The 57671-nt window shown below is 72.3% G+C and carries 50 protein-coding genes and 1 tRNA gene (2 of these 51 cut by a window edge); 19 read left to right on the forward strand and 32 right to left on the reverse strand.

Annotation, left to right across the window (positions count from 1 at the left end; all coding sequences use genetic code 11):
• The 3 genes from ACOJV7_RS02665 to ACOJV7_RS02675 all read right to left on the reverse strand — a co-directional run.
• Window positions 1-70, reverse strand: the 5' portion of a protein-coding gene (locus ACOJV7_RS02665; protein WP_420188613.1) for a WhiB family transcriptional regulator. 218 nt of this gene lie to the left of the window's left edge; the window shows 70 of its 288 coding nt (coding positions 1-70); its start codon is at window positions 68-70; its stop codon lies beyond the left edge, outside the window.
• A gap of 143 nt (window positions 71-213) precedes the next feature.
• Window positions 214-438, reverse strand: a complete 225-nt coding sequence (locus tag ACOJV7_RS02670) for a hypothetical protein (protein WP_420188614.1) — start codon at window positions 436-438, stop codon at window positions 214-216.
• Window positions 439-568: 130 nt separating this feature from the next.
• Window positions 569-2767: an ATP-dependent DNA helicase UvrD2 gene (locus ACOJV7_RS02675; protein ID WP_420188615.1), complete on the reverse strand. Its 2199-nt coding sequence runs from the start codon at window positions 2765-2767 to the stop codon at window positions 569-571.
• 57 nt (window positions 2768-2824) lie between these two features.
• Here ACOJV7_RS02675 and ACOJV7_RS02680 point away from each other — a divergent pair, with 57 nt between their 5' ends.
• Window positions 2825-3085: a mycoredoxin gene (locus ACOJV7_RS02680; protein ID WP_420188616.1), complete on the forward strand. Its 261-nt coding sequence runs from the start codon at window positions 2825-2827 to the stop codon at window positions 3083-3085.
• A 19-nt stretch (window positions 3086-3104) separates the two neighbouring features.
• Here the strand turns inward: ACOJV7_RS02680 and nudC are convergent, their stop codons facing one another.
• Entirely contained in the window at window positions 3105-4046 is a 942-nt protein-coding gene (gene nudC / locus ACOJV7_RS02685) for an NAD(+) diphosphatase (protein WP_420188617.1), read from the reverse strand.
• Window positions 4047-4087: 41 nt separating this feature from the next.
• On the opposite strand from nudC, the gene ACOJV7_RS02690 reads away from it, so the two are divergent.
• Window positions 4088-5701 (forward strand): macrolide 2'-phosphotransferase, encoded by a 1614-nt coding sequence (locus tag ACOJV7_RS02690; protein ID WP_420188618.1) that lies wholly within the window; start codon window positions 4088-4090, stop codon window positions 5699-5701.
• Here the strand turns inward: ACOJV7_RS02690 and ACOJV7_RS02695 are convergent.
• The 3 genes from ACOJV7_RS02695 to ACOJV7_RS02705 all read right to left on the reverse strand — a co-directional run bounded on the left by ACOJV7_RS02695 (window position 5667) and on the right by ACOJV7_RS02705 (window position 13430).
• Window positions 5667-8969, reverse strand: coding sequence for an ATP-dependent helicase (locus ACOJV7_RS02695; protein ID WP_420188619.1), 3303 nt, complete (start codon window positions 8967-8969; stop codon window positions 5667-5669). The two genes, ACOJV7_RS02690 and ACOJV7_RS02695, sit on opposite strands and share 35 nt — an antisense overlap.
• A complete protein-coding gene (locus tag ACOJV7_RS02700; protein WP_420188620.1) occupies window positions 8966-12109 on the reverse strand; it encodes an ATP-dependent helicase in 3144 nt (1047 codons plus the stop codon). The genes ACOJV7_RS02695 and ACOJV7_RS02700 overlap by 4 nt, the downstream gene beginning before the upstream one ends.
• Before the next feature lie 73 nt (window positions 12110-12182).
• Window positions 12183-13430 (reverse strand): ThiF family adenylyltransferase, encoded by a 1248-nt coding sequence (locus ACOJV7_RS02705; protein WP_420188621.1) that lies wholly within the window; start codon window positions 13428-13430, stop codon window positions 12183-12185.
• Between the two features lie 92 nt (window positions 13431-13522).
• Here ACOJV7_RS02705 and ACOJV7_RS02710 point away from each other — a divergent pair, with 92 nt between their 5' ends.
• The 3 genes from ACOJV7_RS02710 to ACOJV7_RS02720 all read left to right on the forward strand — a co-directional run bounded on the left by ACOJV7_RS02710 (window position 13523) and on the right by ACOJV7_RS02720 (window position 14911).
• A complete protein-coding gene (locus ACOJV7_RS02710) occupies window positions 13523-14164 on the forward strand; it encodes a TetR/AcrR family transcriptional regulator (RefSeq protein ID WP_420188622.1) in 642 nt (213 codons plus the stop codon).
• Between the two features lie 62 nt (window positions 14165-14226).
• A complete protein-coding gene (locus tag ACOJV7_RS02715; protein ID WP_420188623.1) occupies window positions 14227-14469 on the forward strand; it encodes a DUF3107 domain-containing protein in 243 nt (80 codons plus the stop codon).
• Between the two features lie 172 nt (window positions 14470-14641).
• Entirely contained in the window at window positions 14642-14911 is a 270-nt protein-coding gene (locus ACOJV7_RS02720; RefSeq protein ID WP_420188624.1) for a GlsB/YeaQ/YmgE family stress response membrane protein, read from the forward strand.
• Window positions 14912-15054: 143 nt separating this feature from the next.
• Here the strand turns inward: ACOJV7_RS02720 and ACOJV7_RS02725 are convergent, their stop codons facing one another.
• The gene (locus ACOJV7_RS02725; protein WP_420188625.1) at window positions 15055-15732 is read right to left on the reverse strand and encodes a ferritin-like fold-containing protein; all 678 of its coding nucleotides are present in this window, start codon (window positions 15730-15732) and stop codon (window positions 15055-15057) included.
• A 198-nt stretch (window positions 15733-15930) separates the two neighbouring features.
• Between ACOJV7_RS02725 and ACOJV7_RS02730 the strand changes: the two genes are divergently transcribed.
• Window positions 15931-17541, forward strand: coding sequence for a DEAD/DEAH box helicase (locus ACOJV7_RS02730; protein ID WP_420188626.1), 1611 nt, complete (start codon window positions 15931-15933; stop codon window positions 17539-17541).
• Between the two features lie 82 nt (window positions 17542-17623).
• On the opposite strand, the gene ACOJV7_RS02735 is transcribed toward ACOJV7_RS02730, so the two are convergent.
• The 7 genes from ACOJV7_RS02735 to ACOJV7_RS02765 form a co-directional block, all read right to left on the reverse strand.
• Entirely contained in the window at window positions 17624-18682 is a 1059-nt protein-coding gene (locus ACOJV7_RS02735) for an NAD(P)-dependent alcohol dehydrogenase (protein ID WP_420188627.1), read from the reverse strand.
• 88 nt (window positions 18683-18770) lie between these two features.
• Window positions 18771-19553 (reverse strand): ParA family protein, encoded by a 783-nt coding sequence (locus tag ACOJV7_RS02740; protein ID WP_420188628.1) that lies wholly within the window; start codon window positions 19551-19553, stop codon window positions 18771-18773.
• Window positions 19554-19650: 97 nt separating this feature from the next.
• Window positions 19651-20088, reverse strand: a complete 438-nt coding sequence (locus ACOJV7_RS02745) for a VOC family protein (RefSeq protein WP_420188629.1) — start codon at window positions 20086-20088, stop codon at window positions 19651-19653.
• Window position 20089: 1 nt separating this feature from the next.
• On the reverse strand, window positions 20090-20545 hold the full coding sequence (locus ACOJV7_RS02750; protein ID WP_420188630.1) for a VOC family protein: 456 nt from the start codon (window positions 20543-20545) through the stop codon (window positions 20090-20092).
• Between the two features lie 43 nt (window positions 20546-20588).
• The gene (locus ACOJV7_RS02755) at window positions 20589-22451 is read right to left on the reverse strand and encodes a SelB domain-containing protein (RefSeq protein ID WP_420188631.1); all 1863 of its coding nucleotides are present in this window, start codon (window positions 22449-22451) and stop codon (window positions 20589-20591) included.
• The gene (gene selA / locus ACOJV7_RS02760; protein ID WP_420188632.1) at window positions 22448-23782 is read right to left on the reverse strand and encodes an L-seryl-tRNA(Sec) selenium transferase; all 1335 of its coding nucleotides are present in this window, start codon (window positions 23780-23782) and stop codon (window positions 22448-22450) included. Before selA ends, ACOJV7_RS02755 begins: the two co-directional genes overlap by 4 nt.
• A 39-nt stretch (window positions 23783-23821) precedes the next feature.
• A tRNA-Sec gene (locus ACOJV7_RS02765) sits at window positions 23822-23917 on the reverse strand.
• A 34-nt stretch (window positions 23918-23951) separates the two neighbouring features.
• On the opposite strand from ACOJV7_RS02765, the gene selD reads away from it, so the two are divergent.
• A complete protein-coding gene (gene selD, locus ACOJV7_RS02770; RefSeq protein WP_420188633.1) occupies window positions 23952-24971 on the forward strand; it encodes a selenide, water dikinase SelD in 1020 nt (339 codons plus the stop codon).
• Window positions 24968-25384 (forward strand): rhodanese-like domain-containing protein, encoded by a 417-nt coding sequence (locus ACOJV7_RS02775; protein WP_420188634.1) that lies wholly within the window; start codon window positions 24968-24970, stop codon window positions 25382-25384. Before selD ends, ACOJV7_RS02775 begins: the two co-directional genes overlap by 4 nt.
• Window positions 25385-25411: 27 nt before the next feature.
• On the opposite strand, the gene ACOJV7_RS02780 is transcribed toward ACOJV7_RS02775, so the two are convergent.
• The 8 genes from ACOJV7_RS02780 to ACOJV7_RS02815 form a co-directional block, all read right to left on the reverse strand.
• Window positions 25412-26710 (reverse strand): L-lactate MFS transporter, encoded by a 1299-nt coding sequence (locus tag ACOJV7_RS02780; RefSeq protein ID WP_420188635.1) that lies wholly within the window; start codon window positions 26708-26710, stop codon window positions 25412-25414.
• A 25-nt stretch (window positions 26711-26735) separates the two neighbouring features.
• Entirely contained in the window at window positions 26736-27875 is a 1140-nt protein-coding gene (gene nrfD / locus ACOJV7_RS02785) for an NrfD/PsrC family molybdoenzyme membrane anchor subunit (protein ID WP_420188636.1), read from the reverse strand.
• Window positions 27872-29008, reverse strand: a complete 1137-nt coding sequence (locus ACOJV7_RS02790) for a 4Fe-4S dicluster domain-containing protein (RefSeq protein WP_420188637.1) — start codon at window positions 29006-29008, stop codon at window positions 27872-27874. Before ACOJV7_RS02790 ends, nrfD begins: the two co-directional genes overlap by 4 nt.
• Window positions 29008-32358: a formate dehydrogenase gene (gene fdh, locus ACOJV7_RS02795; protein ID WP_420188638.1), complete on the reverse strand. Its 3351-nt coding sequence runs from the start codon at window positions 32356-32358 to the stop codon at window positions 29008-29010. Before fdh ends, ACOJV7_RS02790 begins: the two co-directional genes overlap by 1 nt.
• 77 nt (window positions 32359-32435) lie before the next feature.
• The gene (locus ACOJV7_RS02800; protein ID WP_420188639.1) at window positions 32436-33320 is read right to left on the reverse strand and encodes a RecB family exonuclease; all 885 of its coding nucleotides are present in this window, start codon (window positions 33318-33320) and stop codon (window positions 32436-32438) included.
• Between the two features lie 50 nt (window positions 33321-33370).
• Window positions 33371-34246 carry a formyltetrahydrofolate deformylase gene (gene purU, locus ACOJV7_RS02805; protein WP_420188640.1) on the reverse strand — a complete coding sequence of 292 codons (876 nt, stop codon included), beginning with the start codon at window positions 34244-34246 and terminating at the stop codon, window positions 33371-33373.
• Window positions 34243-35088 carry a PHP domain-containing protein gene (locus tag ACOJV7_RS02810; protein WP_420188641.1) on the reverse strand — a complete coding sequence of 282 codons (846 nt, stop codon included), beginning with the start codon at window positions 35086-35088 and terminating at the stop codon, window positions 34243-34245. The genes purU and ACOJV7_RS02810 overlap by 4 nt, the downstream gene beginning before the upstream one ends.
• A 331-nt stretch (window positions 35089-35419) precedes the next feature.
• Window positions 35420-35746, reverse strand: a complete 327-nt coding sequence (locus ACOJV7_RS02815; RefSeq protein ID WP_420188642.1) for a hypothetical protein — start codon at window positions 35744-35746, stop codon at window positions 35420-35422.
• A 1-nt stretch (window position 35747) separates the two neighbouring features.
• Between ACOJV7_RS02815 and ACOJV7_RS02820 the strand changes: the two genes are divergently transcribed.
• The 3 genes from ACOJV7_RS02820 (at window position 35748) to ACOJV7_RS02830 (ending at window position 37747) form a co-directional block, all read left to right on the forward strand.
• Window positions 35748-36161: a hypothetical protein gene (locus tag ACOJV7_RS02820; protein ID WP_420188643.1), complete on the forward strand. Its 414-nt coding sequence runs from the start codon at window positions 35748-35750 to the stop codon at window positions 36159-36161.
• A gap of 82 nt (window positions 36162-36243) precedes the next feature.
• Window positions 36244-36741: a SigE family RNA polymerase sigma factor gene (locus ACOJV7_RS02825; protein ID WP_420188644.1), complete on the forward strand. Its 498-nt coding sequence runs from the start codon at window positions 36244-36246 to the stop codon at window positions 36739-36741.
• The gene (locus ACOJV7_RS02830; RefSeq protein ID WP_420188645.1) at window positions 36734-37747 is read left to right on the forward strand and encodes a hypothetical protein; all 1014 of its coding nucleotides are present in this window, start codon (window positions 36734-36736) and stop codon (window positions 37745-37747) included. Before ACOJV7_RS02825 ends, ACOJV7_RS02830 begins: the two co-directional genes overlap by 8 nt.
• Before the next feature lies 1 nt (window position 37748).
• Here ACOJV7_RS02830 and ACOJV7_RS02835 read toward each other — a convergent pair whose 3' ends face one another.
• The 3 genes from ACOJV7_RS02835 to ACOJV7_RS02845 all read right to left on the reverse strand — a co-directional run bounded on the left by ACOJV7_RS02835 (window position 37749) and on the right by ACOJV7_RS02845 (window position 40756).
• Complete coding sequence (locus ACOJV7_RS02835) at window positions 37749-38168, reverse strand: VOC family protein (RefSeq protein ID WP_420188646.1); 420 nt, start codon at window positions 38166-38168, stop codon at window positions 37749-37751.
• 25 nt (window positions 38169-38193) lie between these two features.
• A complete protein-coding gene (locus ACOJV7_RS02840) occupies window positions 38194-38736 on the reverse strand; it encodes a MaoC family dehydratase (RefSeq protein ID WP_420188647.1) in 543 nt (180 codons plus the stop codon).
• A 406-nt stretch (window positions 38737-39142) separates the two neighbouring features.
• Window positions 39143-40756 carry a RecQ family ATP-dependent DNA helicase gene (locus tag ACOJV7_RS02845; RefSeq protein WP_420190366.1) on the reverse strand — a complete coding sequence of 538 codons (1614 nt, stop codon included), beginning with the start codon at window positions 40754-40756 and terminating at the stop codon, window positions 39143-39145.
• 149 nt (window positions 40757-40905) lie between these two features.
• Between ACOJV7_RS02845 and glpK the strand changes: the two genes are divergently transcribed.
• From glpK to ACOJV7_RS02870, 5 genes are all read left to right on the forward strand, one after another.
• Complete coding sequence (gene glpK, locus ACOJV7_RS02850) at window positions 40906-42420, forward strand: glycerol kinase GlpK (RefSeq protein ID WP_420188648.1); 1515 nt, start codon at window positions 40906-40908, stop codon at window positions 42418-42420.
• A gap of 233 nt (window positions 42421-42653) precedes the next feature.
• Window positions 42654-43880, forward strand: a complete 1227-nt coding sequence (locus tag ACOJV7_RS02855) for a hypothetical protein (protein WP_420188649.1) — start codon at window positions 42654-42656, stop codon at window positions 43878-43880.
• Entirely contained in the window at window positions 43877-45085 is a 1209-nt protein-coding gene (locus ACOJV7_RS02860; protein ID WP_420188650.1) for a glycosyltransferase family 4 protein, read from the forward strand. Before ACOJV7_RS02855 ends, ACOJV7_RS02860 begins: the two co-directional genes overlap by 4 nt.
• A gap of 28 nt (window positions 45086-45113) precedes the next feature.
• Entirely contained in the window at window positions 45114-45917 is an 804-nt protein-coding gene (locus ACOJV7_RS02865) for a glycosyltransferase family 25 protein (protein WP_420188651.1), read from the forward strand.
• Between the two features lie 353 nt (window positions 45918-46270).
• Window positions 46271-47503 (forward strand): DUF4082 domain-containing protein, encoded by a 1233-nt coding sequence (locus ACOJV7_RS02870; protein WP_420188652.1) that lies wholly within the window; start codon window positions 46271-46273, stop codon window positions 47501-47503.
• A gap of 58 nt (window positions 47504-47561) precedes the next feature.
• Here ACOJV7_RS02870 and ACOJV7_RS02875 read toward each other — a convergent pair whose 3' ends face one another.
• Window positions 47562-48509, reverse strand: coding sequence for a serine hydrolase (locus tag ACOJV7_RS02875; protein ID WP_420188653.1), 948 nt, complete (start codon window positions 48507-48509; stop codon window positions 47562-47564).
• A gap of 28 nt (window positions 48510-48537) precedes the next feature.
• Here ACOJV7_RS02875 and ACOJV7_RS02880 point away from each other — a divergent pair, with 28 nt between their 5' ends.
• Complete coding sequence (locus ACOJV7_RS02880; RefSeq protein ID WP_420188654.1) at window positions 48538-50256, forward strand: glycerol-3-phosphate dehydrogenase/oxidase; 1719 nt, start codon at window positions 48538-48540, stop codon at window positions 50254-50256.
• Window positions 50257-50326: 70 nt separating this feature from the next.
• On the opposite strand, the gene ACOJV7_RS02885 is transcribed toward ACOJV7_RS02880, so the two are convergent.
• On the reverse strand, window positions 50327-51361 hold the full coding sequence (locus ACOJV7_RS02885; protein ID WP_420188655.1) for a DUF2332 domain-containing protein: 1035 nt from the start codon (window positions 51359-51361) through the stop codon (window positions 50327-50329).
• Window positions 51362-51379: 18 nt separating this feature from the next.
• On the opposite strand from ACOJV7_RS02885, the gene ACOJV7_RS02890 reads away from it, so the two are divergent.
• Window positions 51380-52873, forward strand: coding sequence for an aminopeptidase P family protein (locus ACOJV7_RS02890; protein ID WP_420188656.1), 1494 nt, complete (start codon window positions 51380-51382; stop codon window positions 52871-52873).
• A 72-nt stretch (window positions 52874-52945) separates the two neighbouring features.
• Here the strand turns inward: ACOJV7_RS02890 and ACOJV7_RS02895 are convergent, their stop codons facing one another.
• The 4 genes from ACOJV7_RS02895 to ACOJV7_RS02910 form a co-directional block, all read right to left on the reverse strand.
• The gene (locus tag ACOJV7_RS02895; RefSeq protein ID WP_420188657.1) at window positions 52946-53695 is read right to left on the reverse strand and encodes a PIG-L deacetylase family protein; all 750 of its coding nucleotides are present in this window, start codon (window positions 53693-53695) and stop codon (window positions 52946-52948) included.
• Window positions 53696-53751: 56 nt separating this feature from the next.
• Entirely contained in the window at window positions 53752-54336 is a 585-nt protein-coding gene (locus ACOJV7_RS02900; RefSeq protein ID WP_420188658.1) for a YflT domain-containing protein, read from the reverse strand.
• A 72-nt stretch (window positions 54337-54408) separates the two neighbouring features.
• Window positions 54409-55623 (reverse strand): acyl-CoA dehydrogenase family protein, encoded by a 1215-nt coding sequence (locus tag ACOJV7_RS02905; RefSeq protein WP_420188659.1) that lies wholly within the window; start codon window positions 55621-55623, stop codon window positions 54409-54411.
• Window positions 55624-55780: 157 nt separating this feature from the next.
• Window positions 55781-56692 (reverse strand): trypsin-like serine protease, encoded by a 912-nt coding sequence (locus tag ACOJV7_RS02910; RefSeq protein ID WP_420188660.1) that lies wholly within the window; start codon window positions 56690-56692, stop codon window positions 55781-55783.
• Window positions 56693-56919: 227 nt separating this feature from the next.
• Between ACOJV7_RS02910 and ACOJV7_RS02915 the strand changes: the two genes are divergently transcribed.
• A protein-coding gene (locus ACOJV7_RS02915) for a serine protein kinase RIO (RefSeq protein WP_420188661.1) crosses the window boundary here: on the forward strand, window positions 56920-57671 show its 5' portion. The gene runs 109 nt beyond the window's last position; 752 of the gene's 861 nt are visible here — the first part of the coding sequence; it begins with the start codon at window positions 56920-56922; its stop codon lies beyond the right edge, outside the window.

The following is a 57671-nucleotide window of genomic DNA, read 5'->3' on the forward strand; positions in this document are numbered from 1 at the left end:
CGCGACAGGGCACGGAGTGACCGAGTTCTGCAGTGCACTCCTGTGCGTCGATGAGGTCGGTCAGCTGCACGGGGTGTCACCTCCTTCTCCCACCCGGTCCGGGGTGGGGGTTGTGTTGCGTCGGTTGTGTGATGGTCTGCGGATCGACGGACAACGAAAAAGGCCGCGGATCCCGGGTGGGTTCCGCGGCCTGAAGGCCAATCGCGCTGTGGGCTACAGCGGCGACGCCTGACAGGAGGCGGACAGAACACCCGTGGTGAAGCCGAAGGGGGCATCGGCGCGGACACCGGCGCCGAGCGGGGCACCCATGCCGGCAGCGGACACAGTCGTCCCCTGAACCGAGGCGGCGATGGGCGCGAGGGTCGGCAGGGCGCCCTGGCGCTCACGCGTGCGGAACGGGACGGTGTAGTCCGTCGCGATGCTCTTCGTGGTCTCCATAGCGGCCAACCCTCCTTCACTCAGTAGGTCTGTCTGGGCACGACGTTCGTCGTGCTGTGTGAGATCAGGTTAGGGGAGCGCTCGGAGGGCGTGCAACGGAATTAACGAGCCGATTTCCCGGGGACGCCGTTCAGGCGCCGGATTCCGTTGCGGCAGAACCGGATTCGTCCGGAAAATCTGTTGCATTTTCGACGACGTCTTCGGGTGTCGCTCCGCCGAGGATCGCGAGCACCTGGCTCGCGTAGAGGTCCAGCTTGCGCTGGCCCACGCCGCTGATCGACGAGAGACCTGCCACGTCGCTCGGAGCCTTCTCCGCGATCGCGGTGAGCGTGGCGTCGGTGAAGACGACGTATGCCGGCACGCTCGCCGAGCGTGCGGTCGCCAGCCGCCACGCGCGCAGGCTCTCGAACACGGCCTCGTCGTAGGTCGCCGGGCACGTCGAGCAGCGGCCGACGGTGCGCTCGCCCGCGCTCTCCAGGTCCTTGCCGCACGTGCGACAGGTGCTTCGCCGCACGACCTTGGCTCCCCTGCCACCGCCGGCGCCCCCGGCGCCGCCGACCCGCGATGAGCGCTTGGGCTGGGAGCGGGCGCCCTCGCCGAGGATGCTCGCCGTGCCGTCGAGGAACCGGGAGGGGCGACGGGTCGCCCGGGCGCCAGGTGTGCGGGCACCGGCCCACGAGAGGACGAGGCGGTCGCGCGCCCGGGTCACGCCGACATAGAGGAGCCGGCGCTCCTCCTCGATCGCCTCGGGGGTGTCGGCCATGGTGATCGGCAGGTAGCCGTCGGAACACCCGACGAGGAAGACCGTGCCCCACTCGAGGCCCTTGGCTGCGTGCAGCGAGGCGAGGGTGACGCCCTGCACGGAGGGTGCATGCTGCGCGGCCATGCGCTCGTCGAGCTCGCGGACGAACGCCGGCATGCGGGCCTCGCGGTCGGCCGAGTGCAGGTCGTCGGCGAGGGCCGCGAGGGCAGCGAGCGACTCCCACCGCTCGCGCGCCGCTCCCCCGGCGACGGGGACCTCGCGCGACCAGCCGGCGCCGAGAAGCACGTCGCGCACGAGCTCGGGCAGCGGCACCGAGCCGTCGTCCGAGCGGGCGGCGCCGCGGATGAGGACGACGGCGTCGCGCACCTCCTTGCGCTGGAAGAAGCGCTCGCCGCCGCGGACGAGGTAGGGGATGCCTCGTTCGGCGAGGGCGGACTCGACGACCTCGGACTGGCCGTTGGTGCGGAAGAGCACGGCGATGTCTGCGGGGGCCGTGCCGCCGGAGACGAGGTCCGCGATCTGCGCGGCGACGGCCGCGGCCTCGGCGGGGTCGTCGTCGTGGTTCTGGAGCGTGGGCGCCGGGCCGGCGTCACGCTGGGCCTCGAGGACGACCGAGCCACTGCGACGGCCCCCCGACGGGGAGCGGAGCACGAGGTTGGCGAGCGCGACGATCTCGGGCGTCGAGCGGTAGTTGCGCACGAGCTCGACCTGGCGGGCCTTCGGGTGCCGCGAGCGGAAGCCGAGGAGGTGAGCCGGCGAGGCCCCGGTGAAGGAGTAGATCGTCTGTGCGGGGTCGCCGACGACGCAGATGTCGTGCCGGTCGGCGAGCCACAGGTCGAGGAGGCGCTGCTGGAGCGCATTGACGTCCTGGTACTCGTCGACGACGAAGCTGCGGTACTGCTCGCGGACCGCCCGCGCCACGGTGTCGTTCTCCTCGAGGATCCCGACGAGGACGAGCAGGACGTCCTCGAAGTCGATGACACCGCGCTCGGCCTTGACCTCCTCGTAGGCGGCGAGCACGCGGGCCATGGCGGTGAGGTCGAGCCCGGGCGCCTCGCGCCCCGCGGCCCGCGCTGCCGCGGCGTAGGTCTCGCTCGTGAGCATGCCGACCTTGGCCCACTCGACCTCGGCCGCGAGGTCGCGGATCCCGGTGCGGTCGAAGCGCATCCGCAGCCGCCCCGCGGCCTCGGCGACGGCGCCCGCCTTGTGCGGCATGACCTCGGGCGCGGCACCGCCGATGGCCTGCGGCCAGAAGTAGTGCAGCTGGCGCAGGGCCGCCGCGTGGAAGGTCCGTGCCTGCACGCCGCCGACCCCGAGGTCGCGCAGGCGCGTCCGCATCTCGCCCGCCGCGCGTGCGGTGAAGGTGACCGCGAGCGTGCGCTGCGGCTGCTGCGCGCCGGAGAGGACGGCATACGCGATCCGGTGGGTGATGGCGCGGGTCTTGCCCGTGCCGGCGCCGGCGAGGACGACCATGGGCCCGGTGGGGTTCGCGGCGACCTCGCGCTGCTCCGGGTCGAGGCCGTCGAGGACGGCGTCGGCGGACGGGGATGCGGGCAGGGAGGACATCGGTGCGATCCTAGGTGTCGGGACCGACCGTCCGTCCACGCCTTCCACAGGAGCGCCATGAGCACCCAGACCCCCGCCGCGGGCACCGTGACGATGTACTCGACGAGCTGGTGCGGCTACTGCCGCCGCCTCTCGTCGCAGATGGACCGCGAGGGCATCGCCTACGACGTCGTCGACATCGAGCGTGACGAGGACGCCGCCGTCTACGTCATGCAGGTCAACGGGGGCAACCAGACCGTCCCCACCGTCGTCTTCCCCGACGGCTCGGCGGCGACGAACCCCTCGATCGGTGAGGTCAGGCAGCGCCTCGGCGCCTGACCGCGTTCTTCGGGCGCCCTCAGCCCCGCATCGTCACCTCGGGGGCGTCGATCTCCTCGCCGTACCAGTGCTCGATGATCCGGCGCGCGATCGAGATCCGCTGCGAGATCCGCAGCGACCCGTCGGCGACGGCGCGAGCCAGCTCGTCCCGGTCGAACCAGCGGGCCTCCTCGATCTCGCTCTCCTGGAGGACGAGGTCGGTGGAGAGGGCGCGCGCGGTGAAGCCGACCATGAGCGAGGACGGGAACGGCCACGGCTGGTCGCCGAGGTAGGTCACATCGGTGACCCGCACCCCGACCTCCTCGTGGACCTCGCGGGCGACGGCGGCGGCCAGGCTCTCCCCCGGCTCGACGAACCCGGCGAGGACCGACATCCCCTGCGCCGCGAACCCGACGCCACGGGCGAGCAGGAGCCGGTCGCGCTCGTCGACCACCGACATGATGACGGCGGGGTCGGTGCGGGGGTAGTGCTCGCTGCCGTCATTCGGACACACCCGGATCCAGCCGGCCTGCGCGGGCTCGGTGGGTGACCCACACTGGGGGCAGAACCGGTGTCGCGCATGCCAGTTCGCGAGGCCGGTGGCCGTCGTGAGCACGCCCGCGTCGAGGTCGCGCATCTGGGCTCCGACGCTGCGGAGCCCGCGCCGTCCGGAGTCGTCACCGCTCGCGTCGCTCGCCTCCGCGACCGAGAGCACGTATGCCGTCCCGCCCACCTCCGCGTCGTGCCCCAGGTAGGCCACGAACCGTCCGGCGTCGGCAGGCGCGGGTGAGCGGTAGGTGAGGGAGACGTGCCCGTCCGCGTCCTCGCGCACGAGCGCCCGGCCGTCGACGAGCTCGACGACACGGGTCGCCGGGTCGCCGAGGAGGACGCCGAGAAGACCGGGCTCGGAGCGGAGGTCGCTGCGGCGCTCGAGGCTGCCGCGGGAGAGGGCCAGGGACGGAAGACTCGCTGCTCGGGCCACGTTGCCCACCCTAGAGCGCGCCCACGGCATACGGTGAACGGGTGGAGCGCACACCGACCTTCCTGGCAGCCCTGGCCAGCGCCGGCGTGCCGGGCCTGGACCCGGTGAGCGTCGAGGCGCTGCCGAGCGTCCCGGACCAGGACTACGACGTCGCCTTCGTGCAGGACAGCGAGCACCGCCGCTGGGTCGTCCGAGCCCCTCGCAGTGAGGCCGCGGGTGCCCGGATGGACCTCACCGTGACCCTGCTCCAGATGCTCGCCCGCCGGCTGCCGTTCACGATCCCGTCGCCGCGGGGCTTCGTCGAGCTCAAGGGGGGCGGGCGGGCGATGATCTACCCCTACCTTCCGGGCCACAACCTCGCCTTCGACGAGCTCCCGCCCGGGCCGGGACCGGCCGCCGAGCTGGGCCGCGCACTGGCCGCCCTGCACAACACCGACGTGCGGCTCTTCGACGAGGCCGGCATGCCGACCTACGACACCGACTCCTACCGCCGTCGCCGCCTCACCGAGCTCGACCGCGCGGCCGAGTCGGGACGTGTCCCCACTGCCCTGCTGGCCCGCTGGGAGCACGCGCTCGAGGACGTCGCGCTGTGGCGGTTTGCGCCCACGTGTGTCCACGGCGACCTCACCGGCGGCCAGGTGCTCGCCGTCTTCGAGGACGACAGCGACTCCTCGACCGGGCGCATCCGCGGCATCACGGGGTGGGAGGACGCCAAGGTCGCCGACCCCGCCGACGACTTCGCGGCCATCGTCGACGAGGCCGACCCGGCGGCGCTGGAGACCGTCCTGGAGGCCTATGCCCACGCCCGTGTCGAGCGCCCGGACGCCAACCTCGTGGTGCGTGCGCGGCTCGCCTCCGAGCTCGGCATCCTCGCGGAGCTCATGCGGGCCGATGCCCGGGGCGACGCGGCGGCAGTCGAGGGACTCTCGGCCCGCCTGCGCCGTCTTGACGACGAGGTGCACGCCGAGCAGCCGGGCGACGACTACCACCGCGGCTCGCTCACCCCCGTGGCGCTGCGCAGCCGGACGACCCCGCCGCCGGTCGTCGCCGACGAGGACGAGGACGACACCGACATCGCACCCCCGACGGTTCCGTCGACGGCCGGCTCGACCGAGAGCGGCTCCGTCGATCCCGGGTCCGGCGCCGCTGAGTCGCCCGAGTCCGAGGTCGAGGACGAGGACGAGGACGATGGCGAGCGGTCCGCCGACCCGGACGACCCTGCACCGGTACACAACGCAGCGCAGGCGGGCGACTGCGGCCCTCTCCCCTTGGTGGGCAGTTCCCTCGAGGACGACGCCGCGGATTCCGACCACTCCCAGCCGGACGACGCCGAGCCCGGCGATCCCCACTCCGACGACTCGGAGTCCGACGACGCCCCAGAGTCCGACGACTCCGCGCGCGGCGAATCCCAGGGCGGCTCCCCTGGCGGCGCTAGCGGCGAGACCGGCGACGCCGAGTCGGACGCCTCCGAGCGCAATGAGACCGAGGACGGCTCCTCGGACACTGCGAACGGCCTCGCCGAGCCGGTGGATGCCGATGACGATGACGAGGACGACGTGGCCTGGACGCCGCGCACACTCGCCGACCCCCCGGAGATCCGGCGAGGAAACGACACGGACCTCACGGACGAGGAACTGCCTCCAGAACTGCGCTGATCCCGGCCTCGTCGGCGAGGTCCGGCCAGACCGTCTCACCGCTCCCGGCGTAGTAGAACGCGCCACGCACCCGATCGGGGTGGATACCCCGCAGCCGGGCCCAGGCGATCCGGTAGGCCGCGAGCTGGAGGGCGCGAACCCGTGCCACCTCGCCGGTCGGCCGGCTTCCGGTCTTCCAGTCGACGATGACCCAGTCGGCGCCCTCGACGTCGCGGAAGACCGCGTCGACGCGGCCACGGATGGCGACCCCGTCGATGACGGTCTCGAGCGACGTCTCGATCTCGACGGGCTCCAGGGTCGCCCACGGGCTGTCGAGGAAGCGGGCCCGCATCCCGGGCAGCTCGTCGTCGCTCAGCGGGTCCTCGTCAGCGCTGCCGGGCAGCTCGAGGATGTCGACGATCGCGGCGCGGGCGTAGTGCTCCTCGACCCAGGCATGGAAGGCCGTGCCGCGGCGGGCTGCCTTGGCGGGCGCGGAGGGCATGGGGCGCCGCAGCTCGGAGGCGAACCTCTCGGGGTCGGCGGCGAAGGACACGAGCGACGACGTCGACAGGTGCGACGGCAGCTCGACCACGTCACCGTGGCGGGCAGCCCGGGCAGCGCGTTCGGCGAGGAGAACACGCAGCTCCCGTCCCCAGGGACCGTCGGCAGCCGGCTCGGCACCGCGGTCGACGGCCTCGCGGACGGCGACTGCCGCCGGCTCGGCACGACGACGCCGATGTGCGAGGTGGTCGAGCGGCCAGTGGAACTCGGCGCCCTCCTCGGACCCCGGCTTGACGAGCACCGAGCCGTCGTCGGGAGGCAAGGGCATCTCGGCCCAGGGACCACGACGGACCGCCTCCCCCGCCGTGCCCGACTCGACCACCTCGACGACCTCGTCGAGGAAGCGCGACGTCACGCGCGGGGTCTTGGGTCGTCCCCACACGCTCGAGGTGAGCAGCAGTGCATGCCGGGCCCGGGTGACGGCGACGTAGGCGAGCCGGCGCTCCTCCGCGACGGCGTGCCGCCCACCGGCCGCCGCGAAGTCCTCCAGGCGCTCGGCGAGCTCGTCCCAGCCGTCGGCGCTGCGCCAGCCGAGGTCAGGCAGGCCGTCGCGGTCACCGCGCAGGGCATAGGGCAGTCCCCCGTCCTGGAGGCCGGCGAGCCAGCCCTTGTCCTTCGGGTCTGAGATGCGCCACGTGCCGTCCTTGAACGTCGACGTGTGCAGGTTGTGCGCGGGGAACGTGCTCTCGACCATGCCGGGCACGGCGACGACGTCCCACTCGAGCCCTTTCGCGGCGTGGATCGTCATGACCTGGACGGCGTCCGGGGTCGAGTCGGCGAAGCCACGGTCGAGTCCCCGCTCCTCGTCGATGGCCGCCTTGACCCAGTCGAGGAAGCCACCGAGGGTGGGCCGGTCGGCGCTGCTGGAGAACTGCGCGGCGACGTCACCGAAGGCGTCGAGGTGGGCGCGGGCGGTCGCCGGCGTGTAGTTGGGGCGGGCCAGCACCTCGATGTCGAGCCCGAGTGCCTTCTCGGCCTCGAGGACGAGGTCTGCGAGCGGCAGGAAGGTGAGCCCTCGCAGCCGCTGCACCGTCGACGCCAGACCGGCGAGCCGTGCCGCCGCGACGTCCGACAGCCGCTCCCCCTCGGCTCCCACCCAGCCGGGCGGGGGCAGCGAGTCGAGGGCCTCGACGATGCTGGGTGCGTCGGCGGCGTCGGGCGCGAGGTCGCGCTCGTGTCGGGCGACCGAGCCGCCACGCCGACGTTGCTGCTCGCGCGACCAGGCGGCGAGCGCGTCGAGGTCGGCGATGCCGAGCCGCATCATCGGCCCGGACAGCAGCCGCACGAGGTGGTCGCCTCGAGAGGGGTCCTGGACCACGTGGAGCAGCGCGACGACGTCCTCCACCTCGGGCGTGAGGAGGAGCCCACCGAGGCCGACGACCTCGTGCGGGATGTCGTGCTCCTCGAGTGCCGCGGTCACGGTGGCGAACTCGGCCCGCTTGCGGCACAGCACCGCTGCGCTGACCGGACCACGGGCGCGCTGCGCCGCGAGCCACCGTGCGAGGTGGTCGGCCTCGTCGGCGGAGGTGAGCAGGCGCGCGGCCTCGACCGAGCCCGGGCCCGCACCCGGGCGGGGTGCGAGGGGCTCGACGGGCACGCGCGAGGTGGCGCGCAGCGGCCCGGCGACGTGGTTGGCGACGTCGAGGATCGCCACGTCGTTGCGCCAGCTCGTCGAGAGGTCGCACTGGCGAGCGGGCTCGGGGTCGGCGAACTCCTCGGCGAACCGGGTCAGGGTCGTCGCGCTCGCCCCGCGCCAGCCGTAGATCGACTGGTGCGGGTCGCCGACGGCGGTCACGGCCGAGGTCTCGCCCGGCGCCACGTAGAGCGCCTTGAGCAGCGCGAGCTGGGCCTCGGAGGTGTCCTGGAACTCGTCGAGGAGGACGACGCGGTGCCGGGCGCGCTCGATGGCACCCAGGTCGTCGAAGGACATTGCCAGCCGCGCGGCCAGCGCCATCTGGTCGGCGAAGTCCATCGCGTCGCGTGACCGCTTGAGACGGGCGTAGTCCGCGACGATCGGGACCACGGCACGCCGCAGCCTGAGGTTGTCGAGCTCGCCCCGCGCCGGGTGCGCCTTCTTGCGGGTGTCGCCACGCTCCATGCCGTCAAGGTGCGCGATCACCTCGTCGAGGTGCGCGGCGACCGACTCCGGGGTCTGGAGGTGCTCGGCCATCTCGCCGGCGAGGTCGACGACTGCGGCTGTGACCGTGGACTCCGCCTTCTCCACCCCGTCCATCGGGCCGTCGTAGCGGGACACCGCCTCGTGCGCGGTCTGCCACGCGGCCGCCTCCGAGAGCAGCCTCGTGTCGGCCTCGTAGCCGAGGCGGAGGCCGTGCTCGCGGACGAGGCGGCCGGCATACGAGTGGTAGGTCGAGACGGTGACGGCGGCACCGAGCGCGGGGGCGCCGTCCTCGGCGGCGGGTGTCCAGAGGCCGACCCGCTCGAGCTGGGCAAGCCGGTTGCCGATGCGCTCGGCGAGCTCGGTCGCCGCCTTGCGCGTGAAGGTGAGCCCGAGGACCTCGTCGGGCTGGACGAGCCCATTGGCGACGAGCCACACGACCCGCGCGGCCATCGTCTCGGTCTTGCCCGAACCCGCGCCGGCGATGACGAGCAGCGGCCGCAGCGGCGCCTCGATGACGGCGGTCTGCTCCGGCGTCGGCAGGTGCGGCAGCCCGATGGCGTGCGAGACGTCGGCCGCGGAGAAGCGGACCGTGGCGGGGGCGAGGGTCACAGGGCCCTCCCCTCGGGCTGGGCCGGGCAGGAGCTGCGCACCGGACACGTGCGGCACACCTCGTCGCTCGGGGTCGCGGTGAACGTCGCACCGGCCATCGCCTCCCCCGTCTCGCGGACGAGCTCCTCGGCCCAGCCGGGGTCGTCGTCGCCCGAGAGCGGCGGCTGCACCTGGATCGTCGTCTTCTGGTTCGCCGCCTTGCCCAGGTGCAGCAGGGCCGCACCGGCCGACACGGGCTCGACGCCGAGGTGACCGAAGGCGCCGGACGTCACGGCGAGCTGGTAGGCGCCGAGCTGGGCGTGCCGGGGCACGTCGCCGCCCTTGGGCTTGCTCGAGCCGGTCTTGTAGTCGATGACGCGCACGCCCCCGTCCCGGCCGACGTCGAGCCGGTCGACACTGCCCCGCAGCTGGACCCGGCCGAGCTCGACGCGCATCGACTCCTCGGCGGCGAGGCGGCGCCACCCGGCGGCGGTGTTCTCCTCGAAGAAGCGGGCGAGCCGGTCGAGCATCCTGCCGGCCTCGCGCCGCTTGAGGTCGGTCGCCCAGCCGGGCGGCAGCCCGAGGCGGGACCAGCGCTCGTCGAGCAGCCCGCGCATCGTGGCGGCGTCGGCGTCGCCCTCGGCCGCGATCTCGTGGACGAGCGTGCCGACGTCGCGCTGCCCGATCATCGGCCCGTCGCCACCGGCCGTCGTGAGGGCCCACTTGAGCTGGCACGACCCGAACGCGTCGATCGTCGACGGCCGGACCCGCACGGTGTCGTCGGGCCCGCGGCGGGGCCGGTCGTCCGACAGCCCGTGCAGCACCCACCACGTCGCCGGATCGGCTCCCGGCACGCCCTCGCGGGCGAGGCGGGCGAGGGCGGTGATCGCAGCGCCACGCCGCCCGGGGTCGTCGGACACGATGTCGCGCCGCAGGGTGCCGACGAGCGCCGGCAGGGTCATCGGCCGCGCCCAGTCGCTCACCTCGCGCTGCTCGAGCTCGTCGGGCAGCGGGTCGACGACCTCGAGATAGGGCGACGGCTGCTCGTCCTCGCTCCGGACGGCGGTGACGACGAGTCGTCGCGTGGCCCGCGAGACGGCGACGTGGAAGAGCCGCGTCTCGTCGTGCCGGACGGCGGCGAGGGCCGCGCGGTGGCCGCCGGAACGTCCGCGGCAGACGTCGACGAGGTCGGTCGAGCCGAGGAGGGACCCGCGCAGCCGGAGGTCCGGCCAGCTCCCCTCCTGGACGCCCGCGACGACGACGAACGGCCACTCGCGACCGGCCGCGGCCTGGGGCGTGAGCAGCGAGACGGTGTCGCCGGCCGGCGCCCGCGCAGCGAGGGTGTCACCGGGCACGTCCTGACCGAGGACGTGCTCGAGGAAGGCCTCCGGGGACGAGCCGGGAAGGCGCTCACCGAAGGTCCCGGCGGCGCGCAGGATGGCGAGCACCGCGTCGAGGTCGCGGTCGGCCCTGGCACCCGCCGCTCCACCGGCGAGCGCGGACTCGCGCCAGGGCCCGGCGAGGCCGGAGGCGTCCCACATCGCCCAGAGGATCCCCTCGGCGCTCACACCCGGTGCCCACGACCCGTCGGGCCCGGCACACGCGGCGACGCCCGCGAGGATCATCCGCCCGACCCGATGCACCGAGCGACCCTCGATGCCGAGGCGGTCGTGGGCGGCGGGGCGGAGCAGGACCTCGGCGAGGAGCTCGTCGCTCGTGCGCGAACCACCGGCATCGAGCTCCTCGCGCCGCAGCGCGCGGCGCAGGCGGCGGAGCTCGACCGGGTCCGCCGCGCCGAGCGGCGACACGAGGACGTCGAGGGCCGCGTCGACGGGCACGTCCTGCGTGCGGCGCAGCCCGAGGTCGATGACGACCTGGAGCAGCGTGAGCAGCGGCCGGACTGCCGGCTCGTCACGCACCGGCAGCTCGGCCTCGGCGGCGCTGACCGGGACGCCCGCCGACTGGAGCGCCCGGCGCAGGGCGGCGCTGCGGGCCTGGCCGCGCACGACGACCGCCATGTCTGCCCACGACACCCCGTCGAGCAGGTGGGCCGCTCGAAGCCGTGCCGCGACGAACCCCGCCTCCTGGCTGGCCGAGCGCAGGAGGTGGACCTCGGCCTCGCCGCCGGGCGCGGCCGGCTCGGCGCGGCGGTGGGAGACGTCGCCGAGGACGCCCACGTGGCCCGCAACGGCGCCGGTGACATGCAGGAGCCGCTCCGGCAGGCGGTGGCTCCGTGGCAGCACGAGCGTCGGGCCGTCTCCCAGGACGGCCCACTCGCGGGCGAGCAGCGCCGGGTCGCCACCGCGGAAGGTCTGCGTGGCGCTGTCGGGGTCCCCGAGCAGGACGACCCCCGCGGCCGGCGCCACCCGGCGGAGGACCTCGAGCAGGCGCAGCGCGGCCGGGGTCATCTCCTGCGCATCGTCGACGACGACGAGCCGCAGCGACGACACGACGGCGTCGGCGAGCGCGGCGTCCCCCGCCAACGCCCCCGCTGCCGCGCCGAGGATCTGGGCCGGGTCGAACCCGCCGGGCGTGAGGAGCGCGGTCACCTCGTCGTACTCGCGCAGGAGGTCGGCCCCGGCGACCCACTCCTCACGGTCGTGCTCGTGGCCGAGCCGCTCGAGGTCGTCGGCGCCGAGCCCGAGCTCGACGGCCCGCATGAGCAGGTCGCGCAGCTCGGCGCGGAAGGCGCGCGTCGGCAGCGCGAGCCGGACCCGCTCGGGCCAGCGCGGACCCGGCGTCTCGCCGGAGGCATGGCCGGCGAGCAGCTCGCGCAGGACGACGTCCTGCTCGGGCCCGCTGAGCAGCCGCGGCGCCTCGTCGCCCGAGAGCGCGGCCGCGGCACGCAGCACGCCGAACCCGAACGACGGGAACGTCCGCGCGAGCGGCTCGGTCGACGTGCCACCCACCCGCGCTGTGACCCGGTCGCGCAGCCGCGCCGCACCCCGGCGAGAGGCAGCGAGGACGAGGCACTGCTCGGGCCGGAGCCCGTCGGCCACCTGCGCGGCGACGAGCTCGACCGCGGCGGTCGTCTTGCCCGTGCCCGGCGCGCCGAGCACCCTGAGCACCCCGCTGCCGCGCCAGTCGACGACAGCCTGCTGCACCGGGTCGAGGGCAGGCACGACGACCTCGGTCGTCGCGGCTCGTCGCAGGGTCAGCACACCCCGAATCCCATCACGCCCGACCGACACCCCAAGTCGTCGCCGGTCGTGTGCCGGCCGCGTCGCGTCCGCGTCAGTAGGTCGGCTGGCTCGGGTCGACGTCGCGGACCCACGCGAGAACCCCTCCGGTGACGTCGACCGCGTCGACCCCTTCCGCGCGCAGCCGCTCCACGGCCTCCGCGGAGCGCGCTCCCGTCTTGCAGTGCACGAGCACCTGTATGCCGTCCCCGACCTCCGCGAGCGCCTCCCGTCCGTGGGCGCGCACCTCACCGAGCGGGACCGCGAGCGCGCCGGGAATGACGACGACGTCGCGCTCCCCCGGCTCCCTCACGTCGACGAGGACGAAGTCGTCGGCGCCCTCCTCCCGGGCCCGCAGACGGTCGGCGAGGTCGCTCGCGGTGAGCGCCGGCATCCCGACCTGCCCGCCACCGGCCGAGCCGTCACCCGCCGAGCCGTCGCCCGGGAAGCCGGCTCCCGACGCGTCGGCCTCCTCGATGCCGAGCGGGGCGCGCTCGTCCGCGTCGACCCCGCAGACGACGCAGTGCGGGTCCGCGGCGACGGGGATCGTGCTCCACTCCTGCCGCCACGCGTCGTGGAGCAGGAGCCGCCCGACGAGCGGCTCGCCGCCGCCGACGAGGAGCTTGACGACCTCCTCGGCCATGACCGAGCCGACCGCCCCGACGCTCGCGCCGAGCACCCCGCCGGTGGAGCACGACGGCACGGCGCCCGGCGGTGGGGGCGTCGGGAAGACGCAGCGGTAGCAGGGGCCGACTCCCGCCCACCACACGCTGACCTGGGCGTCGTGCTGGTAGACCGAGCCCCAGACGTGGGGCACACCGAGCCGGGCGCACGCGTCGCCGACGAGGTAGCGGGTCGGGAAGTTGTCGGCACCGTCGACGACGACGTGGTGGTCGGCGACGAGCTCGAGGACGTTGGCGGCCGTGAGGCGCTCGGCGACGGGTCGTACCTCCACCTCGGGTGCGAGCCGAGCCAGCGCGTCGACCGCCGAGGCAGTCTTGTCGCGCCCGACGTCCTCGACGCCGTGGACGACCTGCCGCTGCAGGTTCGTCGCGTCGACGACGTCGTCGTCGACGACGGTGAGGCGTCCGACCCCGGCCGCCGCGAGGTAGAGCAGGACCGGGGACCCCAGACCCCCGGCACCGACGACGAGCACCCGGGCCGAGCGCATCCGCCGCTGCCCCTCGTCCCCCAGCCCGGGGAGGATGACGTGCCGCGCGAACCGGGTCCGCTCATGAGGTGAGAGCGCCTCACCGAGGGGCGCGACCGGCATACGGGCGCTTGTCGCGCCGAAGGCGTCCACGACGGCCACGATACGTCGCCAGCCCGTGCGCGCCCGCGCCGTTCCGTACCATGACCACGACCACACGAGTTCGACCCGCAGACAGGACCGCCATGGACACGAGCCCTCCCCGCGGCCAGCGGATGCCCCGATCCGAGCGTCGCGCCCAGCTCCTCGACGCGGCCCAGGCCGTCTTCGTCGAGCGGGGCTACCACGCGGCCGCGATGGACGACATCGCCGAGCACGCAGGCGTCTCCAAGCCCGTGCTCTACCAGCACTTCCCCGGCAAGCTCGAGCTCTACCTCGCGCTCCTCGACCAGCACTGCGACACCCTCGAGCGGCTCGTTCGCGAGGCGCTCGCTCGCCCGACCGAGGACAACCAGGAGCGGGTGGCCGCGACGATCCGTGCCTACTACGACTTCGTCTCGCGCGAGGGCGCGGCCTTCCGGATGGTCTTCGAGTCCGACCTCACCAGCGTGCCGCAGGTGCGCGCCCGGCTCGACAGCCTCGAGCTGTCCTGCGCCGAGGCCATCGCCGACGTCATCGTCCAGGACTCCGGCATCCCCGACGAGCAGGCGATGCTCCTCGGCGTCGGCCTCGCCGGCATGGCCCAGATCACCGCGCGCCACTGGCTCGCCGCCGAGTCCGACCTCGCGCGCGACGAGGCGAGCGCCCTCGCCGCCGCGCTCGCGTGGCGCGGTGTCGGCTCGCTGCCGCGGGTGGGCGGGGAACGTTCCGGCGCCGCGCACGGTTAGCCTCCTCGGAAACGGTGCGCGGCCCTCGCCGCGCGCCACCGCGAACCGAAGGGAAGCAGACCGTGGAGGTCAACATCGGCGTGCAGAACGTCGCACGCGAGATCGCACTCGAGACCGACTCCTCCGCCGACGAGGTCGCGCAGGCCGTCGACGCCGCGCTCGTCGACGGTGGGGTGCTCCGGCTCACCGACACCAAGGGCCGTCAGGTCATCGTCCCGGGCCGCTCCCTCGGCTGGGTCCAGGTCGGGGAGTCCGAGAAGGGCCGAGTCGGCTTTGGCCAGATCCGCCCGCCCGTCGCTGACTGAGGCTCATCACCAAAAGCGGGTCTGACCTGCCGGGATGACGCCTCGCCGGTCCCAAATTGGGCTGACGCGCGCCGCGTTCCCGGTCCCGTTTGTGCCCTAGGGTCGAGGAGTCAAAGGTCACCACTCAGGTGACCCACCTCGTGCCCGACAGGGCCAGAAAGGAGCGGTTCCCGTGATCGGAACCATCATCGGCGCCATCATCGTCGGTGCCATCATCGGAGCGCTGGCTCGGCTCGTCCTCCCCGGACGGCAGAGCGTCTCGGTGGTCGTCACCGTGATCCTCGGAATCCTCGGCTCGCTCATCGGGTCCTGGCTCGTCTACCAGCTCGGTTACAACAACAGCAACGGCGGGTTCGAGATCATCCCGTTCCTCGCCGGCGTCGTCGTCGCCGCCCTCCTCATCGTGGGCTACGGCATGGCGACCGGGCGGAAGCAGGTCTGACGCCCCGGCGCAGCCTGCACAGCGCGAAGGCCCCGTTCCTCCTCGGAGGGACGGGGCCTTCGCCGTGTGCGGGCTGCGCCAGCTCGGTCGCGCTCCCGGGTCCAGGGGGCCGACCGGGGCGGCCGGGGGCGTGGCAGCCGGGTTCAGGCGGTGAGCCCGAGCCGCGCCATCCGCTCGCTGTGCCGGTCGGTGAGCCGGGTGAACATCTGTCCGATCTCGGTGAGGTCGGCGCCACCACCCATGAGCAGGCCGGTGAGGGCCTCGCGCTCGACGGCGACGGACTGCCCTTGGCTGAGCGCCTCGCCGAGGAGCCGGCGGCCCCAGAGGCTGAGCCGGCCCTTGGCCGTCGGGTCGGTCTTGAGGGTGTCGCGCACCACGCCGACGATGAACTCTCCCGTACCCGCGTCGTCGAGGGCGTGGTCCATGACGTCACGCGTGCGCTCGTCGACGAACGAACCCATCTCGCGGTAGAAGTCCTTGGCGATCCCGTCGCCGACGTAGGCCTTGACGAGCCCCTCGACCCAGCTCTTCGGACGCGTCCGGGCGTGGAAGGTCGAGAACGGCGCGACGAAGGGCTGCATCGCCGCCTCCGCGTCCGTCCCGATCTCCTCGAGCCGCTCGACGAGCGCCTCGTACTGGCGGTACTCCGTGGCCGCGAACCCCGCCATCTGCGCCTTGATCCGCAGGGACGGAGCCAGGTCGGAGTCGGTCGCCATCCGGATGCATGCGGTGAGCTCGCCGTAGGCGAGGACCCCGAGCAGGTCCACCACGGCCGCACGGTATGCCGGGTCGTCCAGTCCCTGGGGCGCGTTCGTCTCCATGGTGGGCAGCCTAGCGACGTGGGCGTGACCGGGCGGACGGCCTCCGCACGGTAGGGTGGACGGGTCCACGGTGCCCGGTCGGCACGACGAACATCAGTGTGAGGGCCTCAAGCGAGTGCCCGCCCGAAGACCTCCGATCGGCCCGCCACAGCGGCGACGAGCCTTGTCGCGCGTGCTGCCGCCGATCAGAGAGTTCCCATGACCGACAGCCACACCATCCCTGCCGACGCTGCCTCCTCGGAGGCCATCGCCGACGAGTTCGCCATCGAGGCGACCAAGGCCGCCACCGCGGTCGAGCAGACCTTCGCCGACTTCGCGATCCACCCCGACATCGTGTCGGCCCTCGCCGGGCACGGCATCACGGCGCCGTTCCCGATCCAGGCGATGACCCTCCCGGTCGCGCTCTCTGGGCACGACATCATCGGGCAGGCCAAGACCGGCACGGGCAAGACCCTCGGCTTCGGCATCCCGCTGCTCAACAAGACCATCGCCCGTGGCGACGACGCCTGGGAGGGCTTCGCCCACCAGGGCAAGCCGCAGGCCCTCGCCGTCGCCCCGACCCGTGAGCTGGCCGTCCAGGTCGCCGCGGACCTCGAGCGGGCCGGCAAGACCCGTGGCATCCGCGTCCTCACCGTCTACGGCGGCCGCGCCTACGAGCCGCAGATCGAGGCCCTCCAGAAGGGCGTCGAGGTCGTCGTCGGCACGCCCGGTCGTCTCATCGACCTCGCCAAGCAGGGTCACCTCGACCTCTCGCGCTGCAAGACCGTGGTCCTCGACGAGGCCGACGAGATGCTCGACCTCGGCTTCCTGCCCGACGTCGAGAAGCTCCTCGCGATGACCTCCCCGGCCCGCCAGACCATGCTCTTCTCGGCGACGATGCCGGGCGCCGTCGTCGCGCTGGCCCGTCGCTACATGACCCAGCCGACCCACATCCGCGCGATGCAGGAGGGCGAGGGTGACACCTCGCAGACGGTCAAGGCCGTCACCCAGCACGTCTTCCGTGCGCACGCCATGGACAAGGTCGAGATGCTCGCCCGGATGCTCCAGGCCAACGGTCGCGGGCTCACAATCGTCTTCAGCCGCACGAAGCGCACGGCCGCCAAGGTCGCCGACGACCTCGTCGAGCGTGGCTTCGCCGCAGCGCCCATCCACGGGGACCTCGGCCAGGGCGCTCGTGAGCAGGCGCTGCGCGCCTTCCGCTCCGGCAAGGTCGACGTCCTCGTCGCCACCGACGTCGCCGCCCGCGGCATCGACGTCGAGAACGTCACCCACGTCATCAACTACCAGTGCCCCGAGGACGAGAAGACCTACATCCACCGCATCGGCCGCACCGGTCGCGCGGGCCAGACCGGCATCGCCGTGACCTTCGTCGACTGGGACGACCTGCACCGCTGGACGATGATCAACAAGGCCCTCGACCTGGGCATCCCGGATCCCGAGGAGACGTACTCCTCCTCGGACCACTTCTACGCACAGATGGACATCCCGCGCACGGCCAAGGGGCGCCTGCCCAAGTCGGCGCAGACCCGCGCCGGCCTCGACGCGGAGACGCTCGAGGACCTCGGCGAGACCGGCAAGTCCAGCGGACGCCGCCCCGCCGGCGGTCGTGGCGGCTCCCGCGACGGTTCGCGCGACGGCGGCCGGGACGGATCGCGCGACGGCGGCCGCGGTCGCGGGTCACGCGACGGCGGTCGCTCCCGTGACGGTGCCACCACCAGCGAGGCCGGCACCGAGGGCTCCGCGGCTCCCCGCCGCAACCGCAGCCGTCGCCGCACCCGTGGCGGCAAGCCGGCGACCGCGACCGACTGAGCCGCGCCGGCCGGCATACGGCATCGGCATTGACGAAGGCCCGTCCCGCGACACGCGGGACGGGCCTTCGTGTCTCGGCGGGTCAGCCCGGAATCGTCGAGGTGTCGATGACGTAGCGGTAGCGGACCTTGCCTGCCACGACCTCGTCGTATGCCGTGTCGACCGTCGTCGTGTCGCTCGCGTCGAGCTTCTCGATGGTCGCGCCGATGCCATGCTCGGCGCAGAAGTCGAGCATCTCCTGGGTCTCGCCGATGCCGCCGATGTTGCTGCCGGTGAGAACCTTGTTGCCGCCGATGAGGCTGCCCGGGCGGACCGAGAAGTTGCTCGGCGGCAGGCCGACGTTGACGAGCGCGCCGTTGGGGCGCAGCAGCCGGACGTAGGTCTCCATGTCGAGGTCCGCGCTCACCGTGTTGACGATGAGGTCGAAGCTGCCCTTGGCGGCCTTCATGGCGTCCTCGTCGCTCGTCGCGATGTGCTGGCTCGAGCCGAGCGCCTTGGCGTCCTCGGCCTTCGCCGAGGAGCGCGACAGGGTCGTGACCTCGGCGCCCATCGCGGCGGCGAGCTTGACGGCCATGTGGCCGAGGCCGCCGACACCCACGACGGCGACCCTCGTGCCGGGACCTGCGCCCCAGCGACGCAACGGCGAGTAGGTCGTGATGCCCGCGCAGAGCAGGGGCGCGGCCTCGTCGAGCTCGATGCCCTCGGGAATGCGCAGGACCATGCGCTCGGTGACGACGATCTGCTGGCTGTAGCCGCCGGCGGCCCACTCGCCGTCGTAGTTCTGGCTGTTGTAGGTGCCGACCGAGCCCTTGCTGCAGAACATCTCCTGACCGTTCTTGCAGCTCTCGCACGCGCCACAGGAGTCGACGAGGCAGCCGACGCCGACGCGGTCGCCGACCTTGTATTTCGTCACGCCGTCGCCGACGGCGCTCACGGTGCCGGCGATCTCGTGGCCGGTGACGATCGGGTAGTGCGCGGCGCCCCACTCGTCGCGGACCGTGTGGATGTCGCTGTGGCAGATGCCGGCGAAGGCGATGTCGATCCGGACGTCGTCGTCGCGCAGGTCCCGGCGCTCGAGGTCGACGGCCTCGAAGGGAGCGCCGGCGGAGGGGACGGACAGTGCTCGTGTGGTGGTGGGCATGTATTCACCGTACCCGCGGTGGTTCTGCTCGATTCGCGCCTCCCGGGCCGTCCCGGAGGGCGGGACGCGGCCGTCGCGGCCGACGGCCTCAGACCCGCGACAGGAGGCTCTCGGCGACCTCGCGGTAAGCCTTGGCGCCCTTGGACGTCCGCGACGTCGCCAGGATCGAGCGACCGACCGCGGGCGCCTCGGCGAACCGCACGGTGCGCGGGATCGGCGGCGAGAGCACCGGCAGGCCGTAGCGCTCGCCGACGTCGGAGAGGACCTCCTGCGCGTGGTTGCTCCGGCCGTCGAAGAGCGTCGGGAGGATGCCGACGACCTCGAGCCTCTTGTTGAGGAACTTGGTGACGTCGGCGACGGTGTCGAGCAGCTGGCCGACGCCGCGGTGGCTGAGCATCTCGCACGGCATCGGGATGATGAGCCCGTTCGCCGCGGTGAGCGCGTTGAGTGTGAGCACGCCCAGGCTCGGCGAGCAGTCGACGAGGATGACGTCGTAGTCCTTGCGCACCGGCTCCAGCGCGGTCTGCAGGACGTACTCGCGAGCGGGTCGTCCGAGGAGGACCGCCTCGGTGCCGGCGAGGTCGATCGAGCTGGGGACGAGGTGGACGCCGTCCTCGCACTCGACCACGACATCGCCGACGTCGACCTGACCGAGCAGGACGTGGTGGACCGACTCCTCGACCTCGTCCGGGTCGACGCCGAGGCTGAAGGTCAGGCAGGCCTGGGCGTCGAGGTCGACGAGGAGCACGCGCTTGCCGAGCTCGGCGAAGGCTGCGCCCAGCGAGGCCACGGAGGTCGTCTTGGCGACGCCGCCCTTCTGGTTGGCGACGGCGAGGATGGTGGCACCTTTGGCGCGCTTGCGAGGGGGCACGTGGGGTCCTAGCGAGAAGAGTCGGTATGCCGGCCCACGCAGAGCGTGGGACCCGCGGCCCAGTCTCTCAGGCCGCGACCGCGTTCCCGCGACCCCGTCAGGTGGTGTCGCCCACGGGCGGCAGGACGAGCGCTCCCACCGGGCCGGGGTTCCAGGCGACCTCCCACCGGAAGCCGTCGGGGTCGGCGAAGTACCCGGTGTAGCCGCCCCACTCGCGCTCCACCGCGTCGGAGACCTCGCTCGCGCCGGCCGCGCGCGCGTCGGCGAGCACCGCGTCGACCTGCTCTCGCTCGCGGACATTGTGGCTCAGCGTCATCGGGACGACACCGGGGCCCGTCCGGGCCGGCGCACCCACCTCGGCCTCGAAGTGGGCCAGGTCCCAGAGCGAGAGCACCGTGAGTGGACCGGCACGGAACATGAGGACCTCGTCGGGGTCGTGGAACTCGGGGGTCCACCCCAGCCCGTCGACGTAGAACCGGTGGGACGCGGCGAGGTCGCGCACGGCGAGCGTGATGAACGAGACGCGCTGCTCCACCTCAGGCCTCCTCGCGAGCCTCGCCGGGGTCGCCCGACGTGCCCATCGCACCGCTCGCGGACGCCTCACCCGTGGCGTACGCCTCTCCCGCCGCGCCGTGGAAGACGGCCTCGACGTTGTTGCCGTCGGGGTCGCGCACGAAGACGGCGTAGTAGCCCGGGTGGTACTCCGGCCAGAGCCGCGGCTCGTGGAGGGTCTCGGCGCCGAGTCCTGTTGCCGCCGCATGGAAGGCGTGGACCGCCTCCACTCCCGAGGCGGTGAAGGCGAGGTGCGACTCGCGGTTGTCGGTCTCGACCTCCGGCTGGGCGATCCAGAAGTCGGGGCTGTCGCTGCCGTAGCCGACCGCCACGCCGACGTCGAGAACCCGGCGGTGGCCCAGCGTCGCGAGCACGGTGTCGTAGAAGCGCTTGGAGGCCTCGAGGTCGGCGCAGCTGATTCCGATGTGGTCGACGATCATCACCCCACCCTTGCACTCGGCGGGGACAGCGGCAGTGCTTCCGTCAGGAGGCCGCCCGCACGACGGCCCGCAGACGCTCGTCGACGCGACGAGTCCACCCCCGCCCGTCGAGGTGCTCGAGGAGGGGGACGGCGACCCGTCGGGTCGTCCCCAGGGCCTGCCTCGCCTCGCTGAGGGTGAAGGGCTGGTCGAGCGCACTCAGCCGCTGCATCGCGCGGGCCGGGCCGTCGGGCAGCAGGACGACGTCGTCGGCGAGCCGGAGCAGGCGGCCGGTCCGCGCAGCGGCGGCGAGGGCCGCCGCACCCAGGCCGAGCTCGGCGAGCCGGTCGCGGTCGGGGGCCGCGAACGGCATTCTCCTGAGGTCGTCCTCGACCACAGCGACCGCGGCCTCGGCCGGCCCGAGGTCGGAGGACGAGCGCGGGTCGCGAAGCCGGCCGCCCTCGAGGATGAGCCCGGACTCACGGGCCAGGTGGGTGACGAGCTCGTGCCCCGGCGGCTCCAGCGTCCGGCTCAGCGTGCCGCCGTCCTCGACCGGTCGCAGGTGAGCCGGCAGGCCGAGACGGTGGAGTGCCTCCACGACGGTCAGGCCGGCGCTCAGCGGGTCAACGGCATGGTGGTCGGCCACCGCGCCGGCCAGACGCCTCTGCAGGTCGGCGAGGAGGCTCGGGTGGAGCCGCCACCGGCCGATCTCGACGGCCTCGGAGGGGGCGGTCAGGCCGAGCCGGTCGAGCAGGGCTGCGTGGTCCGCTCCGCGGGAGGCGAGGCGCACCTGCGCAGCGGTGAGCCCGGAGCCGAGATCGTCTCCGCGTGCCACGGCGGCCCCACGCCGCCGGAGCGGCAGCGGGTCGACGTCGAGGACCCGGACCGACCAGAGGTCCCGGCTCGAGGGGTCGCGCAGGATGGCCCGGTCCCCCACCCGCCAAGGCAGGCCGGACCGGCTCGTCAGCCGCGCGTGGCCCTCTCCGAGGGACCTAACCGCCACGCGCTGGCTCACCGAGCCGACGTGCAGGACAGCTCTGTCGGGGACCTCCTTCGGGCGCGACGACGACCTGCCCTGTCCGGCATCGCGCACGGGCACCACGGCGGCGTCGACCACCGTGGCGAGGGCGAACGCTCCTGGCGTGACGAGCACCGCCGAGCGCGACACGGCGCCGGAGTCCACCCGACGCAGGTTGACCGCCACGCGGGAGACGGGTTCGCCCCTCTCCCGCTGCTCGTCCTGGCTGTGCAGCCCGCGCACGGCGACCTCACGGACGCTGCCATCGTCGACGAGGTCGAGGACGTCCCCGAGCGAGACCGTGCCGGACCCGAGCGTGCCCGTCACGACGGTCCCCGCGCCGGCGACCGAGAAGGCACGGTCCGTCCAGAGCCGCACCGGCGCACCGGGGTCCGGCTCCGGCAGCCTGGCCATGAGGTCGGACAGGGCCGACCTCAGCGTGTCGAGACCCTCGCCGGTGACGGCGGAGACGTGGACGACGGGCACGTCGAGGCCGGCCGCCGACAGCCGCTCGGACGCCACGGCGCCGGCCTCGGCGCTGCGCGCCCGGTCCGCGAGGTCGCAGCGGGTGACCACGAGGACGCCGTCACGGATGCCGAGGGCCTCGACCGCCGCGAGGTGCTCCGCGCTCTGGGCCTGCCAGCCCCGGTCGGCCGCGACGACGAAGACCACGGCGGGCGTCGGACCGAGGCCGGCGAGCATGGTGCCGAGGAAGCGCTGGTGCCCCGGGACGTCGACGAACGCCACCTCGTGTCCGTCCGGCAGCGTGGTCCACGCGAAGCCGAGCTCGATGGTGAGACCGCGTGACCGCTCCTCGGCGAGTCGGTCGGGGTTCCGGCCGGTGAGGGCCTGCACGAGCGTGGACTTGCCGTGGTCGACGTGCCCGGCCGTGGCGAGCACCCACCTCATGACGGGGACGAGCCCCCCAGGTCTGCGAGCGCCGCGACCAGCGCCCGGCGGACGTCGGCGTCCCGCTCGGGCGGCACACACCTGAGGTCGACGAGCCCTCGCCCGTCCTCGACGCGCGCGAGGACGACGGGCGTGCCGGGCTCCGGGCGACGCAGCCGCTCGACCACGGCGACCGGCACCTCGACGGCCCATCCCGGAAGGGGAACCCCCGGCGCGCCTCCCCCGCCCACGCGTCCCTCCACGGGCACGACCTCCCGGCCGAGGGCGGCGGCGAGCCGGTCGGCGCGCGGACGGAGCTCGGCGGCGGTGAGGTGGAGGAAGGCCGTCACCGGCGGGACCGGGCCCCGGAGGGTCGCCTCGAGGGCGGCGAGGGTGAGCTTGTCGACCCGGAGCGCACGCGCGAGCGGGTGCCGGCGCAGGGTCTCGACGGTGGCTGCGTCGCCCACGACGATCCCCGCCTGCGGGCCACCGAGGAGCTTGTCACCGCTGGCGGTGACAAGCGTGGCGCCGTCCGTCAGCGACGTCGACGCGTCGGGCTCGTCCGGCAGGGCGGCATCGGGTGTGAGCAGCCCCGACCCGATGTCGGCGACGACCGGGACGATGGAGCCGTCGGGACGGCGGACGTCGCGCAGCTCCGACAAGCCGACCGAGGAGACGAAGCCGGCCACCCGGAAGTTGCTGGGGTGCACCTTGAGGATGCAGCCCGTCTCCGGCCCCACGGCCTCGAGGTAGTCCGCGAGGTGGGTCCGGTTCGTCGTGCCCACCTCGCGCAGCCGGGCACCCGTGGAGGCGATGAGGTCGGGCAGCCTGAACCCGTCACCGATCTCGACGAGCTCGCCGCGCGAGACGACGACCTCACGGCCCGAGGCCAGGGCGGTGGTCGCGAGCACGAGGGCGGCCGCGCCGTTGTTGACGACGAGCGCGGCGCCGGCGGCCGGCACGGAGGCCCTCAGCGCGGCCAGCGCACCCGCTCCCCGCCGGCTTCGCGCCCCCGTGTCGAGGTCGAGCTCGACGTCGACGTAGCCCGCGGCGTCGACGACGGCCTCGAGCGCGACCGGCGACAGCGGCGCACGTCCGACGTTGGTGTGCACGACGACACCTGTCGCGTTGAGCACGGGGGTCATCGAGGAGGCGCGCTCCGGCAGGGCTGCGAGCGCGGTCGCGGCCACGTCCTCGGGCTCGAGCTCGCCCCGGCGCGCGCGCTCCTGCGCCGCCGTGACGGCCTCACGCACGACGCCCGCGCCGAGCCGCTCCCGCGCGTGCGCGAGGCGCGGGTCGGCCAGGAGGACGTCGGTGCGCGGGATCCTGCGACGAGGATCGTCGTGGCTCACCGGCGGCTCCCTTCGGCATGAGGGCTGGCCCTCGACGGATGGCGGAGACGGACGGGAATCGAACCCGCCAGACCGAGGTGCTCGGTCTCACCGGTGTTGAAGACCGGGGGGCCCACCAGGAACCCTGACGCCTCCGACACCAGCCTAGACATGTCGCTAGGTTGATGTGATGGAGCCGCTTCGCCTCACCCAGTTCGCCCGCGGCGGCGGCTGTGCCTGCAAGATCCCCGCCGGAGAGCTCGAGGACCTCGTCGCCGGTCTCCGCGGCGGCCACGGCCACGACACCGTCGCGTCGACGGCGGACGTCCTCGTCGGCCTCGACGACGGCGACGACGCGGCAGCGGTGCGCATCGAGTCCGGCGTGGCCGTCCTGTCGACGGCCGACTTCTTCACCCCGGTCGTCGACGACGCCTACGACTGGGGTCGGATCGCCGCGGCCAACGCGCTCTCCGACGTCTACGCGATGGGTGGCGTTCCCGTCATGGCGATCAACCTCGTGGGATGGCCGCGTGAGCGACTGCCCATGGAGCTCCTGCGCGAGGTCCTGCGCGGCGGTCTCGACGTCGCGACCGAGGCCGGATGCCCGGTCCTCGGTGGGCACAGCATCGACGGTCCCGAGCCGATCTACGGCATGGCCGTCACCGGCACCGCCGACCCCGAACGGCTGCTGTGCAACGACGCCGCCGAGCCCGGCCTCCCGATCAGCCTCACCAAGCCGTTGGGACTCGGCATCCTCAACAACCGCCACAAGGCGACCGGCGAGCGCAGCGACGAGGCCGTCTCGGTCATGACCACGCTCAACCGGGACGCGTCACGCGCGGCGGTGGCGGCCGGCGTACGGGCTGCCACGGACGTCACCGGATTCGGACTCCTCGGGCACCTCTTCAAGATGGGGCGCGCCTCCGGCGTCGCGGCACGGGTCGACCCCTCGGCGGTCCCCTACGTCGACGGCGCGCGCGAGGCGCTCGCGGCGGGACACGTGCCGGGCGGCTCCCGCCGCAACCTCGACTGGGTCAGGCCGCACCTCCGAGCCGCCGGCTCCGTCACCGAGGAGGAGCTCATCCTGCTCGCCGATGCCCAGACGTCCGGTGGTCTGCTCGTCGTCGGCGAGGTCCCCGGCGCTCCGGTGGTCGGCGAGACCGTCCGCGCCGGCTCGCTCGGCGAGGGTGTCGTCGTCGGCGTCGGATGACTGGCGACGAGTCCCGGAGGGCGTCGCGCGTCGACGACGTCCTGAACACAGCGCGGGCGGGCCTCGACCGGCTCACACCCGACGAGGCACTCGTCGCTCAGCGTGCCGGCGCGCTCCTCGTCGACACCCGCACGCCGGTTCAGCGTGGGCGGCAGGGCGAGCTGCCCGGCGCCCTCGTCATCGACCGCACGGTCCTGGAGTGGCGCCTGGACCCCACGTCGCCGCACCGCATCCCCGAGGCCGTGCCCGGGGCACGCGTGGTCGTCGTCTGCCGGCAGGGCTACAGCTCGTCGCTCGCCGCGGAGTCGCTGCGCCGTCTCGGCGTCCACGCGACCGATGTCGTGGGCGGCGTCGAGGCGTGGCGGTCGGCCGGCCTCCCGCTGGGCGAGGGCCCGGCCGACGTCCGCGAGTGACCGACCGCGCCGACGGTGCGCGCCTCCTCAGGCGTGCTTCGGTGGCCGCGCGACGAGCGGCAGGACGAGACCCACGAGAGCGATGATGCCGACGACGGTGAAGCCGCGCGTGTAGGCCTGGTCCTCGCCGATGAGCCACGAGATGAGCAGCGGGCCGACGACTCCACCGATCGACCAGCCGAGCAGCATGAGCCCGTAGATCGCACCCGAGTGCTTGACGCCGAAGAAGTCACCGGCCGTCGACGGCATCGTGCCGAAGGCACCGCCGTAGCAGGTGTAGACGAGCGCGCAGAGGACGTAGAAGACCGCCTGGCTGCCGGCGTGCGGGATGGCGAGGAGGGCGAGGCCCTGGATCGCGAGGATGCCGAGGAACGCCGGCCGGCGCCCGATGCGGTCCGAGATGGCGGCCCAGAGAATCCGCCCGCCGCCGTTGAAGAGGCCCATGACGCCGACGAGGGTGGCGGCACCCGCCGCACTGAACCCGGCGACGTCGGTGGCCGTGCCGGCCGCGACCGAGATGAGCGAGATGCCCGCTGTCACCGAGATCGTGAGGATGAGCATGAGCATGTACCACTGCGGCGTGCTCAGAGCCTCCTGCGGCGTGAAGTCGCGCCCGGCGGCGTTGGCCTTCTTCGCGTTCGCAGCGCCCGTAACGCCCGCAGCGGAGGTGCCGGCGACGGCATACCCCTTCGGCGGGTTGCGGAAGACGGAGGCACCGATGAGGCCGGCCACGAGGTAGGCGATTCCGAGCCAGAGGAAGACCTTCGTCGGGTAGCGCTGGTAGTCCTCGCTGCCCTGGATCATCCGCTGCGCCAGCGGTGAGGTGATGACGGCGCCGAATCCGAACCCACCCACGGCGATGCCGGTGATGAGGCCGCGCTTGTCCGGGAACCACTTCTGCAGCATCGCGATCGGCACGATGTAGGCGAGCCCGAGCCCGAAGCCACCGAGGACGCCGTAGCCGAGGACGAGCAGCCACAGGTCGCTCGCGTCCCGCGCGAGGCTCGCGAGCATGATGCCGATCGAGTAGATCGTCACGCCGACGAGGGCGACGAGCCTGGGCCCCCGGCGGTCCTGGATCCGTCCACCGAGGAAGGTGCCGACGAAGATCATGCCGATGGCGACCTCGAACGGGATCGTGGCCTGGACCTTCGAGAGCTCGAGCGCCGACGGGTCGGCCTGGATCGCCTTGCTGAACGTGCTCCAGGCATAGACCGCCCCGATCGCCAGCTGCACGAGGACGCCTCCCGCGAGGACGACCCACCGGTTGCCCGCGTCGGTGGCGACCCCTCCGTGCTCCTCCTCGCGTGTGCGTGTCGTGCTCATGCGGCCTCCTCGGTCGGTCCGGTCGTCACCTCACCGTGACGATGCTGTCGTCGACGGTGCCCGCGGCCCGCCGCTCCTCGAGCCGGCGCTTCTGCGGCTCGACGGTGTACTTGGGGTCGCGTGCCGACTCGATACCCGCATCGACGAACCCGAACCGGGTCAGTGCCGAGCCGGCCGCGAGCGCGGCACCCGCGGCCACCGCGACGACGCGGCTCCGGCCCGCGAGCAGGGTCCCGATCCCACCCGCGACCGTCAGCGCCTTGGCGGTCCGCAGCAGCCTGCCGGCGTGACCGGTCTCCATCGGCTCCCGGACGCCCACCTCGTCGAGCCGCTGTTCGAGCCGGTGCATGGCGACGAGCTCGGTCACCACCCCGATGAGGGCGAGTCGCCGCGCGGGGCCGGTCTGCGACACCGGGTTGAGCGCCATCTGCACGCCGGACGCCGCGAGGCACGCCGACCCGACGAAGACGAAGGGCAGGTTCCGTCGGCTCTCGTGCCACAGCGGGGTGGACGTGTCGGACAGGAGGACCGCGGTGTATGCCGCGAGCGGAGGCGCGAAGAGCGCCTGGCCTGCCGCTCCGGGCACCTCCACCGCGTCGAGCAGGCGGAGCACGGCACCGACCGCTCCGCCGGGACGGTGCGGGAGCATCCGGGCCACCTCGACCGCGGTCGTCACGCCCGCGAACGCGGAGTAGCCCGAGAAGATCCACGTGCCGACCGACATCGGTGAGGTGAGCTTGACCGTCCGGAGCATGTTGAGGAAGCGCTCCGGCCGGCCGAGGTCGGCGACGAGAAGCCCGCCGCTCGCGGCGACCGCGGCCATCGCGGTGAGCCGGCTGCGGCGGCGCAGGACATCGAGGCCGGTCGCCGCGGCTCCGGTGCCGAGCAGGCCGGAGCCCGCCGCCACTCCACCGAGGAAGAGGTAGGCCGGGATCTCGTGCTTCCACGGCATCGGCTTGACGACGGAGCGCCCGTAGTAGCTGGAGAACTCGACGTCCGGCACCGCCTGCGCCTCGCGGCGCCCTCCCCCGTCACCGGTCAACCACCCGCTGCCCTTGGCCACCGACCGCGCGGCTCCCGAGACGGAGTCACGCAGCGTGTCCCGGCGACGGCGCCGGCCTCCCTCCTCGGGCGGCCGGTAGCTGTCGAACGTCGACGTCGTCACGAGCGACCCCCGAGGAAGGCGACCGCTGCGGCACCCAGCATGCCGAGGCCGGCATACCCGGCGCTACGGAACATCTCGGGGAGGCGCGAGGTCGCGCAGACCGGGTCCGGCGGCAGCCCGTAGACCTCCGGCTCGTCGAGCAGCAGGAAGACCGAACCGGTGCCACCGACGCCGTCGTCCTCGTTGGCGCCGTAGAGGCGCGCCTCGGTGAGCCCCTGCTCGTGGAGGGCCACGACGCGCTCACGCGCGGCCGCCACCATCTCGTCGTGGTCGCCGAACTTGATCGACGTCGTCGGACACGTCTGGGCGCACGCAGGCATCTGGTCGTGCTGGAGCCGGTCGTAGCACAGCGTGCACTTCTGGGCGACGCCGACGTTGGGCACGTGCCCGTCCTTGCGGACCGACGTGCTCGCGTCGGAGCGCCGCTCGATGACACCGAACGGGCACGCCCCGACGCAGTAGCCACAGCCGTTGCAGACGTCGGGCTGGACGACGACCGTGCCGTGCTCGGTGCGGAAGAGCGCACCCGTCGGGCAGACGTCGAGACAGCCCGCGTGCGTGCAGTGCTTGCAGACGTCGGAGGCCATGAGCCAGCGGAACTCCGGCAGCGACCCGACCATGGGTGTGCCGTCGACAGTCGTGCCGAGATCGACTGCTGCAGAACCGGATCCGTCCATCGCGTTGACCTCGCCGAGCATGTCGCGCAGGTCGGGTCCGTGGTCCTCGAGCGGCGCGGGCAGCGCGCCGTAGCCCGCCGGCGCACCCCCTCGTATGCCGGGCACGGCCGCGTCGACGGGCGTCCCGTCGGGCGCCCCGAGGGTCGGCATGCCGAGCGAGACCAGCCGGCGGCCGGACTCGCGCGCGGCCTCGATCCGCTCCGAGTCCTGCTCGACGAAGGCGACGTGGCGCCACGTGCTCGCTCCGAGGTCGCCGGTGTTGTCGTAGGAGTTCGCCGACAGGGCGAGCCCGTCGAGTGGCACGGCGTTCCACTCCTTGCACGCCACCTCGCAGGCCTTGCATCCGATGCAGATCGAGGTGTCCGTGAAGAAGCCCTTGCGGCTCGGCGGCTCGACCCAGCCCGCGTCCGATGCCGGGTCGGTGCGTCCACTCAGCTGCCGCTGGAGGTAGCCCATCAGCTCCCACCTTCGCTTCCGTCAGGTCGGGTCCGGGCGGCCCACTGCCGCGCCGCCTCGGCCGGGACCGGGTCGGCCTGCTGCGCGCCGGTCTCGACCGTCGTGCCGGCCCGAGACTGGTACTCCGCGACGAGGCGGAGCAGCTCCTCCCCGCGTGGCCGGCGCCCGGGTCGGATGTCGCAGGAGCCCACCTTGGACTCCTGGATCTGGACGTTGGGGTCGAGGACGACGCCGAGGAGGTCGTTGGCGCCGTCGCCCTCGACGACGGCGTCCTTGCCGACGCCCCAGTGGTAGGGAAGGCCGATCTGGTGCACCGTGTGGCCGTTGACGGTGAGTGGTGTCATCCGCTCGGTGACGAGGACGCGCGCCTCGATCGCGCTGCGCGCCGAGACGAGCGTCGCCCACTCGCCGTTGACGAGCCCTCGCTCCTCGGCCAGCTCCGGGGAGACCTCGCAGAACATCTCGGGCTGGAGCTCGGAGAGGTAGGGCAGCCACCGGCTCATCCCGCCGGCCGTGTGGTGCTCGGTGAGCCGGTAGGTCGTGAAGACGTAGGGGTAGACGTCGGAGCCCGGGGCCGTCCCCGAGGGGCTCCACAGGTTGTCCTTGCGCGGGTAGACCAGCCGGCTCGGGTTGCTCTGCTGCGCGTAGAGCGAGTTGGCGACCGGCGACTCCTGTGCCTCGTAGTGCGTCGGTAGCGGGCCGTCGACCAAGCCCTTGGGTGCATACAGCCAGCCCTTGCCGTCGGCCTGCATGATGAACGGGTCGTCGCCGGCGATCGCCGCGGGTCCGCCCACCTCGGGGTCGGGGCGGAACGACGGGTCGCGGTCGACCGGGAAGTCGGGCACGTCCTTGCCGGTCCAGCGGCGCTCGGCCTCGTCCCACCAAACGTACTTCTTGCGCTCGCTCCACGGGCGACCCTCCGGGTCGGCCGAGGCGCGGTTGTAGAGGATGCGGCGGTTCATCGGCCATGCCCAGCCCCAGTCCTTCGCGACCTCGTCCTGCTCGCGACCGGGCACCCGCTTGGCCGAACGGTTGACGCCACCGGCAAACACACCGGTGTAGATCCAGCAGCCGCCCGAGGTGGAGCCGTCGGCCTTCATGTCGTTGAAGGTGTCGAGGAGCTGGCCGGCCCTGTCACCGGTGAGGTGGTGGCCGTTGACCTCTCGCAGGACCGCCTCGGCGTCGACCTCGCCGTGCTCGTCGGTCGGGTAGTCCCAGGTGAGGTCGAGGAGGGGGCGGTCGCGCTCGTCCGTGGAGTCCCGCAACCGCTCGCGGATGCGGACGCCGAGCTCGTGGAAGAAGTCGAGCTCGCTCTGGATGTCGTCGACGGGCCGCACCGCCTGGTGGTGCCACTGGAGCATCCGCTGTGTCTGGGTGAACGTGCCGGACTTCTCCACGTGGTTGGCCGCAGGGAAGAAGAAGACCTCGGTCTCGATGTCCTCCGGGCTCGTCTCACCCGAAGCCACCTCGGGCCCGTCCCTCCAGAAGGTCGCCGTCTCGATGAGCTGGAAGTCGCGCACCACCATCCACTTGAGGTGCGAGAGCGCCTCGCGCTGCATCTTGCCGTGGGCGGACCCGACCGCCGGGTTCTGCCCGAGGACGAAGTAGCCGTCGACCTCGCCGTCGATCATCGCCATGGCGGTCTGGTAGGTGCCATGGGCGCCCGTGAGCTTCGGGAGGTAGTCGAAGCAGAAGTCGTTCTCGGGAGTCGCGGCCTCGCCCCACCACGCCTTGAGGAGGTTGGCGGTGTAGGCGTCGGCATTGGTCCAGAAGCCCTTCTGCCGCGGGGAGGAGATCGTCGCGAGGTAGTCCTGCAGGCTGTCGTGCTGACCGGCCACCGGCATCGGGAGGTAGCCGGGGAGGAGGTTGAAGAGCGTCGGGATGTCGGTCGAGCCCTGGATGCTCGCGTGGCCGCGCAGGGCCATGATCCCGCCGCCGGGCCGGCCCATGTTGCCCATGAGCAGCTGGAGGATCGCGGCGGTGCGGATGAACTGGGCCCCGAGGCTGTGCTGGGTCCAGCCGAGCGCGTAGGCGAAGCACGTCGTGCGCTCGCGGCCCGAGTTCTCGGTGAGCGCCCTCGCGATCTCGTGGAACTGGTCGACGGGGATGCCGCAGAGGTCGCGCACGACCTCGGGCGTGTAGCGGGAGTAGTGCCGCTTGAGCACCTGGAAGACGCTGCGCGGGTGCTCGAGGGACTCGTCGCGGATGACCTTGGCGTGCTCCAGCGCGGCACCGGCGGCGCCGAGCGAGTGCGGTTCCGCGCGCGCCGACTTGCTGGCACCGTGCTCGTGCCCGCCACCGGGCTCCTCGATCTCGCCGTCGTCCCCGTCGCGCTCGGCGTAGGACCACGAGGACATGTCGTACTTGCCGGTCGAAGGGTCGTAGCCGCTGAAGACGCCGTCGAGGTCCTCGGTGTCGGCGAAGTCCTCGCTCACCAACGTCGCGGCGTTGGTGTAGGCGACGACGTAGTCACGGAAGTACAGGTCGTTCGAGAGCACGTGGTTGATGAGGGCGCCGAGGAGCACGACGTCCGAGCCGGCCCGGATCGGCACGTGGGTGTCGGCGATCGCGGAGGTCCGCGTGAAGCGAGGGTCGATGTGGATGACCCGCGCACCCCGGGCCTTGGCCTCGGACACCCACTGGAAGCCCACCGGGTGGCACTCGGCCATGTTGGAGCCCTGGATGATGATGCAGTCGGCGTTCGCCATGTCCTGCAGTGACTGCGTGGCGCCGCCGCGTCCGAACGAGGCCCCCAGACTGGGAACCGTGGAGCTGTGTCAAATACGCGCTTGGTTCTCGATCTGGATCGCGCCGGCCGCGGTGAAGAGCTTCTTGATGAGGTAGTTCTCCTCGTTGTCGAGGGTGGCTCCCCCGAGCGAGGCGATGCCCATGGTCCGTCGCAGCCTGCGTCCCTTCTCGTCGAGCTCCTGCCAGCCGTTGCGCCGCGCCTCGAGGAAGCGGTCGACCACCATGTCGATGGCCACGTCGAGCTCGATGCGCTGGAAGTCCTTGGCCCGGGGTGCGCGGTAGAGGACGTGCGTCTGGCGGGTCGGCGAGTTGACGAGCTGCTCGCTGGCGGCGCCCTTGGGGCAGAGCCGCCCGCGGCTCACCGGCGAGTCGGGGTCGCCCTCGATCTGCACGACCTTCTCGTCCTTGACGAAGACCCGCTGACCGCAGCCCACCGCGCAGTAGGGACAGACGCTCTGCACGACACGGTCGGCGGTCGACGTGCGCGGCTCGATGTTCCTGGTCCGGCGCGAGGTGACCGCCGTCCCACGACCGAGGAGGTCGCCGCTGGCGAGCTGGCGCAGCACGGGCCAGCCGAGGAAGGTGGAGTCCTTCGCTGCCATCCCGCACCCCTTCGACGTCGACGTTCGTGCTGGTCAGACCAACGTAGCGCGTCCGCAGCGACGACGCCGGGTGAGAGCTAGCCGGCCTCGACCTGGCGCGGCACGTCGCCCGGCTCGAGGGCGGCCCACCCGGACTTCTCGGGGCCGGCAGCCTGCCCCTCGGGACAGTGCGCCCGGAAGTCGCACCACGTGCACAGCGGACCGACGGTCGGCGGGAAGAGCGTCGACTCGACGCCGCGCTCGGCGAAGTCGGCGTCGGCACGCCGGGCGTCGCGCGCGATGGACCTGGCCTCGTCGACCTTGCGGGTGAGCGACTCGGGCGTGTGGGTGTGCGAGACGACCTCGCCCGTCGGCACGTGATGGAGCTCGACCCGCAGGCACGGGCGACGGAACATCTTCCAGACGGCCGCGGCATACAGGGCCATGGGCAGCGAGGTGCGCGCGTCCGCCTCGCCGAGCGGCTTCTGGCTCGTCTTGTAGTCCACGACGACGAGCTCGCCCTCACGGTCGTCGAGCCGGTCGATGCGACCGGTGACCCGCAGGTCGCCGCTCACGAAGGAGACGGTCCGCTCGATGCCGGTGGGATGGTCGTCGGGGTCGACGCGAGCGAGGTAGGCGATGACGTGCTCCTGCGCGCGCCGGCGCCACTCCCCCGACTGCTCGGGGTCGCGGAAGCCGGTCTCGATCCACGACTGACGCACGAGCTCCCGCCCGGCCGAGGCCGTGCGGCGCTCACGCGGCAGGTCCCACCAGTCGCGCAGCGCGTTGTGGACGGCGAGCCCGAACGACGTGTGCGCCCGCTGGGGCCGCTGCTCGGGCCGGGGCCGGTCGAGGTACTGCATGCGGTAGCGCCGTGGGCAGTCGACGAGGGCGAGCAGGCGCGAGGGGCTCGCGGGATAGAGCCTGGGCGGCATCCCCGCGAGCTCGGTCTGCACCGGTCGCCCGGTCCTCACCTCGGTCACGCCGCCAACCTAGCCAGCCGGGCCGACAGCGGCGTGAGGCTCTCCACAGGTCAGCTGAAGACGACCGTGCGGTCGCCGTTGAGGATGATGCGGCTCTCGCAGTGCCACCGGACGGCCCGGGCGAAGACGCGGGACTCGACCTCCTCGCCGGCCGCGACGAGGTCGTCGGCGTGCATGCGGTGGTCGACCCGGTGGATGTCCTGCTCGATGATCGGGCCCTCGTCGAGGTCGGCGGTGACGTAGTGGGCCGTCGCACCGATGACCTTGACGCCGCGTGCATAGGCCTGGTGGTAGGGCTTGGCGCCCTTGAAGCTCGGCAGGAACGAGTGGTGGATGTTGATGACCCTGCCGCCGAGGTCGCGGCAGAGGTCGTCGCTGAGGACCTGCATGTAGCGCGCGAGGGCGATGAGCTCGACGTCGTGCTCGGCGACGAGCTCGCGCAGCCTCGCCTCCGCCTGCGGCTTGGTGTCCCGCGTCACCGGCACGTGGTGGAAGGGGATGCCGTAGGAGCGCACGAGCGGCTCGAGGTCGGTGTGGTTGCTGACGATCCCGACGATGTCGGCATTGACCTGGCCGGACCTCCATCGGAAGAGGAGGTCGTTGAGGACGTGCCCGAACCGGCTCACCATGACGAGCGTCCGGTAGGCCGCAGCGGCCGGCCGCAGCTCCCATGTCATGTCGAACTCGGCTGCGACCGAAGCGATCTCGTCGCGCCACTCCTCGAGGCCCGGCCCGTCGGTCCGCGTCGCGAACCGCACGCGCATGAAGTAGAGACCGGTCCGGTGGTCGGAGAACTGCTGGCTCTCCTCGATGTTGGCGCGGTGCTCGAAGAGGCGCTGCGACACCGCTGCGACGATGCCCGGACGGTCGGGGCACGAGAGCGTGAGGACGAGGTCGCCGGCCTCGTCCGCCGAGGAACCGTTCACGGCTGCACCACCTTCACGCCAGAGGACTGCTCGACGATACGTGACCACTGTCGGGGCTGCGTCGTGTGTTCGCCGAGACGGTTGAGCTTGCCGGCGCCGTGGTAGTCGCTGCTCCCCGTGACGACCAGGTCGTGCCGCTGGGCGAGCCGGACCGCACGCTCCACGTCGGCGGGCTCGTGGTCGCGGTGGTGCGCCTCGAGCCCGGCCAGGCCGGCCGCCGCGAGCTCCTCGACCAGCTCGTCGGAGACCGACGCCATGCGCATGGCGAACGGGTGCGCGAGAACCGGGACGCCGCCGGCGGCGCGCACGATCCCTATGGCCGTGACGGGGTCCGGCGCGTAGTGGCCGACGTAATAGCGGCTGCCGTCGTGGAGCAGGTCGCGGAACGCCTCGTCGCGGTCGGCGACGATGCCCTTGGCGACGAGGGCGTCGGCGAGGTGAGGCCGCCCGAGTGTCGCTCCCGGCGCCAGCTGCGCGCGCACCTCCTGGACCGAGACCGGTATGCCGTCCGCGGCCATTCGCTCGATCATCCGATCCATCCGGGTCACCCGGCTGTCGCGCGACCGGGCGAGCTCGACGACGAGCCGCGGGTCGTCGGGGTTGGGGAGGTAGCCGAGCAGGTGGATGCTGCGGTGGTTGCGGCTGCACGAGATCTCGATCCCGCGCACGAGCCGGATGCCGGTGCGTACGGCGGCCGCCACGGCCTCCTCCCACCCCGACGTCGTGTCGTGGTCGGTGAGGGCGACCATCCCGAGACCCGACGCCTTGGCCTCCTCGACGAGCTCGGTCGGGCTCTGGGTGCCGTCGCTCGCCGTGGAGTGCGTGTGCAGGTCGATCCTCACCCTCGTCAGCCTAGGCGCGCGAGCGCCCCGGCCCGGGGAGGCGACCGGGACGGCATACGTGCTCGCGCCGCGAGGGCGCTCCGGAACAGGTTCTGGGGTGATCACAACCTTTTCCGGGGTGCGCACGTCGTGATGGGTGCACCGGGGCTCCGCAGACATGGGCGGTCCCACCACCCCGGGAGCCGTCCACCCATCACCGAAGGGAGCCAGCAATGAAGCGAGACAACGAGGACCTGCACGCGCGTGAGCCGAGAGGTGCCACCGCCGGCGCTCCGCCCACCGGCGGCGCCACCGACGACGAGCTCGGCCGTGGCCACTCGGGCGTTCGCCGTCACCGGGTGCTCGCCGTGGCCGCCGTCGGCACCGCCGCGGTTGCCGCCGTCATGATGCTCGGCACCCTTGGGCCGGCTGTCGGGGACACCGGCACCGCGGCGTCGCGGACCACTCCGTCGGCGACGCCCTCTGCCTCGCCCACGGCCAGCGCGACGCCGAGCCCGTCGACGTCCGTCCCGGCCTCCCCGCGCCCGACGGCCACGCCGACGGCCCCGACACCGTCGACCCCCGGCCCGAGGCCGACGGCGGCGCGCCGCACCAGCCCCGCGAAGCCGAAGAGCAGCCCGTCCACACCCAGCACGTCGACGTGGAGCAGCACCGTCACGGTGGCAGGCCGAACCCACCGGGCTCGGTTGGAGCCGGTCACCGACGCGATGGGCAGGCCCAACTACGACCTCGTCGTCCAGACCGACGGCCGCGAGGCGTGGCGGGAGCGAGCGATCTATCCCAGCGACGGCATCAAGGGCAGGGACCGCACCGACCCGAACCGGTTCTTCGTCTTCACGCGATCGCGCTTCGCGGACGTCGTGTCGATCGACGGGAAGCCGGTGACGAAGGAGAGCATCGGCCACCTGCGGCTCGTCGACCCCTCCCGCTTCAACCCCGGCTCGACGACCGAGCGCACCTTCTACGTCGCCGTCTTCCGGGTGCCGCAGCCGGTGGGCGAGACGGGCCCGTACGGACCGAAGGGCTGGGTGGTGCAGCACGTCGGCGGCGAGCCGCACGACATCAACGAGTGACATCTCCGCTCCCGTGACAACCTTTCGGACCGGACGCCCGTACCTAGGCCGTCCGGTTCGGTGATGAGGTGGAGGAGGTGCCGTGAAGCGACGTGACGACGGCTCGTTCGACGAGTTCCTCAGGGCGAGCTCGCCCCGGCTGCTCAAGCTCGCGTGGCTGCTCACGGGCGGCGCGTCGAGCGCCGAGGACCTCGTGCAGGAGACCCTCGAGCGGGTCTACGTGGCCTGGCCGCGGATCGAGGAGGGAGGCACGCACAACTACGCCCGCCGGGTTCTCGTCAACCTCCACACCGACTCCCACAGGCGCCGATGGCGCGAGAGCCTCACCGACGAGGTGCCCGACACCGGGCGGGCCGACCGGTCCGACCACGTGGCGCTCGCCGACGAGCTCGCCTCGGCCCTGGCGACCCTGCCCGTCCGCGAACGGCAGTGCGTCGTCCTCCGCCACCACATCGGCCTCTCCGAGCGCGAGACGGCCGACGCCCTCGACGTGAGCACCGGCACCGTGAAGTCCTCGACCTCGCGCGGCCTCACCCGTCTCCGCACCCTGCTCGTCCCCGAAGGAGGTCGTCATGTCTGACCCGATCCTCGAGCTGCTCGCCGCTCCCCCGGCGCCGTCCATGTCCGTCGACGAGGACGCCGTGCACGCCGGCGGTCGCCGCCGCCTGCGCCGCCGCAACCTGCGCCGCGCTGGGCTCGGCGCCGGCGTGGCAGCCGCAGCCGCGGCCGTCGTCGTGGCGGTCGCCGGCAGCCCGGTCGGGGGCAGCGCCCTGCCCGCTGGACCCTCCACCTCGGTCGATGGAGGCCGACGGGTGTCGGCCGCCCTCTTCGACGGTTCCTGGACCATCGAGGTGCGACCGGGCGCCCCGGCGGACCAGCCCAACATCGTGTTCTACAAGGGTTCGGGCTCCTTGCGACAGCAGCTCGCGGGGTCGAGCGCGGACCCCACCGTCCTGTCGATGGGCACCGGCTCCGGCGCCGAAGGGGTCATGCTCGGCACCGCCCCGGCCGACGCCACGACCTTCCTCACCGTGACGCGGGACGGTACCAAGGGCGGGATCCAGACCGACCAGAATCCGCTGCCGGGCACCGACTACCAGGCCATCGCCGTCAAGTTCGACGACCCGAAGGAGGTCGACACCTACGTCGACACCATCTGGATGGACCCCGACGGGCGCGTCCACTCGGCCGACGGGACCGTGCTTCCCGGCACGAAGATCACCGACGGGGACACCTTCTTCGTCGCCCGGGACTCCGGGGTCATGGGGGCCTTCATGGCCGACGGGTCGGGTGGCTCCACGCGGCCCCTGAGCCAGGAGCAGAGCACGACGATGGGCTACGGCACGAAGACCGACGGCGGCGACTGGTCCTGGACCTCGGTGACCCTGCTCCCGGCCGGTGCCACGGACGTGTCTTTCACGTGGAGCAGCGCCGCCTCCACCACGGAGCCGGCCACCGCCACCCCGGAGGGGATGACCGTCGCCTGGGCCACGGCCACCGCGCCCGGGGGAAGCTCAGGCCCCACGGTCACGTCGGTGAGCTGGACCGACGAGGCGGGCACCCGGCATACCGACGCGGTGAAGTGAGTCAGACGACGAGGTGCGCGTAGGGGTCGGGACGCTCGGACTCGCTGCGCAGGACGCAGAACTCGTTGCCCTCCGGGTCGAGCATCGTCACCCAGCCCGACCCGGCAGGGCGGCCGGGGAGGTCGCGCAGGTCCTGGTGCACGGTGGCGCCGTGCTCGAGGAGCCGGGCGACCTCCTCGTCGCGCGTGCGGTCCGTCGGCGTGAGGTCGAAGTGGAGGCGGTTCTTGACCGTCTTGCCCTCGGGCACCTCGATGAAGAGGACCCGCTGACGACCGTCGGGGCTGAAGATCATGCATTCCTCGTGACCGGGCAGGTTCGGGTCCTTCGGGTCCTCCGACCAGCCGAGCACCTCGCTCCACCAGTGCGACTGGTCGTGGGCGTTGCGGGAGTCGACGGACGTGTGCATGAGGCGGGAGGTCATGCGCGCCACCCTCGCACGGGAGCGGTCAGTCGGTCGCGGCGTTTTCCGGTCCGGGCCAGTTCTTGTCGGGCTGAGGCGTCGGGCGGCCGGGCTGCTCGCCGCCGCGGGCCTCGAGGTAGCTGTCCTTGGGCACCATGACCTTGCGGCGGAAGATGCAGACGACCTTGCCGTCCTGGTTGTAGCCGATCGTCTCGACGTGGACGACGCCACGGTCGTCCTTGGAGCTGCTCTCCCACTTGTCGAGCACCCGTGTCTCGCCGTAGAGGGTGTCGCCGTGGAAGGTCGGCGCGACGTGGCGCAGGCTCTCGATCTCGAGGTTGGCGATGGCCTTGCCCGAGATGTCGGGCACGCTCATGCCGAGCAGGATCGAGTAGACGTAGTTGCCGACGACGACGTTGCGGCCGAACTGCGTGGTCTCCTCGGCGTAGTTGCTGTCGAGGTGGAGCGGGTGGTGGTTCATCGTGAGCAGGCAGAACATGTGGTCGTCGAACTCGGTGACCGTCTTGCCGGGCCAGTGCCTGTAGGTCGCTCCGACCTCGAACTCTTCGTAGCTGCGTCCGAACTGCATGCCGCCCATCCTTGCCTGCCGCCCCCCACGCCGACACCACGTATGCCGCGTGCGTTCCCTCACAGCGTCCCGGTGGACGATCGCGGTGCCGGCTTGTCAGGGGCGCGGGTTGGTCCGCCGCCAAGGGCGTTCGTCGCGCCGACGACCCATCCCTGCGGCACACCGGGCACAGACGACGGCCACGCGGTCGGCGTCCCGACCGGTCTCGGGCTGGACATCTCGCCAGTCGACGTGGGGGAACCGCAGCAGCTGCGACCGGTGCAACGAGAGGCCGCACACGGTCTGGTTGGTCCCGGGCAGCCAGGCGTGCACCTCGCCGGCGGGTGACCTCATCCCGTCCGGGTCGGTCCATGAGCCCGTGGCAGCCACCGAGGCGCTCATCGCCCACCCCGGCGCAGCAGGCAGGTCACGCCGGCTCCAGCAGGTCGTTGTCCTCGACGGCCTCCAGCGAGAGGGTGCGGTATCCGGCGTCGTCGAAGAGCACCGTGAGGCGGTCCTGGACGACGTCGGTGACCACGCCCACACCGAACTCGTCGTGCCGGACCGCGGCCTGTACGGCGAACCTGGCACTGGCGTCGGCTCGCTCGTCCGCTGCCACACCGTCGACACAGTTGTCGCAGACGCCGCAGCGACCGCTGACGGGTGCACCGAAGTAGGCGAGCAGGAAGGCGCTCCGGCACCGGTCGGTCTCGGCGTAGGCGCGCATCATCTCGACGCGGGAGCGCTCGAGGCGGCGCTGCGCCTCGGCCCGCTCGATGACCAGGTCCGCCAGCTGCTCCGGGGGGAGGTCGGAGCAACCGGAGGCCTCGAGCGCCAGCGACACGAGGTTGACGAGCCGCGCGGTTTTGCGGGGTCCGAGGTCGAGGCGTTCCCGCACCTCGCGCGGGTCCCTGCTGCCGGTCCTCGCCATCGTCGACGCCACGTCCACGACGTCACCTCGCCCGGGCACCGGCGTCGCGAAGAAGCGTCCGAGCGCGAGGTCCTCGGACCGGTAGAAGAGCACGCCCGCAGCCGGAGCACCGTCGCGACCTGCCCGCCCGACCTCCTGGTGGTAGGTGTCCGGGGACTCGGGCACGTCGGCGTGGACGACGAGGCCGATGCCCGGCTTGTCGATCCCCATGCCGAAGGCGGAGGTTGCCACGACGACGTCGAGGTCGTCGGTCATGAAGGACCGCTGGACCTCCTCGCGACGACGCTTCCCCAGGCCGGCGTGGTAGGCCGCCACGCGGTGCCCACGGGTCGCCAGCTCCGCGGCATACGCCTCCGCACCCTTGCGCGTGCGGCAGTACACGAGGACGCTTCCCGCGTCGGCGCGGCGGCCGTCCACCTCGCCGAGCACGCGCTCCTGCTGGTCCCGCTCGTCGAGGCACCGGTGCACGTGCAGGGCGATGTTGTCGCGCTCGAACCCGGTCACGACCAAGCAAGGCGCCCGCAGGTGGAGCCGTTCGACGATGTCGCGCCTCGTGGGGAGTGCAGCGGTGGCCGTCATCGCCACGACCCGGGGTGTCCCGAGCTCCTGCACGAGGTCGCCGAGGCGCAGGTAGTCCGGCCTGAAGTCGTGCCCCCACGTCGAGACGCAGTGCGCCTCGTCCACGGCGACGAGCGTCGGGCGCAGGGCCGCGAGCGCACCGCGGACCTGTGGCCGCGCCAGCTGCTCCGGCCCGAGCAGGGCGAAGCGGATGGCACCGCTGCGCATCCCCTCCATCGCCTCCTCCCGCGCCCCCGCCGACTCCGCCGAGCTGAGCCGTGCCGCGCCGATCCCGACCTCGGTCAAGGCGTCGACCTGGTCCTGCTGGAGCGCGAGGAGGGGGGACACGACGATCGTGAGGCCGCCGGACAGCAGCCCCGCCACCTGGTAGGTGAGCGACTTGCCCGACCCGGTCGGCGACACGAGCAGGACGTCCTGGCCGTCGAGGAGGGCAGCGATCGCGTCCTCCTGGCCGGGCCGCAGACGGTCGTGGCCGAAGTGCTCCTCGACGGTCGCCCGGATGCTCGAGAAGGGAGTGGTCGTGGTGGCGATGGCAGCCTCCGTCCCGGCGGCCCTCGGGCCGGTCTGTCGTGGGTCACCCCCGCCCTACCCCGCAAGGTCCGCCCCCATGCGAGGCCCGCCCCCCGCAGCCGCACGTCGCGGCGCCGGGCCGCCCATGGGGCGCTCTAGGCTCTGGCGGCATGGCGGACTTCATCGGGGCGGTCGACCAGGGCACGACGAGCACGCGGTTCATGGTCTTCGACCACGACGGCGCCGAGGTCGCGCGCCACCAGCTCGAGCACGAGCAGGTCCTCCCCCGCGCCGGCTGGGTCGAGCACAACCCGCTCGAGATCTGGGACCGCACCCAGACCGTCATCGGCAGCGCGCTGACCAAGGCCGGGCTCGCCGGCACCGACCTCGCTGCCATCGGCATCACCAACCAGCGCGAGACGGCGATCGTCTGGGACCGCCGCACCGGACGCCCGTTCCACAACGCCATCGTCTGGCAGGACACCCGCACGGACTCCATCGCCAAGGCGCTCGACGCCGACGGCCGCGGTGACACGATCCGGCACAAGGCGGGACTGCCCCCGGCGACCTACTTCTCCGCCGGCAAGGTCCAGTGGATCCTCGAGAACGTCGACGGCGTCCGCGAGGCGGCCGAGCGCGGCGACGCCCTCTTCGGCACCTCGGACACCTGGCTCGTGTGGAACCTCACCGGCGGCCCCCGCGGCGGTCTCCACGTCACCGACGTCACCAACGCGAGCCGCACGATGCTCATGGACCTCACGACGCTCGACTGGGACGACGAGCTGCTCGGGTTCTTCGGGATCCCGCGCGCGATGCTCCCGGAGATCTCCGCGAGCAGTGACGCGACGGCATACGGGACGACGTCCGGGGAGCGGGGCACGGCGAAGGTGCCGATCACCGGCGTCCTCGGGGACCAGCAGGCGGCCACGGTGGGGCAGGTGTGCTTCGAGCCGGGCGAGGCCAAGAACACCTACGGCACGGGCAACTTCCTCCTGCTCAACACGGGCACCGAGCTCGTCCGCAGCGAGAACGGCCTGCTCACGACCATCGCCTACCAGTTCGGTTCTGCCGCACCGGTCTACGCGCTCGAGGGGTCGATCGCCGTCACCGGCAGCGCGGTCCAGTGGCTGCGCGACCAGCTCGGCATCATCTCGGGCGCCTCGGAGATCGAAGGCCTGGCGAAGCAGGTCGACGACACCGGCGGCGTCTACTTCGTGCCGGCGTTCAGCGGGCTGTTCGCGCCCTACTGGCGCAGCGACGCACGTGGCGCCATCGTCGGGCTGTCGCGCTTCAACACCAACGCCCACCTCGCGCGGGCGACGCTCGAGGCGATCTGCTACCAGAGCCGCGACGTCGCCGATGCGATGACCGCCGACTCCGGCGTGCACATCGAGACGCTCAGGGTCGACGGCGGCGTCACGGCCAACCGGCTCTGCATGCAGTTGCAGGCCGACGTCCTCGGCGTGCCGGTGAGCAAGCCGGTCGTCGCCGAGACCACGGCTCTGGGGGCCGCCTATGCCGCGGGGCTGGCGACCGGCTTCTGGTCCGGCACCGACGAGCTCCGGAGCAAGTGGGCCGAGGCCGAGCGCTGGGAACCGCGGTGGTCCGACGAGCAGCGTGAGGTCGGGTATGCCGGGTGGCGGAAGGCGGTCGAGCGGACCCTCGACTGGGTCGAGGTCGACTGACAGGAAGGCGGGCGGCGGTCCGCCACGTCCGCCGAGTGAGCCGCGGACGCCAGGGCCGCGCGCGCCGCGTTGCACGATTCCGGCCACGCCGACGCACGGTGCCCGGTAGCGTCGAGAGGTACCCGCAGCAGGTCGGCGGGACGGCGGTCCTCGGGACCGGGTGACGACTCCAGGGCGGACGTGGCGTCGTGCGTTGCACGATGCGTGGGCGCCGGAGAGGTGAGGAGCTCTCGATGGCAACGAGCGTCCCTCGTACGGCACTGCCCGCGTCGCGGACGAGGTTCGGCGTCGACCGGAGTCCCCCCGTACCCGGTCTGGTGCAGGCCGCGTGGGCCGCCCTCGTCATGAACGTGCTGACCTTCGGGGGCACCACGACCCTGCTGCCGATGCCGGCCTCGGTCGGCAAGGCCATCGCTCAGGGCTCACTGCCCCTCGCCCTGCTGCTCGTCCTCATCGCCAACCCGCGAGGGCTGGTGCGCACCAACCTGTTCATGATCCTGATGTCGGTCCTCGCGGTCCTGGGGCTGGCCGTCAGCCTGCACAACGAGTTCTTCCTCGGCTCGACCTACCGGGCCGTCCGGTTCATCCTCTTCGTCGTCGTCCTGTGGCTGCTCACCCCGTGGTGGGGGCGCCGCGACATGCTCCTCCTCCGGTGTCACCGGCGGGTCGTGTGGGTGGCGCTGGGAACCGTGCTGCTCGGCGCCGCGCTCAGTCCCGGGCTGGCGTTCTCCGTCGAGGGACGGCTCGCCGGGGTGATCTGGCCGATCTGGCCGACCGGCGTGGCGCATCTCGCCGCCACCCTCTTCGGGACCTCCGTGGTGCTGTGGATGTGCCGGGTGATCACAAGTCGCCACGCTTCGGTTGCGCTGCTCATCTCTGGGGTCGTGCTCGTCGCCACCCACACGAGGACGGCGGTGGCGGGCACGCTGGTGGGGCTCGCGGTGGCGACGGCAAGTCTCATGCTGGGCCACGTCCGCGCCCGGCGGGTGACCCTGTTGAGCGGGGCGGCCACGGTGGTGGCGGCGATGTTCTTCGCGTCCGCCCTGACGACCTGGGCGCTGCGTGGGCAGAGCACTGAGGAGGTCGGCGAGTTCACCGGACGGACCAAGGTGTGGTCGGCGGTCTTCGACACTCCCCGACCACTCGTGGAGCAGCTGTTCGGCTCGGGGCTGTCGAACCAGAGCTTCCAGGGGTTGCCCATCGACAGCAGCTGGGTGAGCGTCTTCGTCGACCAGGGTCTCGTCGGGGTGTTCCTGCTCACCACGATCCTGCTCCTGCTCTTCATCATGGCGGCGACCCGCGAGCCGGGGCCCGAGCGTGCGACCGCCCTGTTCCTCCTCGCCTACTGCGTCGTCGCATCCATCACCGAGACCGGGCTCGGGGCCGCCGCGCCCTACCAGCTCGACCTCGTCGTCGCGGCAGCACTGCTGACCCAGCCGACGCGAGGCAGTGAGCCATGACGTCGTCCGACCCGCTCCCGGCCGTCGAACCGGGGCAGGGCCCGACGACGCCCCTCGTGATCGCCACCCTGCACCGCCCCGAGGGGGTGACCGGAGTCCAGACGCACGTGAGCGAGCTGCTCGCCCACCTCGAGCGCCACGGTCGCGCAGCCACTCTCGTGACGCCGTTCTCGTGGGGTGGACCTCTCACCGTCCCGGTCTTCGGCCTGCGCCTCGTCCTGTCGCGGGTGAGCAGCGCCGCCGGCGTCATGTGGCACCGGCACTGGCACGAGGCCTTCCTGCGCCAGGCGCTGCGCCGGCAGCTGGGTCGACTCGACGACTGCGTCATCTACGCGCAGGGGCCTGCGGCTGCGCGCGCCGCCCTTCGTGCCCGCCGCGGCCCGCAGCAGGTCGTCGTCATGGCCATCCACTTCCGGGTCTCGCAGGCCGACGAGTACGTCGAGAGCGGGCAGATCGCGCGGGACGGACGGGCCTTCCGCCGCCTCCGCCAGGTGGAGCGTGAGGTCATCCCGCAGCTCGACGGTGTCGTGGCGGTGACGCGGTGGGCTCGCGATGCCCTGCTCGCCTGGCTGCCCGAGGCCGACACGGTCCCGTATGCCGTCATCAGCAACTTCGTGCACCGGCAGCCTGCGGCGGTGGCGGCGCCCCTTGCCGACCTCGTCACCATCGGGCGGCTGGAACCGGTGAAGAACCACGGCTTCCTCCTCGAGGTGCTCGCCGAGGCGAACCGCCGCGGTCGGCGCCACACCCTCGACGTCTACGGCGAGGGCGACAGCCGGGTCTCCCTCGAGCAGCAGGCCAAGACACTCGGCGTCGAGCAGCAGGTGCGCTTCCGGGGGTTCAGGAGCGACGTCCGGACGCTCCTGCCGCGGTACCGCGCCTACATCCACGCCGCATACTCCGAGTCGTCGTCGCTGGCCATCATGGAGTCGATGGCGGCCGGGCTGCCGATCCTCGCCGGGGACCTGGCGCCGCTGCGCGAGCTGTGCGACGACGGGGTCGAGGCGCGGTTCTTCCCGCTGGCGGACCCCGCCCGCGCGGCCGTGGCGATGATCGAGACCCTCGACCGCGAGCCGATGCGGGCCGAGATGTCGCGGGCCGCCCGGGACCGCTTCGACCGCGACTTCGAGGCCGAGGTGCTCGCGCCCGAGCTGCTGTCCTTCCTCGAGTCACGTGTCCCGTCGATATCGAGGAGCCGGTCGTGACCCGGACCCTCCGCAGGAGGCAGCACTCGTGCACGCCTATGTGATCAACCTCGAACGCTCGCCGAACCGCCGGGCGCACATCACGCGGGAGCTGGCCCGGACGGGGCTCACCCACGACATCGTCACCGGCGTCGACGGTCAGGGCCTCGACCTGGGCGACCGCGCGACCATCGCCCCCGAGCTGCTCGCCAAGAACGACTTCCCGGCGGGCTCCGCCGGCTGCGCACTGAGCCACCTGCAGGTCTACCGAAGGATCCTCGAGGACGGGCACGAGCACGCCCTCGTCCTCGAGGACGACGTGACCCTGCCGGCCGACCTCGGAACCATCGTGGAGCAGGTCGTGCCGCACCTCACGGGCGCGGAGGTCGTGCTGCTCAACTACGGCAGCAGGGACGGTGTGGTCCTGGCGCGTGAGGGCAGTGTGCGCCTGTCGGCCACGCGCACCCTGGCCCTTCCCGTCGACATCGCCTCCATCGTCAACGCGGGCGCCTACGTCATCACGCGTGATGCCTGCCGTCGCATGGTCGCCGGTCTCCTGCCGCTCCGCGCCAACGCCGATGAGTGGGACTACCTCTACGAACAGGGCCTCCTCGACCGGGTGCGCCTGCTCCGTCCGCTGCCCGTGACCAAGAACGCGAGCTTCGAGTCGACGATCGGCCTCTACTCGCTCGGCAGCGGAGTCGCCTCCCGACTCGTGGCGTCCGTGCTGCGCCGCAGGATCCCCCTGGTGCATCGGCTCGTCCTCTGGCGCAGGCAGCGCATCCTGGGCCAGTGGGAGCGCTCCGAGGTCGTCGACGCACCCTTCACGACGAGGCCGTCGAGGTTGGACTAGACCTGTCGGCACCCGTGCGCGTCTCCGTGGTCGGGGACGTCGCGGGACAGGGACATCTGCGCGAGCCTCTGGTGTCCCCGGTGGCCCGCCGATATCGTTGCCGCAGCCATCGGTCGCGGAGGTGACGGCTGTGCTTGACCTGAGGATCGACCCGCCCGACACGGTGATCATGAATGACTCCCGTGTCTAGGCGTCCGGCACTCCTCGCTGCCCTCGTGGCACTGGTGGCGTTGGCGACGGCCGTCGCCTGGGCCGTGTGGCCGCCGTCGCCGTCGCCCTCGACGTCGTCTTCGACGTCGTCCTCCTCGTCACCGCCTTCGTCCGACCGTCTCCGGCTGCCCGCGGGCAGTGCCGTGGCCGCCGACACCGAGGCCGTGACCCTGGGAGTCAGGTTCACCCCGAAGGTCGACGGCTACGTGACAGGGGTGGAGTTCCGCCGCGGCACGGCGTCGAACACCGCACGAGAGGTACACCTGTGGAACGCGGCAGGCGAGCAGCTCGCCACGGCGACCCGGACCACGCAGGAGACCGGACTTGTGCAGCATCGGTTCCCCGAGCCCGTGCCCGTCACGGCGGGGACCGAGTACGTCGCGTCCTACTTCGCGCCCGACGGCCGCTACAGCTCGGTCCAGCGGGCCCACCGGAAGCCCCAGACGTCGGGCTCGCTCACCGCCCCCGTCAACGCCGGCGTCTTCGTCTACTCACCCACGGCGACGTACCCGACGCAGACCTGGGAGGCCTCGGACTACCAGGTGAGCCCGCTCTTCATCGGGAGCCGGCGAATGGGTGCGGCGCAACCGTCGATCTCGCCGTTGCCCACGCGGAGCACCACCCCCACCTCCTCGCCGACCTCGACGCCCACCCCGACCAGGACCGCCACACCGACCCCTACACCGTCGCCGACGACGTACTCCTGCGTACGGACCGAACCACAGGGCAAGTGCTTCTATCCGCCCGTCCCCTACATCACCGGCACCAACGGCGACCCCTACCTCAACCAGAACGTCTGGGCGGCCGCGGACGACCCGACCTACAAGCAGACCCTCTACGGCAACAGCCCGCGCGACTGGTACGTCATGGTCAACGCCAGGACCGGTTTCGGCGGCGTCCAGGCCTACCCCAACGTCGGCTGGAACATGACGGGCACGGTCGGCGCGATGCCGCGCACCGTGAGCTCCTGGTCCGTCGACTTCCCGCACGACGCGAAGACCGTGACCTGGGCGGCCTACGACCTGTGGTTCAACGACTGGCGTGACGAGGTGATGATCCAGGTCGACATCGCCGCCAACGACTACTACGACTGCACGCACGTGGCGTCGGCGACCTTCGCCGGGAAGCCTTGGCACCTGTGCACGTTCGGCGCGCAGCGGGTCTGGAAGCCCGGAGTCGACGACGACAGCATCCGCAACGAGAAGGTCGGCTCCATCGAGGTCAAGGAGATGCTCGTCTGGCTGGAGGAGCACGGCCACCTGCCGAGGAACAGCACGTGGACCGCGGCCAGCTTCGGGTTCGAGCCCTGCGACACCGGCGGAGCGAACGTGAGGATGTCGGTCAAGGACTTCTCCTGGGTCGCCGCGCCGAAGTGACGGCGTCCGCGTCCGGAGACCGGTTGCTCTTGCCCGGCAGGACCGCCGAGGAGTCCGCCTACTCCGCGGGGAGCGGCTGGGCGAGCGCGTCGTAGACGATCTTCGACAGACCGTTGATCGTCTCGCGGCCGTAGCGGAACCCCTGCGGGCTGCGCGTGAGGATCGCCATCGTGTGACTCCGGCCATTGCCGAGGACGCGGCCGATCGAGTTGAGCCGGTAGCCGTCAGGGAGCGGGCCCCAACCGTTCTTGGTCTCCGTGTATGCCGTTCGCGGCAGGGGCGGGTCCGCGACCCCCCAGCGCTGGTCCGGTACGACACCGGCCATGAGGTGGCGGATGTAGGCCCGGTGGCCCGCGTGGATGACCGGGGTCCCGGTGACGACGGCGTCGACGACCGAGACGAGGTCTCCGGGGGTGGTCCTGCTGTAGCCCCACCACGTCTTCGAGCCGGCCGGTCCACCACCGCGGACAGTCGTGGCCTCGAGGCCGAGGAGACCGGCAGCCTCCTGCACCTTGGCCGTCGTCACCCACTCGAGCAGGGCGTCGGTGGCGGCGTTGTCGCTCGCCTGGATCATCCGGCGTGCCTGCGAGTGACGCTCGTTCGTCAGCGGCTCGCCGCCGTCCTGCACCTTCTTGAGGCAGGCGAGCAGGATGAGGACCTTGATCGTGCTCAGCGACTCGTTCTCGAACTCCCGCCAGGCGAACCGTCCACCGGTGCGCAGGTCGTGGACGACGAGACCCATCGTCCCGCCGCGTTCGGCGAGGTGGGCATCGAGGGCGGCGGTGAGTGCGGAGCGGTCGAGCGAGGGCACGACACCGGGCGCAGCAGCTGCCGGCGCCACGGCACCCCGACCCCGGATGCCGCTCTCCACACCCGCATTCGCCGTCGTCCCGAACGCCAGCCACGCCGGCACCCCGACGGCGGCACCTGCCAGCGCGGACTCGAGGACGAGCCGGCGGTTGATCGGGCGGCCGAGTTGGCGGCTCAGCGGGCGGGGGGCGGACATGACAGGAGCCTAGGCGAGCAGCGCAACTATGCTCGACCGGGTGACCCTCTCCCCCGCGGCACGCACGTCCACGCTCGAGCGGCTCCGTTCGGGTGGTGAGCTCGACGTGCTCGTGGTCGGCGGCGGGGTCGTCGGGTGCGGTGCGGCGCTCGACGCGGTCACGCGGGGACTCTCGACCGGTCTCATCGAGGCCCGCGACTACGCCAGCGGCACGAGCTCGCGGTCAAGCAAGCTCATCCACGGCGGCCTGCGCTACCTCGAGATGCTCGACTTCGGGCTCGTCCACGAGGCCCTGCAGGAGCGGCGGTTGCTCCTCACGACGATCGCGCCGCACCTCGTGCGGCCGGTGCCGTTCATGTACCCGCTGAGCAAGCCGGCGTGGGAGCGGTTCTACGTCGGCTCGGGCATCGCGCTCTACGACGGGCTCGCGTTCGGCGTGCGCCAGACGGCCGGGCTCCCCCGCCACCGACACCTCGGCAAGAAGGCCGCGCTGCGCCTCATGCCCAGCCTGCGGCCGGACGCGCTCACCGGCGCGATCCAGTACCACGACGCGCAGGTGGACGACGCCCGCTTCGTCCTCGAGCTCGCCCGCACCGCGGCCCAGCACGGCGCCCATGTCGTCAACCGCGTCTCCGCGGTGAGCCTGCTGCGCTCCGACGACGGTGAGCGCGTCGTCGGCGTGCGCGCCCGCGACAACGAGACCGGCGACGAGTTCGACATCCGGGCCCGGCGCGTCGTCGCGGCGACCGGCGTCTGGACCGACGAGATCCAGTCGATGCTCGGCGACGACGGGCCCCTCAAGGTGCGGTCGAGCAAGGGCATCCACCTCGTCGTCCCGCGGGACCGCATCACGTCCGAGACCGGCGTCATCCTGCGCACCGACAAGTCCGTCCTCTTCATCATCCCGTGGGACGAACACTGGATCATCGGCACGACCGACACCGACTGGAGCCTCGACAAGGCCCACCCGGCCGCCACCTCCGCCGACATCGACTACCTCCTGGAGACGGTCAACTCGGTCCTCGTCACTCCCCTCACGCGGGACGACATCGACGGCGTGTATGCCGGCCTGCGCCCCCTGATCTCGGGCGACGAGTCCGACGAGACGACCAAGCTGTCACGCGAGCACGTCGTCGCCACACCGGTTCCCGGCCTCACGCTCGTCGCCGGGGGCAAGTACACGACCTACCGGATCATGGCCCGCGACGCCGTCGACGAGGCGGTCAAGGACCTCAGCGAGGAGGTCGCCGAGTCGTCCACCGACAGGGTGCCGCTCGCCGGCGCGGTCGGCTGGGAGTGGCTCAGCGAGCGTCCGCAGATCCTCGCCCGGTCGGCCGGTATCGAGCAGGAGCACGTCGAGACCCTCCTCGAGCGCTACGGCACGCTCACCAAGGAGATCCTCGTCCTCATCAACGCCCGGCCCGAGCTCGGCGTGCTGCTTCCCGGTGGGGAGACCCACCTCAAGGCAGAGGTCGTCTACGCCGCCGCGACCGAGGGCGCGATGCACCTCACCGACATCCTGACCCGGCGGACCCGCATCTCGATCGAGGCCCGCGACCGCGGCCTCAGCGCCGCACCCCACGCGGCCGCCCTGGCCGCGCCCATTCTCGGCTGGGACGCCACGCGCGTCGCGAACGAGATCGACATCTACCACCGCCGGGTCGAGGCCGAGATGTCGAGCCAGACGATGCCCGACGACGAGAGCGCCGACCAGGCCCGCCGCCTCGCCCCCGACGGCGCCCTCTGACCGCTCACAACTCACCAATTCCTCGGGTTCGGTACACGACCGTGTGTGCCGAACCCGAGGAATTGGTGAGTTAGGCGCGGGAGAGCTCGAGCGGTGGCCCGTGGTGGGTGCACCACCCGATGACGTCGTCGTCGACCTCGACCTGCGGCCGCCACGACTCTGACTCCGGAAGCACCTCCGGGTCCTCGAGCGCGACCCGCACGACCGGCACACGCGGTCGCGCCTCGTCGATCGCCGCGAGCATCGCGGCGTACTCCGCCCGCGGCCAGTACTGCCGGGTGATCGAGTGCCACACGACCGTGAGCACATCGTCGCCCACCGGCTCCGCGAGCCGCTTCCGCACCCACTCGGCCGCGCCGGCCCGATCCACGACGACCGGTGTCTCCCGCAGCGCGGCGAGCGCGGCGACGAGCCGGCCGTCGCGCTCGGGCATGTGCGGCCAGACGAACGACCGGAGATGGGCGCCGCCGTCCTCCGTCATCGCGTCGAACGGGTCGAGGTCGCACCCGCGCCGCTCGACGACCTCGAACGAGAGGGGCGAGAAGCCCGGGGCACCGCAACCCTCGAGCACGAGGTGCGCGTCCTCGGGCCCTGCCGCCCACCCGTCGCCGACGAACCGGAAGCGGTCGACGAGCAGGTTGAGCCCCGCCGACGCCCCGGGCTCGAGCAGCCGCACCCGCCTCAGACCGGTGCGCCGCACCGCCTCGGACAGCCCCGCGAGCAGCGCCACCGACCGGCCGACCTCGTTGGTCTGCGGTGCCACGTCGAGCGCCTCGCGCAGCTCGTCGACGTGCTCGCGGAGGACGGGTTCGAGAGCCGGCCACACGGCATACCGATCGGCCGTTCCTCCCGCAGACGGGTAGAAGCGCGCGAGGCCGGGGGCGTCGCCGCGCAGGACGATGCGGTGGATCCCGGCGAGCAGCCGCAGCTGCACCATGTCGCCGGCCGGCGCATCCTCGTGGCCGCGGAGGATGTCGCGCACGACCCCGCCGCGGTCGGCGTCGTCGGCCAGCTCGCGCACGAGCACGCCGTAGAGGTGGTCTGTGCTCCCGCCCCAGTGGTTGCGCATCCGCTCGACCACCGTGGCTCCGTCGTAGGCGCTCACGCGTGACACGATAGGCCGGTGAGCGAAGAGCAGAAGCAGGCAGAGAACCGCGCCCGGCCGACGACGGAGGAGTTCCGTCGCTTCGTCCGCGAGGACTGGGCGGAGCGCCGTCCGCAGGCGACCGGGCAGTCCCCCGCGGCCCCGTATGCCGCCGCGCGACGCGACGCCGTGAGCGCCGCCTTCCCGGGCGACCGGCTCGTCGTCCCCGCGGGTGGGCTCAAGGTGCGCAGCAACGACACCGACTACGTCTTCCGCCCGCACACCGCGTTCGCGCACCTCACCGGTCTCGGCGCCGACCGCGAGCCGGACGCCGTCCTCGTGCTCGAGCCGACCGCCGACGGCCACGAGGCCGTCCTCTACTTCCGCCCGCTCGGCGAGCGCGACAGCGACGAGTTCTTCGCGAACGCGCGCTACGGCGAGTTCTGGGTCGGCGCCCGCCCGAGCCTGGCCGACATCGAGCTCGAGCTCGGACTCACCGCCCGCCACATCGACGAGTTCGAGGCGGCCGTCGCCAAGGACGCCGGGGAGGTCACCGTCCGCCTGGTGCGCGACGCCGACCGCGAGCTGTCCGCCACCCTCGACGACGCCCGGGTCGAGAACGGCGCCGAGCGCGAGTCCCTCGTGGAGCTCGACGACGCCCTCGCCCACGCCCTCTCGGTCCTCCGCCTCACCAAGGACGAGTGGGAGGTCGAGCAGATGCGCGAGGCGGTCGCCGCGACGCACGTCGGCTTCGAGGCGGTCATCGCCGAGCTTGAGACCGCCGCCGAGCTCGGTCGCGGAGAGCGGTGGATCGAGGGCATCTTCGGCCTCCACGCACGCCATCAGGGCAACGGCGTCGGCTACGACTCGATTGCCGCGTCCGGCGACCACGCCAACACGCTGCACTGGATCAAGAACACCGGCGACGTCGCCGAGGGCGACCTCGTCCTGCTCGACGCCGGTGTCGAGGTCGACTCGCTCTTCACCGCCGACATCACCCGCACCCTGCCGGTGAGCGGCACGTTCACCGACGCGCAGCGCGAGGTCTACGACGCCGTGTACGCCGCGCAGGAGGCCGGGATCGCCGCCGCCAAGCCGGGCGCGAAGTTCTCCGACATCCACGCCGCGGCCATCAAGGTCATCGCCGAGCACCTCCACGCGTGGGGCCTGCTCCCGGACGGCGTCAGCGTCGAGGACACGCTCGACACCGAGCACGGCCAGTACCACCGCCGCTGGATGGTCCACGGCACCTCGCACCACCTCGGCCTCGACGTCCACGACTGCGCCCTCGCGACCCGCGCCGAGTACATGGACGCTGAGCTCGAGCCGGGCATGGTGCTCACCGTCGAGCCCGGGCTCTACTTCAAGGCCGACGACCTCAAGGTGCCCGAGCGCTTCCGCGGCATCGGCGTGCGCATCGAGGACGACATCGTCATCACCGCCGACGGCAACGAGAACCTCTCGGCCGCCATGCCGCGCAGCAGCGCCGACGTCGAGGCGTGGATCGCCGACGTCCGCGAGGAGAACGCCTGACCCACGACTGGCTGCCCCACGGCGCGCCGCGAGCGCAGCACGCGACCGCGCCCTGGGGCGATCAGCTGGTCGTCAGCGGCGGTTCACGACGTCGAGGACGAGGGCGTGCGTGACGCCGTCAGCCTGAGCCGCCTGCGCACCCATCTCGAGGATCATCGGGACGAGCGCGTCCGGCTTGGGAAACGTGTCCGGCAGTGCGGAGTTGTATGCCGTGTGCGCCTCGAGCGAGGCGACCGCCACCTCCACGCGGTCCGAGACGTCGACGTAGTGCGTCGGCTTCGAGGGACCGGCGAAGGCGAGGACCTTGACGTTCCAGGGCTCGAAGCCCTCCTCGACGAGCTCGGGGAAGATCCAGCGGTTGCCGGCGTCGGCGACCGCGTCAACCGTGGCCAGCCCAACCGCGCGGTGGTCGGCCTGGTTGAGCATGCCGGCGACGAAACGGTCGCCGTAGTCGCCAGTGACGACGAGGTCCGGCCGGCGACGGCGGATCTCGCGGGCGATGTCGCGACGCAGGTCAAGGCCGTACTCGACCACCCCGTCGCGGTGGTTGCCGAAGTCGACCTCGGTGACGCCGACGACGGCAGCGCTCGCGCGCTCCTCCGCCTCGCGGACCGTCCTCGCCTCCTCCGGCGCCATGGTGTCGATCCCCGCCTCTCCCCGGGTGAGCAGGAAGTAGGTGACGGTCTTGCCGGCCTCGGTCCACTTGGCGACCGCGGCGGCGGTGCCGTACTCGATGTCGTCGGGGTGGGCGACGACGCAGAGGACCGACGAGAACTCCTCGGGCATCTCCTGCAGCGGAGGGCCGAACGCTGGCGCAGTCATGTCGCTCAGGCTAGACCCGGGCGGGCGTCACAGCGGCGGGGTTCGGCGAGACGGGGTCAGCGCGTGGAGGCCGGACCGGTCGTCGGGTCCGCACGACGGGCCTGCTCCTGGAGCCGCTGGGCCTCCGCCTGCGCGGCGGCCATCGGGTCCATCTGGGCGAGGAGCTCGCGACCCCTGGCGGCGTGCTTGTGCTCCGTGAGCACCTCGTACTTCGTCGCGACGACCTGGGTCACCGAGGTGAAGTCGCGCTGACCACCGGTGAGCGAGTAGCCGACGAACGCCCAGATCGCACCGAAGACGGCGCCGAAGACGACGGTCGCGAGGACCGAGGTCCACGCGAACCCGCTCGTGTCGAAGAGCGCGAAGATCATGCCGATGAGCAGGCCGAGCCACGCGCCGGAGAGCAGCCCGCCGACGAGGATCCGGCCACGGGTGAGCCGGCCGGTGACGCGTTCGAGCTGCTTGAGGTCGGTGCCGACGATGAGGAGGTTCTCGACCGGGAACTGGTGGTCGGAGAGGTAGTCGACGGTCTTCTGCGCGCCGGCATACGTGTCGTGGACCCCGAGGGACATCGGGTACTCGAGGGACAGGACCCGGGCGGCGGCCGCAGGCCCGAGTCCCCGTGTCGGTTGCGTGCTCATGGCCCCAGTCTCCCACTCGGGGCTGGACGACGGTTGGGAGCCCGCTGACCGGCATACGAGCAGGTCGGTGGGTCAGCGCTTGAGCGCGTACTCCTCGAGGAGGCGGCGGCCGATGATCATCTTCTGGATCTCGGCCGTGCCCTCGCCGATGAGCAGCATCGGCGCCTCGCGGTAGAGGCGCTCGATCTCGTACTCCTTGGAGTAGCCGTAGCCGCCGTGGATCCGGAAGCTCTGCTCGACGACGTCGGCGCAGTACTCGGCGGCGAGGTACTTCGCCATGCCGGCCTCGAGGTCGTTGCGCTCGCCCTTGTCCTTGAGCCTGGCCGCCTTGACCATCATCTGGTGCGCGGCCTCGACCTTGGTCGCCATGTCGGCCAGGCGGAACATGATCGCCTGGTGCTGCGCGATCTGCTTGCCGAACGTCTCACGCTGTTGCGCGTAGGCGATGCCGAGCTCGAAAGCCCTGCGGGACAAGCCACATGCGCGCGCTGCGACGTTGACGCGGCCGACCTCGACGCCGTCCATCATCTGGTAGAAGCCCTTGCCCGGGACCCCGCCGAGGATCTGCGCCGACGTCGTCTCGTGGCCCTCGAGGACGAGCTCGGTCGTGTCGACGCCCTTGTAGCCCATCTTCTCGATCTTGCCGGGCACGGTGACGCCCTGGGCGGTCTGCCCGAAGCCGGGCTCCTTCTCGACGAGGAACGTCGTCATGTTCTTGTAGGGGCTGTCGCTCTCCCCGAGATCGGTCTTGACGAGCACCGCGACGAGGTTGGACGAGCCACCGTTGGTGAGCCACATCTTCTGCGCGTTGACGGTCCACTTCCGGTCCTCGCCCTCGCCCTCACCCGCGACGGCCTTGGACTTGATGGCGGCCACGTCGGAGCCGAGACCCGGCTCCGACATCGAGAACGCACCACGCACCTCGCCCGTCGCCATCCGCGGCAGGTAGCGCTGCTTCTGCTCCTCGGTCCCGTGCTGCAGCAGCATGTAGGCGACGATGAAGTGCGTGTTGATGATGCCGCTCACCGACATCCAGCCCCGCGCGATCTCCTCCACGCACAACGCGTAGGTCAGGAGCGACTCACCGAGACCGCCGTACTCCTCGGGGATCATCAGCCCGAAGATCCCCATCTCCTTCATGCCCTCGACGATCTCGGTCGGGTACTCGTCGGCGTGCTCGAGGTCCTGTGCCACCGGGATGATCTGCTCCTCGACGAACTGCCGGACGAGCTTGACGAGCTCGCTCTGCTCGTCGGTGAGGCCGTCGGTGCGCTGGAGCCGAGACATGCGTGGAAGCCGCCTTCGTGAGTGGGGTGAAAGACGTTGTCGAGTATGCCGTCCGCCCACCTGCCCGCCCACCGCTCCGCCGTGTGAGTCCCCCCACCCCGACGCATCGGAGCCGGCCGGCCGGTGGACCCGGCCGACCGACCCAGCAGCGCTGCTCTCAGGGGAGGTCGACGAAGGGGTCGAGGAAGTCCCGGGCGCTCTCGGTGTCGAGGCGGTAGGCGACGTTGGTGGCGTAGCAGGGCACGTCACCGGTGATGGTCGTCGCCGCGAGGATGAGCTCGCCGTCGATCTCGACGAAGTTCGGCCCGCCGGAGTCGCCGTAGCAGGCACCTCCGTAGCCGCGCGAGGCGTTCATGCCGAGGCGGACCCACGTCGGGTTGAGGGAGTTGAAGTCGACGAGCGCCTTCATCCGCACGCCACCACCGGGGTGGGTGTGCCCACCGGGGCCGCGCACGGCCTCGCTGGTGCCGTAGCCGACCGTCCACCAGTCCGCGGCGTCGAGGGCGCGGGCCCCCAGCTCGTCGAGCTGGCCCGCCGTGGGCAGAGTGGCCGGCTCGAAGTCCCAGACGTCCTGCGGGTCCACGTCCCGGTCGGCGAAGTCGATGACTCCGATGTCATGGCTGTCGGCGCCCGTCCCGGGGTAGTCCGGGTCGGAGTAGGGCGTCCCTTCGACGACCCATCCCTTCTCGAGGAAGTACGCCGCCTTGGCCTCGACGTACGCCTCGAGCGCGGCGGGGTCGGTGGGGGCGGGCCCGAACTCCTCGTCGTAGGCGTCGAGCAGGCCCTGGATGTCCTCGACGAGGCTGACGAAGTAGCGGTCGTCCTCCTCACCGGTCAGGCAGTGGGCGGCCGTGAGGAACGTGTCGTCGTCGATCATCGTCCCGCTGCAGAACCAGCGGAACCTGTCGAAGAGGCCGTCCCCGTCGCGGTCGTAGAGACCGACGACGGCGCCGACCTCGGTTCGCTCGGGGGCCGGCTCGGAGTTGACGGTGTTGATGGCCGACGAGGGCGAGGCGGTGACGAGGACAAGGGCGCCGGCGGCGAGCGCGGCGCCGAGAGTGCGACGCATGGCAGGTCCTTCCGCGAGGGGTGACGACGTCGTTGTCGCCACCGTCGAGGCTAGACACGGAAAAGCGGTGGCGTCACCCCCCTTCGGGTGTCACGCTGGTCCGAGCCACACGGCATACCGAGAGAGCGCGGTCGCGAGGACCACGCCCGAGAGAAGGAGGCGTGACATGTCCACGACTGTCCTGGGCCCTTCGCGCGCCCACACCCTTCTCTCGATGGAGCACCACCTTGCACTTCTCCGACGCCGCGACCGAGTCGCCGCTGTTCGCCAGCAACACCTGTCCTGACACCCCGCCCGAGGGCGAGCGCTGGTCCACCTGGGACGGCGCCATGCACGGGCCGAAGCCCCGACCCGACTGGGTCATCACCGCCCTCGGCGCCGTCGAGGAGGACCTCGGCGTCCTCAAGACCGGCAAGGAGGCGGACGTCCACCTCGTCCGGCGGTGGGTGCCCGACGGCACCGACGCGCCGGCCGTGCAGTCGGTCCTCGCCGCCAAGCGCTACCGCGGCAGCGAGAACCGGCTCTTCCACCGCGACAGCGGCTACCTCGAGGGCCGCCGGGTCCGCAAGAGCCGCGAGATGCGGGCGATGGTCCGGCGCACCGAGTTCGGCCGCGCCATGATCGCCGGCCAGTGGGCGGCGGCCGAGTTCGACGCCCTCGGGCGGCTGTGGGAGCTGGGCCTGCCCGTCCCCTACCCCGTCCAGCTCGACGAGGCCGAGATGCTCATGGAGTTCGTGGCCGAGGCCGGCACCGACCGCACCGCCGCGCCCCGGCTAGTGCAGACGAAGCCGTCACCGGAGCTGCTCGCCGACCTCTTCGACCAGTTCCGGCACGTCGTCCTCACCCTCGCTCAGGAGGGCTGGGCGCACGGCGACCTCTCCCCCTACAACGTCCTCGTTCGCGACGACCGGCTCGTCGTCATCGACTGGCCGCAGATCGTCGACGTCGTCGGCAACCCGCACGGGTTCGAGTTCCTCGA

It is taken from the genome of Knoellia tibetensis (assembly GCF_048606415.1).
Lineage (GTDB): Bacteria > Actinomycetota > Actinomycetes > Actinomycetales > Dermatophilaceae > Knoellia > Knoellia tibetensis.

What these genes read in the sequence shown, in the direction of transcription:
- ACOJV7_RS02830 (WP_420188645.1), top strand. Translation starts at nt 36,734, where the DNA reads ATGTCTGACCCGATCCTCGAGCTGCTCGCCGCTCCCCCGGCGCCGTCC.
- ACOJV7_RS02730 (WP_420188626.1), top strand. Translation starts at nt 15,931, where the DNA reads ATGACCGACAGCCACACCATCCCTGCCGACGCTGCCTCCTCGGAGGCC.
- ACOJV7_RS02735 (WP_420188627.1), bottom strand. Translation starts at nt 18,682, where the DNA reads ATGCCCACCACCACACGAGCACTGTCCGTCCCCTCCGCCGGCGCTCCC.
- ACOJV7_RS02750 (WP_420188630.1), bottom strand. Translation starts at nt 20,545, where the DNA reads ATGATCGTCGACCACATCGGAATCAGCTGCGCCGACCTCGAGGCCTCC.
- ACOJV7_RS02880 (WP_420188654.1), top strand. Translation starts at nt 48,538, where the DNA reads ATGCTCGACCGGGTGACCCTCTCCCCCGCGGCACGCACGTCCACGCTC.
- ACOJV7_RS02900 (WP_420188658.1), bottom strand. Translation starts at nt 54,336, where the DNA reads ATGAGCACGCAACCGACACGGGGACTCGGGCCTGCGGCCGCCGCCCGG.
- ACOJV7_RS02840 (WP_420188647.1), bottom strand. Translation starts at nt 38,736, where the DNA reads ATGCAGTTCGGACGCAGCTACGAAGAGTTCGAGGTCGGAGCGACCTAC.
- selD (WP_420188633.1), top strand. Translation starts at nt 23,952, where the DNA reads ATGGAGCCGCTTCGCCTCACCCAGTTCGCCCGCGGCGGCGGCTGTGCC.
- ACOJV7_RS02775 (WP_420188634.1), top strand. Translation starts at nt 24,968, where the DNA reads ATGACTGGCGACGAGTCCCGGAGGGCGTCGCGCGTCGACGACGTCCTG.
- ACOJV7_RS02860 (WP_420188650.1), top strand. Translation starts at nt 43,877, where the DNA reads ATGACGTCGTCCGACCCGCTCCCGGCCGTCGAACCGGGGCAGGGCCCG.
- ACOJV7_RS02895 (WP_420188657.1), bottom strand. Translation starts at nt 53,695, where the DNA reads ATGACTGCGCCAGCGTTCGGCCCTCCGCTGCAGGAGATGCCCGAGGAG.
- ACOJV7_RS02905 (WP_420188659.1), bottom strand. Translation starts at nt 55,623, where the DNA reads ATGTCTCGGCTCCAGCGCACCGACGGCCTCACCGACGAGCAGAGCGAG.
- ACOJV7_RS02835 (WP_420188646.1), bottom strand. Translation starts at nt 38,168, where the DNA reads ATGACCTCCCGCCTCATGCACACGTCCGTCGACTCCCGCAACGCCCAC.
- ACOJV7_RS02855 (WP_420188649.1), top strand. Translation starts at nt 42,654, where the DNA reads ATGGCAACGAGCGTCCCTCGTACGGCACTGCCCGCGTCGCGGACGAGG.
- ACOJV7_RS02755 (WP_420188631.1), bottom strand. Translation starts at nt 22,451, where the DNA reads ATGAGGTGGGTGCTCGCCACGGCCGGGCACGTCGACCACGGCAAGTCC.
- ACOJV7_RS02780 (WP_420188635.1), bottom strand. Translation starts at nt 26,710, where the DNA reads ATGAGCACGACACGCACACGCGAGGAGGAGCACGGAGGGGTCGCCACC.
- ACOJV7_RS02790 (WP_420188637.1), bottom strand. Translation starts at nt 29,008, where the DNA reads ATGGGCTACCTCCAGCGGCAGCTGAGTGGACGCACCGACCCGGCATCG.
- ACOJV7_RS02675 (WP_420188615.1), bottom strand. Translation starts at nt 2,767, where the DNA reads ATGTCCTCCCTGCCCGCATCCCCGTCCGCCGACGCCGTCCTCGACGGC.
- ACOJV7_RS02680 (WP_420188616.1), top strand. Translation starts at nt 2,825, where the DNA reads ATGAGCACCCAGACCCCCGCCGCGGGCACCGTGACGATGTACTCGACG.
- ACOJV7_RS02710 (WP_420188622.1), top strand. Translation starts at nt 13,523, where the DNA reads ATGGACACGAGCCCTCCCCGCGGCCAGCGGATGCCCCGATCCGAGCGT.
- glpK (WP_420188648.1), top strand. Translation starts at nt 40,906, where the DNA reads ATGGCGGACTTCATCGGGGCGGTCGACCAGGGCACGACGAGCACGCGG.
- ACOJV7_RS02725 (WP_420188625.1), bottom strand. Translation starts at nt 15,732, where the DNA reads ATGGAGACGAACGCGCCCCAGGGACTGGACGACCCGGCATACCGTGCG.
- ACOJV7_RS02910 (WP_420188660.1), bottom strand. Translation starts at nt 56,692, where the DNA reads ATGCGTCGCACTCTCGGCGCCGCGCTCGCCGCCGGCGCCCTTGTCCTC.
- ACOJV7_RS02670 (WP_420188614.1), bottom strand. Translation starts at nt 438, where the DNA reads ATGGAGACCACGAAGAGCATCGCGACGGACTACACCGTCCCGTTCCGC.
- ACOJV7_RS02875 (WP_420188653.1), bottom strand. Translation starts at nt 48,509, where the DNA reads ATGTCCGCCCCCCGCCCGCTGAGCCGCCAACTCGGCCGCCCGATCAAC.